This window comes from Glycomyces sp. L485 (genome assembly GCF_022548875.1).
In the GTDB taxonomy this organism is placed as follows: Bacteria; Actinomycetota; Actinomycetes; order Mycobacteriales; family Micromonosporaceae; genus Glycomyces.
The window spans coordinates 173015-229874 of sequence record NZ_JAKZEW010000003.1 but is presented as its reverse complement, the minus strand read 5'-3'; the positions used below and the strand labels follow the sequence as shown (position 1 = coordinate 229874).

The 56860-nt window shown below is 67.9% G+C and carries 56 protein-coding genes, 1 tRNA gene and 1 pseudogene (2 of these 58 cut by a window edge); 29 read left to right on the top strand and 29 right to left on the bottom strand.

Features of this window, described 5'->3' with window-relative positions; genetic code table 11:
- The 7 genes in view from L0U85_RS03530 to L0U85_RS03500 are tightly spaced (at most 21 nt apart) and all read right to left on the bottom strand, a layout consistent with a single transcriptional unit that may run on beyond the window.
- Positions 1 to 361: the 5' portion of a TadE/TadG family type IV pilus assembly protein gene (locus L0U85_RS03530; protein WP_241376356.1), read on the bottom strand. The gene continues 53 nt to the left of window position 1, outside the view; the window shows 361 of its 414 coding nt (coding positions 1–361); it begins with the start codon at positions 359 to 361; the stop codon falls past the left edge of the window.
- Positions 358 to 759, bottom strand: a complete 402-nt coding sequence (locus tag L0U85_RS03525; RefSeq protein ID WP_241376355.1) for a TadE family protein — start codon at positions 757 to 759, stop codon at positions 358 to 360. The genes L0U85_RS03530 and L0U85_RS03525 overlap by 4 nt, the downstream gene beginning before the upstream one ends.
- On the bottom strand, positions 756 to 968 hold the full coding sequence (locus L0U85_RS03520; protein WP_241376353.1) for a hypothetical protein: 213 nt from the start codon (positions 966 to 968) through the stop codon (positions 756 to 758). The genes L0U85_RS03525 and L0U85_RS03520 overlap by 4 nt, the downstream gene beginning before the upstream one ends.
- A 21-nt stretch (positions 969 to 989) precedes the next feature.
- Complete coding sequence (locus tag L0U85_RS03515) at positions 990 to 1838, bottom strand: type II secretion system F family protein (RefSeq protein ID WP_241376351.1); 849 nt, start codon at positions 1836 to 1838, stop codon at positions 990 to 992.
- Entirely contained in the window at positions 1835 to 2680 is an 846-nt protein-coding gene (locus L0U85_RS03510) for a type II secretion system F family protein (RefSeq protein ID WP_241376350.1), read from the bottom strand. Before L0U85_RS03510 ends, L0U85_RS03515 begins: the two co-directional genes overlap by 4 nt.
- The gene (locus tag L0U85_RS03505) at positions 2677 to 3960 is read right to left on the bottom strand and encodes an ATPase, T2SS/T4P/T4SS family (protein WP_241376349.1); all 1284 of its coding nucleotides are present in this window, start codon (positions 3958 to 3960) and stop codon (positions 2677 to 2679) included. Before L0U85_RS03505 ends, L0U85_RS03510 begins: the two co-directional genes overlap by 4 nt.
- The gene (locus L0U85_RS03500) at positions 3950 to 4408 is read right to left on the bottom strand and encodes a hypothetical protein (protein WP_241376348.1); all 459 of its coding nucleotides are present in this window, start codon (positions 4406 to 4408) and stop codon (positions 3950 to 3952) included. Before L0U85_RS03500 ends, L0U85_RS03505 begins: the two co-directional genes overlap by 11 nt.
- A 78-nt stretch (positions 4409 to 4486) precedes the next feature.
- Between L0U85_RS03500 and L0U85_RS03495 the strand changes: the two genes are divergently transcribed.
- Positions 4487 to 4696, top strand: coding sequence for a hypothetical protein (locus tag L0U85_RS03495; RefSeq protein WP_241376347.1), 210 nt, complete (start codon positions 4487 to 4489; stop codon positions 4694 to 4696).
- A gap of 26 nt (positions 4697 to 4722) precedes the next feature.
- On the opposite strand, the gene L0U85_RS03490 is transcribed toward L0U85_RS03495, so the two are convergent.
- The 8 genes from L0U85_RS03490 to L0U85_RS03455 all read right to left on the bottom strand — a co-directional run bounded on the left by L0U85_RS03490 (position 4723) and on the right by L0U85_RS03455 (position 10923).
- Positions 4723 to 5397, bottom strand: coding sequence for an SAF domain-containing protein (locus L0U85_RS03490; protein ID WP_241376346.1), 675 nt, complete (start codon positions 5395 to 5397; stop codon positions 4723 to 4725).
- Complete coding sequence (locus L0U85_RS03485) at positions 5394 to 5768, bottom strand: hypothetical protein (protein WP_241376345.1); 375 nt, start codon at positions 5766 to 5768, stop codon at positions 5394 to 5396. Before L0U85_RS03485 ends, L0U85_RS03490 begins: the two co-directional genes overlap by 4 nt.
- A gap of 377 nt (positions 5769 to 6145) precedes the next feature.
- On the bottom strand, positions 6146 to 6703 hold the full coding sequence (locus L0U85_RS03480) for a hypothetical protein (protein ID WP_241376344.1): 558 nt from the start codon (positions 6701 to 6703) through the stop codon (positions 6146 to 6148).
- Positions 6704 to 7337: 634 nt separating this feature from the next.
- Positions 7338 to 7772, bottom strand: coding sequence for an NUDIX hydrolase (locus tag L0U85_RS03475; RefSeq protein WP_241376343.1), 435 nt, complete (start codon positions 7770 to 7772; stop codon positions 7338 to 7340).
- A complete protein-coding gene (locus L0U85_RS03470; RefSeq protein WP_241376342.1) occupies positions 7765 to 9036 on the bottom strand; it encodes an aminotransferase class I/II-fold pyridoxal phosphate-dependent enzyme in 1272 nt (423 codons plus the stop codon). The genes L0U85_RS03475 and L0U85_RS03470 overlap by 8 nt, the downstream gene beginning before the upstream one ends.
- A complete protein-coding gene (locus L0U85_RS03465) occupies positions 9033 to 10025 on the bottom strand; it encodes a Gfo/Idh/MocA family oxidoreductase (RefSeq protein ID WP_241376340.1) in 993 nt (330 codons plus the stop codon). The genes L0U85_RS03470 and L0U85_RS03465 overlap by 4 nt, the downstream gene beginning before the upstream one ends.
- A complete protein-coding gene (locus L0U85_RS03460; protein ID WP_241376338.1) occupies positions 10022 to 10432 on the bottom strand; it encodes a hypothetical protein in 411 nt (136 codons plus the stop codon). The genes L0U85_RS03465 and L0U85_RS03460 overlap by 4 nt, the downstream gene beginning before the upstream one ends.
- A 131-nt stretch (positions 10433 to 10563) precedes the next feature.
- Positions 10564 to 10923, bottom strand: a complete 360-nt coding sequence (locus L0U85_RS03455) for a hypothetical protein (protein ID WP_241376336.1) — start codon at positions 10921 to 10923, stop codon at positions 10564 to 10566.
- A 240-nt stretch (positions 10924 to 11163) separates the two neighbouring features.
- Here L0U85_RS03455 and L0U85_RS03450 point away from each other — a divergent pair.
- Positions 11164 to 12942, top strand: a pseudogene (locus tag L0U85_RS03450) (prolyl oligopeptidase family serine peptidase); the annotation flags it as partial.
- A gap of 10 nt (positions 12943 to 12952) precedes the next feature.
- Here the strand turns inward: L0U85_RS03450 and L0U85_RS03445 are convergent.
- The 3 genes from L0U85_RS03445 to L0U85_RS03435 form a co-directional block, all read right to left on the bottom strand.
- Complete coding sequence (locus L0U85_RS03445; protein ID WP_241376334.1) at positions 12953 to 14218, bottom strand: helix-turn-helix transcriptional regulator; 1266 nt, start codon at positions 14216 to 14218, stop codon at positions 12953 to 12955.
- A gap of 396 nt (positions 14219 to 14614) precedes the next feature.
- Positions 14615 to 15526: a hypothetical protein gene (locus tag L0U85_RS03440; RefSeq protein ID WP_241376332.1), complete on the bottom strand. Its 912-nt coding sequence runs from the start codon at positions 15524 to 15526 to the stop codon at positions 14615 to 14617.
- Positions 15527 to 15664: 138 nt separating this feature from the next.
- Complete coding sequence (locus L0U85_RS03435; RefSeq protein WP_241376330.1) at positions 15665 to 16357, bottom strand: hypothetical protein; 693 nt, start codon at positions 16355 to 16357, stop codon at positions 15665 to 15667.
- A gap of 412 nt (positions 16358 to 16769) precedes the next feature.
- Here L0U85_RS03435 and L0U85_RS03430 point away from each other — a divergent pair, with 412 nt between their 5' ends.
- From L0U85_RS03430 to L0U85_RS03400, 7 genes are read left to right on the top strand one after another with little or no spacing between them, the layout of a single operon-like run.
- Positions 16770 to 17171 carry an Mbov_0395 family pilin-like conjugal transfer protein gene (locus L0U85_RS03430; protein WP_241376328.1) on the top strand — a complete coding sequence of 134 codons (402 nt, stop codon included), beginning with the start codon at positions 16770 to 16772 and terminating at the stop codon, positions 17169 to 17171.
- Positions 17171 to 18661, top strand: a complete 1491-nt coding sequence (locus L0U85_RS03425) for a hypothetical protein (RefSeq protein ID WP_241376325.1) — start codon at positions 17171 to 17173, stop codon at positions 18659 to 18661. Before L0U85_RS03430 ends, L0U85_RS03425 begins: the two co-directional genes overlap by 1 nt.
- Positions 18658 to 19521, top strand: a complete 864-nt coding sequence (locus tag L0U85_RS03420; protein ID WP_241376323.1) for a PrgI family protein — start codon at positions 18658 to 18660, stop codon at positions 19519 to 19521. Before L0U85_RS03425 ends, L0U85_RS03420 begins: the two co-directional genes overlap by 4 nt.
- Complete coding sequence (locus L0U85_RS03415; protein ID WP_241376322.1) at positions 19518 to 21275, top strand: DUF87 domain-containing protein; 1758 nt, start codon at positions 19518 to 19520, stop codon at positions 21273 to 21275. Before L0U85_RS03420 ends, L0U85_RS03415 begins: the two co-directional genes overlap by 4 nt.
- 5 nt (positions 21276 to 21280) lie before the next feature.
- The gene (locus L0U85_RS03410; protein ID WP_241376319.1) at positions 21281 to 22393 is read left to right on the top strand and encodes a M23 family metallopeptidase; all 1113 of its coding nucleotides are present in this window, start codon (positions 21281 to 21283) and stop codon (positions 22391 to 22393) included.
- On the top strand, positions 22390 to 24684 hold the full coding sequence (locus L0U85_RS03405; protein WP_241376318.1) for a TraM recognition domain-containing protein: 2295 nt from the start codon (positions 22390 to 22392) through the stop codon (positions 24682 to 24684). The genes L0U85_RS03410 and L0U85_RS03405 overlap by 4 nt, the downstream gene beginning before the upstream one ends.
- Positions 24685 to 24695: 11 nt before the next feature.
- Complete coding sequence (locus L0U85_RS03400) at positions 24696 to 25526, top strand: replication-relaxation family protein (RefSeq protein WP_241376316.1); 831 nt, start codon at positions 24696 to 24698, stop codon at positions 25524 to 25526.
- A gap of 264 nt (positions 25527 to 25790) precedes the next feature.
- Here L0U85_RS03400 and L0U85_RS03395 read toward each other — a convergent pair whose 3' ends face one another.
- Both L0U85_RS03395 and L0U85_RS03390 read right to left on the bottom strand, forming a co-directional pair.
- Complete coding sequence (locus tag L0U85_RS03395; RefSeq protein ID WP_241376314.1) at positions 25791 to 26003, bottom strand: hypothetical protein; 213 nt, start codon at positions 26001 to 26003, stop codon at positions 25791 to 25793.
- An 11-nt stretch (positions 26004 to 26014) separates the two neighbouring features.
- A complete protein-coding gene (locus L0U85_RS03390) occupies positions 26015 to 26494 on the bottom strand; it encodes a hypothetical protein (protein ID WP_241376311.1) in 480 nt (159 codons plus the stop codon).
- Positions 26495 to 27135: 641 nt separating this feature from the next.
- Between L0U85_RS03390 and L0U85_RS03385 the strand changes: the two genes are divergently transcribed.
- Together L0U85_RS03385 and L0U85_RS03380 are read left to right on the top strand one after the other, a co-directional pair.
- A complete protein-coding gene (locus tag L0U85_RS03385; RefSeq protein WP_241376308.1) occupies positions 27136 to 27459 on the top strand; it encodes a hypothetical protein in 324 nt (107 codons plus the stop codon).
- Positions 27460 to 27555: 96 nt separating this feature from the next.
- On the top strand, positions 27556 to 28530 hold the full coding sequence (locus L0U85_RS03380) for a DUF4192 domain-containing protein (RefSeq protein WP_241376306.1): 975 nt from the start codon (positions 27556 to 27558) through the stop codon (positions 28528 to 28530).
- On the opposite strand, the gene L0U85_RS03375 is transcribed toward L0U85_RS03380, so the two are convergent.
- Positions 28520 to 29170, bottom strand: a complete 651-nt coding sequence (locus L0U85_RS03375) for a hypothetical protein (RefSeq protein WP_241376304.1) — start codon at positions 29168 to 29170, stop codon at positions 28520 to 28522. The genes L0U85_RS03380 and L0U85_RS03375 overlap by 11 nt on opposite strands.
- Before the next feature lie 87 nt (positions 29171 to 29257).
- On the opposite strand from L0U85_RS03375, the gene L0U85_RS03370 reads away from it, so the two are divergent.
- The 9 genes from L0U85_RS03370 to L0U85_RS03330 all read left to right on the top strand — a co-directional run bounded on the left by L0U85_RS03370 (position 29258) and on the right by L0U85_RS03330 (position 37142).
- Positions 29258 to 29650, top strand: coding sequence for a hypothetical protein (locus tag L0U85_RS03370; protein WP_241376303.1), 393 nt, complete (start codon positions 29258 to 29260; stop codon positions 29648 to 29650).
- A gap of 86 nt (positions 29651 to 29736) precedes the next feature.
- Complete coding sequence (locus L0U85_RS03365) at positions 29737 to 30207, top strand: hypothetical protein (protein ID WP_241376301.1); 471 nt, start codon at positions 29737 to 29739, stop codon at positions 30205 to 30207.
- Between the two features lie 95 nt (positions 30208 to 30302).
- The gene (locus tag L0U85_RS03360; RefSeq protein ID WP_241376299.1) at positions 30303 to 31424 is read left to right on the top strand and encodes a hypothetical protein; all 1122 of its coding nucleotides are present in this window, start codon (positions 30303 to 30305) and stop codon (positions 31422 to 31424) included.
- A gap of 272 nt (positions 31425 to 31696) precedes the next feature.
- Positions 31697 to 32659 carry a hypothetical protein gene (locus tag L0U85_RS03355; RefSeq protein ID WP_241376298.1) on the top strand — a complete coding sequence of 321 codons (963 nt, stop codon included), beginning with the start codon at positions 31697 to 31699 and terminating at the stop codon, positions 32657 to 32659.
- 76 nt (positions 32660 to 32735) lie between these two features.
- Complete coding sequence (locus L0U85_RS03350) at positions 32736 to 33470, top strand: ArdC family protein (protein WP_241376296.1); 735 nt, start codon at positions 32736 to 32738, stop codon at positions 33468 to 33470.
- 54 nt (positions 33471 to 33524) lie between these two features.
- On the top strand, positions 33525 to 34199 hold the full coding sequence (locus tag L0U85_RS03345) for a hypothetical protein (RefSeq protein WP_241376294.1): 675 nt from the start codon (positions 33525 to 33527) through the stop codon (positions 34197 to 34199).
- A gap of 74 nt (positions 34200 to 34273) precedes the next feature.
- Complete coding sequence (locus L0U85_RS03340) at positions 34274 to 35011, top strand: hypothetical protein (protein ID WP_241376292.1); 738 nt, start codon at positions 34274 to 34276, stop codon at positions 35009 to 35011.
- A 94-nt stretch (positions 35012 to 35105) separates the two neighbouring features.
- Complete coding sequence (locus L0U85_RS03335; protein WP_241376290.1) at positions 35106 to 35879, top strand: hypothetical protein; 774 nt, start codon at positions 35106 to 35108, stop codon at positions 35877 to 35879.
- Positions 35880 to 36509: 630 nt separating this feature from the next.
- Positions 36510 to 37142 carry a hypothetical protein gene (locus L0U85_RS03330; RefSeq protein WP_241376289.1) on the top strand — a complete coding sequence of 211 codons (633 nt, stop codon included), beginning with the start codon at positions 36510 to 36512 and terminating at the stop codon, positions 37140 to 37142.
- A 514-nt stretch (positions 37143 to 37656) separates the two neighbouring features.
- Here L0U85_RS03330 and L0U85_RS03325 read toward each other — a convergent pair.
- A complete protein-coding gene (locus L0U85_RS03325; protein WP_241376374.1) occupies positions 37657 to 37884 on the bottom strand; it encodes a hypothetical protein in 228 nt (75 codons plus the stop codon).
- Here L0U85_RS03325 and L0U85_RS03320 point away from each other — a divergent pair.
- From L0U85_RS03320 to L0U85_RS03300, 5 genes are all read left to right on the top strand, one after another.
- The gene (locus L0U85_RS03320; protein ID WP_241376371.1) at positions 37783 to 38847 is read left to right on the top strand and encodes a DNA cytosine methyltransferase; all 1065 of its coding nucleotides are present in this window, start codon (positions 37783 to 37785) and stop codon (positions 38845 to 38847) included. The two genes, L0U85_RS03325 and L0U85_RS03320, sit on opposite strands and share 102 nt — an antisense overlap.
- A 77-nt stretch (positions 38848 to 38924) precedes the next feature.
- The gene (locus L0U85_RS03315; RefSeq protein WP_241376288.1) at positions 38925 to 39341 is read left to right on the top strand and encodes a very short patch repair endonuclease; all 417 of its coding nucleotides are present in this window, start codon (positions 38925 to 38927) and stop codon (positions 39339 to 39341) included.
- A gap of 36 nt (positions 39342 to 39377) precedes the next feature.
- Positions 39378 to 40340, top strand: a complete 963-nt coding sequence (locus L0U85_RS03310) for a NaeI family type II restriction endonuclease (protein WP_347177341.1) — start codon at positions 39378 to 39380, stop codon at positions 40338 to 40340.
- Positions 40341 to 40840: 500 nt separating this feature from the next.
- Complete coding sequence (locus L0U85_RS03305; protein WP_241376284.1) at positions 40841 to 41482, top strand: hypothetical protein; 642 nt, start codon at positions 40841 to 40843, stop codon at positions 41480 to 41482.
- Positions 41479 to 42333 carry a DNA methyltransferase gene (locus tag L0U85_RS03300; RefSeq protein ID WP_241376283.1) on the top strand — a complete coding sequence of 285 codons (855 nt, stop codon included), beginning with the start codon at positions 41479 to 41481 and terminating at the stop codon, positions 42331 to 42333. Before L0U85_RS03305 ends, L0U85_RS03300 begins: the two co-directional genes overlap by 4 nt.
- A 212-nt stretch (positions 42334 to 42545) precedes the next feature.
- Here L0U85_RS03300 and L0U85_RS03295 read toward each other — a convergent pair whose 3' ends face one another.
- A complete protein-coding gene (locus L0U85_RS03295; protein WP_241376281.1) occupies positions 42546 to 44039 on the bottom strand; it encodes a hypothetical protein in 1494 nt (497 codons plus the stop codon).
- Positions 44040 to 44406: 367 nt separating this feature from the next.
- Positions 44407 to 44478: transfer RNA gene (locus L0U85_RS03290), tRNA-Val, on the bottom strand.
- A gap of 274 nt (positions 44479 to 44752) precedes the next feature.
- On the opposite strand from L0U85_RS03290, the gene L0U85_RS03285 reads away from it, so the two are divergent.
- Both L0U85_RS03285 and L0U85_RS03280 read left to right on the top strand, forming a co-directional pair.
- Positions 44753 to 47305, top strand: coding sequence for a rhamnogalacturonan lyase (locus L0U85_RS03285; protein WP_241376280.1), 2553 nt, complete (start codon positions 44753 to 44755; stop codon positions 47303 to 47305).
- Between the two features lie 183 nt (positions 47306 to 47488).
- The gene (locus tag L0U85_RS03280) at positions 47489 to 49723 is read left to right on the top strand and encodes a hypothetical protein (RefSeq protein ID WP_241376279.1); all 2235 of its coding nucleotides are present in this window, start codon (positions 47489 to 47491) and stop codon (positions 49721 to 49723) included.
- A gap of 125 nt (positions 49724 to 49848) precedes the next feature.
- On the opposite strand, the gene L0U85_RS03275 is transcribed toward L0U85_RS03280, so the two are convergent.
- Positions 49849 to 51225: an ATP-binding protein gene (locus tag L0U85_RS03275; protein WP_241376278.1), complete on the bottom strand. Its 1377-nt coding sequence runs from the start codon at positions 51223 to 51225 to the stop codon at positions 49849 to 49851.
- Positions 51226 to 51228: 3 nt separating this feature from the next.
- Complete coding sequence (locus L0U85_RS03270) at positions 51229 to 51990, bottom strand: response regulator transcription factor (protein ID WP_241376277.1); 762 nt, start codon at positions 51988 to 51990, stop codon at positions 51229 to 51231.
- A 434-nt stretch (positions 51991 to 52424) separates the two neighbouring features.
- Here L0U85_RS03270 and L0U85_RS03265 point away from each other — a divergent pair, with 434 nt between their 5' ends.
- Complete coding sequence (locus tag L0U85_RS03265; RefSeq protein WP_241376276.1) at positions 52425 to 53255, top strand: SDR family oxidoreductase; 831 nt, start codon at positions 52425 to 52427, stop codon at positions 53253 to 53255.
- Here L0U85_RS03265 and L0U85_RS03260 read toward each other — a convergent pair.
- Genes L0U85_RS03260 through L0U85_RS03250 form a run of 3 tightly spaced genes read right to left on the bottom strand, consistent with a single transcriptional unit; the run spans position 53237 to position 56132 of the window.
- Positions 53237 to 54424: an MFS transporter gene (locus tag L0U85_RS03260; RefSeq protein WP_241376275.1), complete on the bottom strand. Its 1188-nt coding sequence runs from the start codon at positions 54422 to 54424 to the stop codon at positions 53237 to 53239. The two genes, L0U85_RS03265 and L0U85_RS03260, sit on opposite strands and share 19 nt — an antisense overlap.
- Positions 54421 to 55431: an S-adenosylmethionine:tRNA ribosyltransferase-isomerase gene (locus tag L0U85_RS03255; RefSeq protein ID WP_241376274.1), complete on the bottom strand. Its 1011-nt coding sequence runs from the start codon at positions 55429 to 55431 to the stop codon at positions 54421 to 54423. Before L0U85_RS03255 ends, L0U85_RS03260 begins: the two co-directional genes overlap by 4 nt.
- Entirely contained in the window at positions 55428 to 56132 is a 705-nt protein-coding gene (locus L0U85_RS03250; protein ID WP_241376273.1) for an SDR family oxidoreductase, read from the bottom strand. Before L0U85_RS03250 ends, L0U85_RS03255 begins: the two co-directional genes overlap by 4 nt.
- Before the next feature lie 123 nt (positions 56133 to 56255).
- Here L0U85_RS03250 and L0U85_RS03245 point away from each other — a divergent pair, with 123 nt between their 5' ends.
- A protein-coding gene (locus L0U85_RS03245) for a GAF domain-containing sensor histidine kinase (RefSeq protein WP_241376272.1) crosses the window boundary here: on the top strand, positions 56256 to 56860 show its 5' portion. It continues 517 nt past the right edge of the window; 605 of the gene's 1122 nt are visible here — the first part of the coding sequence; the start codon lies at positions 56256 to 56258; its stop codon lies beyond the right edge, outside the window.

Sequence of the window (56860 nt, the reverse complement as noted above, 5' to 3'; positions counted from 1 at the left end):
TCTGGGTGGTGCCCTCGAAGCCGGGAACGCCCAGGATCGGCACGTCGCAGGTGAGAGTGACGGTCACGGTGTCGCCCGGGGCGAAGTCCTCCAGGTCCACGTCGACGTCCAAAGAGGTGCAATCGGGCAGGCTGGCCTCTGCCGTATTCTGCGCGGCGGCGACCGCTTCACTCGCGCCGCGTTGCAGGCTCGCGTCCCGGGCGGCGTGGTAGGCGGCTTGCGTCACGTCGATGTCGACGCCGACGAGCTTGGTGACGACGACGGTGAACAGCAGCAGGAAGATCGGGAAGGGCATGATCAGGACTGTCTCCACCGCGCTGGAGCCCTCGTCGTGCCAGGGCCGTTCCCGGTTGCGGTTCATGGTGCTTCGTCTTCCAGTCGCTCTTCGACGGGCGCGTCCTGCGTGACTTCGACGGGGAGGCCGAGACCGGGGATGAGGGCCGGAGCGGTCCCGGTAAGCGTGACCGTGGCGTTCTGGCCGTCGCGCTCTGCGGTGACGCCCAGGTTGTCCAAGCCGCCACCGAGGTCGGCCACGGCTTCGGCCGCCGCTTCGGCTGCGGTGGCCGCGGTGCCGTCGCTAGCGCGAAGTTCGGTCACCGCTTCACCGGCGGCGGCGTGTGCGGTGTAGGTCGCGATGCCCCATATCCCGGCTTGGACCACGATGAGCAGCATGAGCATCAGCGCGGGCACGGCGATGACGAACTCGACCGTCGCCGACCCGTCGTCAGCGCTGAGTGAGTCCGCATCGAGGCCGTTCATTCGAGGTACCCGGCGCCCGATTCGGCGCGGCTGGTCAGCGCCACGATGATGATGGTCGTGATGATGCCGATGGTCGCCGCTGACATGAGGGCGATGATGATGACCTTCTCGTCGATCTCTCCGGCGTCCTCGGTCGCCCGGAGCTGCCGCCACCGATCGGCGACGAAACTCAACAGGTGTGCGATCACGGTGGTGAGGATTGGGGACATGGCGTGCTCCAGGTGGGGATCTCATAGTCCGGTCAGGACCGCTGACAGCGACGGGTAGAGGACGAACGCGAGGAACCCGGCCCCCAGCAGCACCAGGGGCAGGCTCATCTTCTCGGTGGCGCTGGCGGCATCGGCTTCGATTTCGGCGACGCGGGCGATGCGCATGGTCTCGGTCCGGGCCGCGAGGGAGTCGCGTACTCGTGCGCCTTCGTCACCGGCGAGGCCGACGGTGGCGGCCAACTGCTCGAACTCGGCGACGCCGATCCGCCGACCGAACTCGGCGAGCGCATCCCAGGGCCGCTCGCCCAGCAGCCGGGCGCGTTCGAGCACGGCGGCGATGGCCCGCCATTTCGGTGCGGTTCCAGCGCGGGCGGTCTCGTGGACGGCCGAGGAGAGCCCGGCACCGCCGGAGAGTGCGATGACCACGAGGTCGAGATAGGAGGCGAGGACGTGGCGGTATTCGACCCGTGCGGCGTCGGCGGCACGGTGGACGGCCAGTTCTCCGGCGAGGTAGGCGATAGCCGCGCAGAAGAGCCCGAACCAGACCGGCAGCAGCCAGGAGATACCGAGCCCGCCGAGCGCGGCCAATCCGGTCAGCAGCGCCGGGGCGAATGCGCACGCCGTGACGGTGATGCCTTGGCGGCGCAGGTGGTCGCTGGTGCTGCGGCCCAGGCAGTCGAGATCGCGGCGGGTTCGCTTGGAGGGCAGGCCGAGGTGTGCGGCCAGGCCGGTGGCCTCGTCGGTGTCTTCTCCGGCGAGGCGGGCCAGGGCGCGGCCGAGTGGGGGCCTTCGCCTGCGCAGTCCGGCCAGGCACGCCCACAGTCCTGCGCCGAAGAGCGCGCCGAGCGCGATCGCCGCTGCGGGGTTCATATTGTGCCTCCGGCATCGAGCAGGCGCACGGTCCTGGCGGGTGAGCCGAGCCGGGCCAGCCACCACAGGGCGAGTGCGAACAGGCTGGCAACGGCCGCGAGCACCAGTTGTCCGGTGACGGTCGCATAGGGGGCGAGGAATTCGCGATTGAGGACGATCAAGCCCGCCGGGAAGATGAGCGCGACGGCGGCGATGATGCGGCTGGCGGTGCGCACCCGGGCGCGTGAGGCCTGGACCCGCATTCGGACCGCAGCGCCGTCGCGAGCGGTGCGGGCCAAGCGGGAGAGTAGGTCGGCGAGGTTGCCCGACTGGTAGGCGGCGGCGGACAGGGCCATGACCGCCATGTCGGCCGTCTCGTCGTCCACGGCCGTGGCGAAGTCCGCCAGAGCTTCCGGAAGAGGGCGGCCGGCGTGCAGGTCGGCGGCGAGGGCTTGGACCTGATCGCGGATCTGCGGTGGGGCATGATCTGCGGTCGCGGTGATGGTCTGTTCCAGACCGGCTGCGGCGGCGAGGACATCGCGGAGGCTTTCGATCCACGCGGCGATGGCGTCGATCTGGTCGATTTCGGCCCGGCCGGTGCGGTCGGAGCCGAAGAGTTTCGGTGCGGCCCAGGCCAGCCCGGCGGCCCCGAGCGCGGCGACCGGCCAGCCGGTGATGAATCCGACCACTGCCGCAGCAAGGGCGGCAGCGCTCAAGCGACGCCATCGCGCGCGCAACCACACGGCCACCGAGCCACGGGACGAGCGCTCCGTGACCGGTCGTGAACGAAGACCCGCCACAAGCAGCACCGCTCCGAGGCCGAACAGGCCGCCGAGGGCGATGGCGGTGATAAGGGTGTTCATCGGACCACCACCCGCTCGGGCCGCCACCCGGCCTGGACCAGCCGCCGCTGGAGTGACTCCGAAGGCGGTGAGCCCACCTGCACCACACCACCCGGCCTGGTGCGGAACAGTTCGTTGCTGGTCACCGTCGAGCCGTGTGCTTCACACAGCTCCCGGACCGACACCACGCGGCGGACCCGATCGGCATCACTCGCAAGATGAACGACGAGATGGACCGCCTCGGCGATGAGCCGGGCCACGGCCGTTTCCGTCAGCTGCGGCGCGGCTTCGAGGGCGTAGAGCATGAGTTTGGAGACCGCGCCCTCTGATGAGGAGGCGTGGATAGTGGACAGTGAGCCGTCGTTGCCCTGAGTCATCGCGTGGAGCATCACGATCGTCTCGGTCCCGCGGACCTCGCCGACGAAGACCCGGCTCGGGTTCATCCGCAGCCCGGCCCGAAACAGCTCCCCGAGACCGACCTCCCCGGCGCCTTCGAGATTCGCCGACCGGGCCTGGAGTGCCACGACGTTGGCGTGGACGTCGGCGTCGGCATCGAGCGCAAGCTCGTAGCTGTCCTCGATGGTGACCAGGCGCTCGGCCGGGTCGAGCAGCGAGGCGAGGGCACGCAGCAGCGTGGTCTTGCCGACGCCGGTCTCTCCGGAGACGATGATGTTGCACCTGGCAGCGATCGCCGCTCGCAGCAGGCGTGTCACCGGGGCGGTGAGGACGTCGAGCTGTTCGAGTTCGGCGAGGTCAGCCTTGAGGTGTCGGTGTCTGCGGATTGAGACTACTGGCCGTCTGGAAACGGCCATGACCGCGTTCAGGCGCGATCCGTCCGGCAGCTGAAGGTCCAAAATGGGGGCCGATCGGTCCCAGCGGCGTTCCTGGGCTGCCACGCCGCCACCGGCGGCGATCGAGCGAACCATCTCGATCAGCTCGCGATCCGAGGAGGCGACCGGCGGGGCAGGCAAGTCGACACCGCCCTTGCGGATCCAGACGTTGTCGCAGCCGTTGCACCAGATGTCTTCGACCGCTTCGTCATCGAGCAGCCGAGCCAGCCCGCCGGTCCCGGCGAGATTCGCCGCGACCTCGCGGCCTAGCCGGGCCCGCAGTGCTTGATCGAGAGGCGCGTCGCCTTCCATGAGGCGCGCCCCATTGTGGTCGCGCAGGACCGTCTCCACCGCCATCGCCGCCACCGCGTTCTGGTCGGTGGGCAGTCCGTACTCGTTGGTGCGCTCACGCAGCCACTCCCGGGCCGCCTCCGTCAACGTCTGAATCAGGGCCGCTTCATCAGTCGCCATCGGCCACCCCCGGCGGATGCGCCTCGACGGCGAGCGCGGCCCTCGGCACCGACCGCAGACGTTCAGCCACAGTGGAGGAAAGCCGGGACCATTCCTTCGCGGCGTGGCGACGGGCGAACCCGCGCAACGCGCCGTAGACCGCCCCGGGGGCGGGCATCGCACCGAGCACTTCGACTCGCTCGAACTCGGCGAGTGCGGCGGCGACCTCGCTGGGCAAATACTCACCGCCCGCGCACACCACCAGTACCGGTCCTGCCCGGCGGGCCGACAACGCCGCCAAATGGCTGCGCAGATGCGCCACCGCCGACACCGAACCCTCCACCAGCAGCACCGTCACCTCGGCGTACTCGACCAGATTCCACACGGGCGATTCGGGCCAGAGCCTGCCGACATCCGCGAGAGCCACACCCACCGCCGGATTGAGGGCCTTCGAGGCCGGCGGGCTCACGACCGGCAGGGCGGCAGCGACCTGGCGACCGCCCGGCGGCGCACACACCACTCCTACTCGGCGCCCCGCCACTTGTAGGTGCTGTACGCCGTAGACCAGGGGCTCCTCTCCAACGCCGCCAGCGTCCGCCGCAGCGGCGACTTCTACGAGACCGGGACGGATTGCGACACTCCACCGCGCCGCCACGTCACCGCCAGTCGGGTCGACCTCCACCACACCGGCGGTCTGCCCTTCCGGCCACCACGCTGCCAACGCCAAACTCGCAGCCGTCACCCCGACGGAGCCTGAAACTCCCGCTACCGCAACGAGACTCATCAGTTGCTCCCATTCGAACCGAGGGCCACCATCACCGCCCCGTCGAGGCTCGCCAGCGCCAGACTGGCCGCGTCCTCCTCGGCGAACTCGACCCCGAACAGCGCATCCTCACCTGTGGCCGTCACGCTCAGCACCACGGCCTCGAAACTCCACACCGCCGACCCCGACGCTGCCGCCGCGTCCTCGGATTCGCCGCTGCCGCTGAGCGGCACGTAGACCGCGACCCTCCAGCCCGGCTGCGCGTCCATGGGGAACTGGCCCGCGGCCAGCAGCAGCGTGGTCACGGCTCGACCCGATTCAGGCCAGGCCGAGCCCGACAGCATTCCCTCGGTCAGCGGCGTCCCGGCCACCACCGGCACCGCCAGCGCACTCCCGATCGCCGCCGATGCCGCATCGGCCTCGATCAAGCCGAGCCGGTCATCGACGACCATAAGCACCTCGGCGGTATCAGCCAGCTGCAGCACCTCACCGGCCGTAATGTCCCTGGCGGCCACCAGCACCGGCACCCGCTCCTCACCGTTCAGCACCACCAGCGCGAATCCAACGGCAGAAACCACCATCGCCAAGGCACCGACGAGCGCCAGCGGCCACGACCGCCGCCGCGGCAGCCGAGTCCCGCTCGTCTCGTACTCCACTTCGGCCGGAGCGGACTCGGAGGTCATCATCTGGCTCATCGCACGATCACCGACCGTGCCTCAGCCACTTCCCACACCGCTTGCGAAGCCGTCGCGAGGTCGGCGAAGCTCCCGCCGGTCCCGATAGTGGACGTCCAGGTCACCGTCCAGTACACCGTCGCCGTCACCTCGATCTCGGATGCTGAGCGCGTGTAGGTGTGGCCGCAGTCAGGCGATTCGGCCTCCGGGTCCATCCCCGGGCGCCAGATCGTCCCCGGCTCCTCACAGATGACCACGGTGCCGTCCCCGAGGCCCCACTCCACGCGCGACGGCGCGGCCGTCGCCGTGACCGTCACCGCCCCAGCGGCCACCGATGCCGACACGGGAGCCCACGACGACTCCGACAGGGCCAGCCACGTCGGCAGATGCACCAACTGACGCTCGGCAGGCGATGCCGCCAGCTCCGGCCCCGGCAACACCAACCGATCCCGAGCCTGCTCCGCCAGGTCCGCTATCGGCGCGACCTGCGGGTCCGGAAGGCACTCTTCTGGAGGCGCCTGTCCGGGCTGGGCGGTGCAATCAACGTCCGTGCCCTCGCCTGATCCTGGGCCTGAGCTTTCGTCCTCATCGCTGCCACTTCCATCGGAAGCGCCTTCGTCATCTTCGCCGTCGTCTCCAGCAATGATGTCGCAAAATGGGTCTTGAGGTTCACAGTCCACTTCGCCGAGATCCGCCGAAGCGGCTCCTGGGAGTACAACAAGCAGCAGCAGGATCGCCCCGATTGAGGCTCCGAGTGAGCGTGCAGACCTCAGCATGTGCCGACCTCCTCGGTGTGGATTGCCCGCACGTACCAGCGGTCGTCATCGAGCAGAACGACCGCCTTGGCGTACCTCCGGCCATAGGTCGCGTCCGAGACGGGGGTGCCGGATTCGATATCGACGATCACGGCCGTTGAGGTATCAACGCAGCTCTCGATCACGATCTGGGTGGGTTGGTCTTCAGGGGTTCGTTCCACGACAGTCGTGTCCGACAAGGTGATCACGCCGTCCGCGCGAGTGCCCTCGTCAACCTGCTCCTGGATCATGGCGATGGCTCCGTCAAGCGCCTGTTCGCTCGCGACGTCTGGAAGAACGGCATACTCAGGGTCCGGGATGGCCGCGGCTTCAGAAATGGCCTGCCAGTAGGCCTCAAATACCGCCACCGCGGCTTCGTCAGGGGTCAACTCGACTTCCGCCGCTGAGGACGACTCTGTTTGCCACGGCAGGCTTTCGGTCGGCTCATCGACGGGATCACCCGATTCGCTGCAGCCTGCGACAACTGAAGCTGCAAGTGCGAACCCCAGCGGGAGAACGAGACGACGGTCCATAGGCAGAACCTCCTATAGGGGATCAAGGAGGGACCTGTCAACCACCGTGTCGCAACACTGAGTAGCGCGTCAAGAGCTCGCTATCAAAAATCTGACAGAGATCGTGAATTCTAGGTTACATAGAGTCACATAAGGCACTGGCGTCTAGACAAGTCTCAGCAGCCACGGCGTCAATTCTCTTCAATCGAACCTCGCCAAGGCCCGACTACCGCAGGTAGAGCCCCTTCGGTCGTTCATCCCACGCCGAACCTCCGCAAGCCCTGCATAGACGCCAAGCTCGTCGGCTCCAACGCAGACACACAATGCGGAATACGAGAGGTTCGAAGGCCTTGCCCGTGCCATCGCACGTCCGGCAGGCCAAGCGTGGCCAGCGCCACCGTGAATACGCGATCAGGCCGAGCCACGCCCCGAGAGCGAGCGATACATAGATTGAAATACGGCCGGTCGGACTTGAGATTGCAATCGCGCCAAGGGTAGTGACGACCGCCAGGAGGACGACAATGATGCCAGCGATAAGGATTCGTTTGCTCAGCTTCATGATTCAGGGATCTTGGTTCGGAGGATTCGGAGATGGCCCGGCCTTGTGGAGTTGCCGGGCCACCTCCGGTCATCACCGGGAGGGGTCAGAATTCGCTCACACCATGAACTTCGTCAGCACCGTTTTGACTGCATCGGTCACGGGCACGGCCTTGGTGACTGTGGCCCACTGGAATTCATCGTGTTCGGTGAGGACGACCGGCTCAGTGGCAGTGGTCTTGACGGCGAAGTTGAACTGGCGGCTGGGCTTACCACTGCCGCTCATGTAGTCGAAGTGGCCGAGGTAGTCAGTGATCTCGTCCAGGTCGAGCCCTGTCTCTTCCTTGGTTTCCCGAGAGAGAGCCGCATCGAGGCTCTCGCCCGGTTCGACCTTGCCACTGGGGAGTTCGAAGATGCCGCCCATGAAGTCCTCGGCAGGCCGCTTGAGCAGAAGGACGCGGTCCTCATCCGCGACTACGGCTCCAACGACGAGCTGAACGATCCCGTCACGCTCGGCTTGCTCGGTGAGTTGATTGATCAACTGGTCATCCACGCTTTGCTCCTGTTTCGATCAGATCGGTGTGGTGGGCGCTCACTTTCCGGAACGCCTCGGCGTAGTTGTCGGCGGTCCTGAAGTCGTCCTCCTGGTGCCAGACAGGGAGCTTGATGATGCTCCCGTGGAACGCCTCGGCGCGGGGGAACTGCCCAGGAGCATAGGCGAAGCGGCTCGCCAGGCCGGGGAACAGTGCTCCCGGCTCCTGGAAGAGCGGCAAGAGATTCAGCGGACAGGTCGATCCCGGCCGATCGGCTTCGATCGCTCCTTCGGCCTGAACCGCCTCGAAGTACCGGTCGATGGGGAGGCCGTCAAGCTCGGCAGGCTCGTACTTGAGGATCATGCCGTACCAGGAGGAGCGATCTCCTTCGATCGGTTCGACCACGGAGATTCCGGGGACGCGGTTTAGGAACTGGATCATTCGGCCGGCGACCCGCTCACGTCCGTCCAGGTAGCTGCCGAGCCGGGCCAGCTGTTCGAGGCCGATGGCGGCTGCGACAGGGTGGATGCGGTGTTTGAGCCCCATGCCGGTGACAGCATACCGGTGGAGCGTGTCGGTCTCCGGGATCTCGCTTCGACAGCGCTTGTTGTACTGCCCGTGCAGAAGTGCTCCGTAGTAGATCTCAGGGTCGTCGGTGAGCAGGAACCCGCCTTCACCGGCCGAGAGAGGCTTGGGACCGTTCATGCTGAAGGCGGCTGCGTCCCCGAAGGCGCCGACCTTACGGCTGGAACCGATGGCCCCGTGTGCGTGGGAACCATCCTCGAACAGGCGGAGTCGGTGCAGGTCAGCGATGCGACGCAGCTCGGACGTGTCCGCCGGGGTCCCCCACATGTGAGTGACGACGATGGCCCTGGTGCGGTGCGTGATCCGGGCGACCACATCGGCGGGATCGAGGTTGCCTCGCTCGTCGCATTCGGCGAGTATCGGAATCGCGCCAAGGTGCAGCAGTGGGGTGACTGTGGCGAAGAAGGTGTACGCCGGGACGATGACCTCCATGCCGGGCCTGATCCCGGCTGAAGCGTACATCGAGTACAGCGCCGCCGTTCCCGAACTGGTCAGCAGCGCGTACTGGACGCCGAAGTAGTCGGCGAGAGCATCCTCGAGGTGGGCGATGATTCCGGATCGGTCGTAGATCGACACGGCTCGACCAAGCTGATCGGTGACGGCCTTGTGTGTGGAATCGGAGACCGGCGGCCACGTGAAGTGCGGTTCGGGTTTGCGCACGGCGGGCGTCCCGCCGAGCAGGGCGAGCGGCGAGTTCACAGAAGCTCCTTCGGTTTTACTGCGGTTCGGGTGCGCGCCGATTCGTAACAGGCGGTGATGAATGCCAGGTGCGGGAGATGGTCGGAGGGCGCGCTGAGGTTCGGACGGGTGCCCGCGACGACGCGGGCGAAGTGCTCGATCTGTGCAGTGGCGGCAGCGGGCCAGGACTGCTCGCGGGCGAGGGATTCGATGACTTCGCCGTGGTTGTCCAAGCGGCGGAGTCGGCCGCGTTCGAGCGCGACGATGCCTTTGGAGCCGACGAGGCGGATCTGCTCGCTCTTGGGGCCGATGAACCGCGACAGCAGCGCTGAACCGTAGAGACCCGTCTCATATCCGAAATGGATCAGGGCCGTGTCCTCTGCATCGTAGGACCGGTCGGGTCTGGCGGAAGCCGAGGTGTCGGCCAGGATCCGATCAGGGAGGCCGAAGTACCACAGGATCATGTCGACCAAGTGGTAGCCCATATCGATCACGCAGCCGCCGCCCGCCTGGGCGATGCTGCCTCGCCATCCCTCGGAGGGGTCGTCGATGTGCAGCGTGTACTGGGCGTCGACCACGATCGGAGTGCCGATCTGGTCGGCCAGCTGGGTAAAGCTCGTGTAGATCGGGTTGAACCGCCGCTGGAGGGTCACCATCAGTTGGATTCCCGCCCGGTCGCAGATGGCGGCGAGTTCGCGGGCCTCGTCGATGCCTACGGCGAAAGGCTTTTCCTTGAGCACGTGCACACCGTGTTCCGCCGCGGCTTCGACGATCGCGCGCCCGACATGGTGGGGAACGCAGACGACCACCAGGTCGAGGCGCTCGCTGGCGAACATCTCGCGGTAGTCGACGTATCCCTTGACGTGGAGCTGGTAACTGAGCTCGTGAACGAGTTCCGAGTTTTCATCGCACAAGGCGACGAGTTCGACGGCGTCGGAGGCCGCCAGTCCCGGAAGATGGTCTTCTCGGGCCTGGGCGCCGAGCCCGACAACGGCGGCTTTGAGAATCATGTCGTACTCCTGTTGCGAGGAGAAGGAGTGATGTTGGGTCCGTTGCGCGCGATTGCGGGAGGAGGCGGGTCGCCGCGCCCCACCGCGCGGCGACCCTGAGGGGGATCAGCAGGTTCACGAACTGGCTTGGCTTCGTAGACCAAGTCGCCGAGGTCTGCGTTGAATTCGATGCCGAGGGTCGGATTGAGCGCTTCCGCGTTTGCCACGGCCCGGTACAGGGCAGCGGACTTGAGCACGAGGATGCTCGTGGCCCAAGAGTTGGCATCGAGCCATTCGGGGACCGGCGCGAGGCTCGGAGTCCTGTAGTCGTCCCAAGTGACGGGGCCGATGTCCACTGGTTTGACGTTGCGGTCGCTGCGCGTCGGTCGGCACTGCAACCACAGTCGGTGCTCTCCGGCGAGGATCACCTCGACTCGCAGTCCTGATTCCGTGAAGGCCCCTAGCAGGGTTCCGGCGCCCAGACGGGCTTTTCGAACCCCATCGCCATCTTCCTTCGGCGCGGCTGCCTCGTCAGTTCCGAACCTCCGTGGCCGCAGTTTCATGAGCCCTCGCCGCCCGCAAGCGCTCTATCGGCAACGATCTCCCCGCGGTGGCGCCATTGCTCTGCCGCTGCGGCGAGGGTCCGCTCGACACGGTTGTTCGCCGAGAACCATTCCTTCCAGTCGCGGTCCTCGCGGAGCTGCGGCTTCATCGAGTCGAGGTTTTCGACGACTCCGCCTCGGCCACTGTCTGAAACGAGTGTCAGGCGGTCTACGCCGCTGCGGTAGTACCAGATGAAAGTGATCGGACGTCCATCGATGTCGACGACTTCCAACGGCAAGGCGTCCGCGACCAGGTCCGCCGCATCAAGCGGTCGAAGGTCACCGGCGTGCCCGCCCGGTATTGTTTCGTGTGTCACCGGTTCGCCTTTCGGTCGTGCTGGTGGAGGCGGGCCGCCGAACGTGTGTGGAAACTAGGGCGACGGCCCGCCGCTCACGGCTAGCCCGAATGAACTGGCCGTCGACTCCATTTACCCACGGGCCCTCCCGTCTCCCAAGGCTTCGGATGCGGACAAGCCGGCTGTCCGCATCGGCTGCTCCTCTCCTCAGCCCGGGCGAAGCTTCGGCCCATCCGTGCCTGCCTGCGCACCTCCGCACAGATGCCTCTCCGATCTCGAAGGTTCCTTCGTTGCGGACCGGCGTACGGTGGGGGCGTGAGTGACACGGACTCCGCCTCCTCGGCCAAATCCATCGCCTCCAAGGCGCTGACTCTCGATGAACTACAGGTCTTCGGCGACACACTTTTCTGGGTCGAGTCGGGGCATTCCGGATGCTCGATCACCAGGTGGTCACCACAGCATGGCGTTGAGGCACGCCAGTTCAGCGCAGGCAGTTCCGCTCACTCCTACGGTGGCGGGTGTTTCACCGTGACTCCTGAAGGCCTGTTCGCGGTCGAGAGTGCGTCGGGCCAGATCGTGAACCTCGAAACCGGCAGTCGGATCACGGACTATCCCGGCCAGTTCGGCGCCCTTTCACCGGCCGAGAATGCGCTCATCGCCGTCAGCGACTCGGGTTCGGTCGACCAGTTGGTCGAGGTAGATCCGCGCTCAAGAGCAGTGCGAACCCTGCATCAGGCCCCGTTTCTTTCCTCACCGGCGGTTCGCCATCGACGAGTTGCGTGGGCCCAGTGGCCGGAGGATGCAGCGCCTTGGAACCACTGCGAAATATGGATGGCTGACTACCATCCCGGGGAGAGCATCTCCTCCCCGGTCCGACTCGCCGGAGGTGCCGACGAGTCGGCCATTGAACCCAGATGGGGACCCGACGGCCAGCTCTACTTCCTAAGCGACCGCACCGGCTGGTGGAACCTGTACCGATGGAAGAACGGCGAGCCCGAGCCGGTCGCACCCGTGGAGGCCGACTGTGCAGCCGCGCCTTGGGAACTCGGCTATGCCAGCTATGCCTTCCTCCAGTCCGGACGTGTCGTGTTGCTCGCCAGGAAGGGACCACCTGCTCGGCTCCTTCTCGTGGAGAGGGACGGCGCGATCCGTGAGATCCCGCTGCCGTACACATCGATCAAGCCCTATTTGACGGCGCTCGATGAACGTGTCGCGCTGATCGGCTCCTCTTCCCGCACATCGGCACAGATCGCTCTCATCGACCCCGATGGCCGGGACGGTGACGTCGTTGTTCGAGCTTCCGAATCCGCCGTTCCGAACTCGACCGGACAGACATCCGAGATCCTCGACATCGAATCCGATGGGCAGGCGATCACCGTGGTCTGGCATCCCCCACGCGGTCATGTAGACGGACCGGTACCGGTGATCGTGCGTGCCCATCCCGGACCTACCCACCATGTTGAGATGCGGCTGGATGCAGACCTCTGGTACTACACCGATCAGGGCTTCGCGGTCATCGACGTTGATTATCGCGGCAGCACCGGTTACGGACGGGTGTTCCGCCGGTCCCTGTACGGCCATTGGGGAGAGTACGACGCGATCGACTGCGCGAGCGCGGCGCGATGGGCCATTGACACCGGCCGCTCTGCGGCCGGGATGACCTTCATCTTGGGCGCGAGCGCCGGCGGGTTCACTGCGCTGAATGCGGCCAGCCTCCCGGACAGCCCCTTCGCCCTGGCGGTCGCCAGGTCTGCCATCGTCGACCCGGCGAAGTGGATCGCCGCCACGCCCCGATTCCATCGCCCCAACGCTCGGGCGCTCAGAGGTGAACCCGTGCAGGCTGATCGGATCGGCATCCCGGTCCTGCTCATTCACGGCGATGACGACAAGGTCGTACCCGTTGACGACGTTGTGAAGCTCACTGAGGCGCTGCGCCGGATGAGGAAGCCCGTCGATCTCATTCGGTTCCCGGACGGTGGTCACTATCTTTCGGGAACTGCCGTCAAGACGAAGGTCCTTGAGGCCGAGGTGGAGGCGTTCCGCGCGGTGCTCAGCTCCGTGCATCCGAACTCGGGAACGAAGGGGTTACCGGGGCCGCCGACCTCGCGAACTCGAAGACGTCCTTCACGACTCCGACGTTCTGGTGCGGAAGCAGCTCCGCCAACATCTCGGCTAGCGCTTGCGACGCCCGGAACGACCGGAGCGTTCCACTGTCGCCGATGGCTTGTCTGGCGACCATGCCGGCTTGTTCGAGGTCGCCGGTTCGCGTCAGGCCAGACGCATGAAGTGCCGAGTCGATGACGCGTCTTCGAACGCGATCGAGGTTCAACAGCTCCAACGCCTTTGCGGCCTCATCGCGGGCATTCGCGAAGTCGCCGAGGTCAAAGAAGCAATGTGCACGCTCATCAGCTAGATCCGCCAAGCCGAAATAGGAGATCAGCTCCACCTCCCCGCCCGACGGTTCCCGGGTGAGCTGGTCTTCAGCGCGCCCCAGGGCCTTGACGCATTCCTCGCGCTCCTGCATCTTCGCGTGCGACCGAGCCTTGATCATCCACCAGACGGCCCCCTCGACCGGAGTCGTCCGGTCACCGACGCCGGTCAGCGCTGCTTGAGCGAGGCGCGCAGCTGACCTGGGGTGGCCGCATTGCATGGTGAGGTAGGCGAGGCTTGCGATCAGGTGGGCGCCGTGTCGGCGCTGGCCTGTCCTGAGGGCGATGTGGAGCGCCTTGTGATAGTGCCGCTGTGCGGCGGAGTCCGCGCCGAGGTCGACGGCGTTGTAAGCGGCCAGCTCCAAGACGCCAATCGCCGTCCTGGGGGTCCGGAGTGCAAAGGCCTCGAAGTCGGCTCCGAGATGAGCCAGAAGCTTCGGGTAGGTCGCACCTGCCCCTCGCACATGATCAGCCTGCCGCAACTCCGCCAACATCGATTCTGAAGTTTCGGAGTCGTCTTCTCGAGCGGATTCCCATGCCACGTCCATGAGCATCCAGTCCAGCACGATCGCATCGTTGAGTTCCGGCCTGAACTTCAATGGCGTCGATCCGGTCCGTGCTCTGAACGCCTGCTCGCGAGCCAGGAGCGGCCCAAGGCCCCGGAGCAATCCACCGGCCCCGAGCATGTCGTCAGCGCGCTCGATGAATTCGGCGGACGGATACCGCTCGCCCACTTCGACTTTCCTCAGGAGATCCGGCCCGATGTAGAGCCTTCCCGCCAGCTCGGCAGGTAGAACTCCCGCCTGCTCCCGCAGCGCGCGGAGCTGAGCACCGAAGTAGTCCAACAAAGACTCCGTCGGCGTCAGTTGTTTTTGCTTCTGCCCCATAGCGGCCCCGAATCACGGCTCGAACGCAATGTGCTCGCGATCTCACCATGCTATCGATTGTTCGCGCAGCGTGCCGCTGGGCCCACATGCGCCCCCGCAAGGCGCGTCTTTGCCTTCCCCAGTCCAGTGGCGTACTTGGGATCGCTGCGCCTCGGCTCGGTGAGCTGCCTCAGCGATCCATGTCCTGGAGCCAGACTTCTCCTGACGCCCATGACAACAGCAGCTCACGCTCCGAGGCTTTCCAATGGTCGAGGACCTCTCGGAGCCTGCTGCGTGTTTGAGGGTCGGATTGGGAGTAGCCAACGGCGAGCGCGGCGATCCAGGCCAGAGTGACTTGTCCGACCCAGCGTGAGCGGTGGAAACTCGGATTGTCGGCCCAGCCAAGGAGGTCTGCGGTCAGCTCAGGTTCTTTGGCTGCGCGGCGTCCGAGTTCGATGATCGCGCGGCCACGGTCGACGACCGAGGCGTTCTCGTCGATGGCGATGTCACGCAGGTGCCCGGTGGTCTTGGGCGTGAACTGGTCGTCCGGTTCGAACATGGTAACCCCTCGGTCCCGTAGATCTCGGTCTTCCGTTCCGCCATCAGCTGCGTGAGCTCGGCTGCGAGATCTGCTCGCCCGACTTGGTGGGCGTAGCCGATCTCCAACTTATAGGCGCGCTCCTCTGACGCCCACAGGAAGTCCTTGTCGTAGGCACCTTCGAAGCCTCTCCAGCCTGCATTCTTGTCATCCTGGACATGGCTCATTTCGTGACGCATCGCTGAGATCGAGGCATCATCGTCGATGACCAGCTGTCCTGGCTGACCGCGTCGCAGACCGGGAGTGTAGAAGATCGCGCCCGGCCGGTGGCGGATCTCGACCCCATACGACTCGGCGTCGTCGAGGTGCGCCTGCCACTCAGCGGGATGGGTTTGCCTGCCTGCACCAAGGGCTCGCATGGGATCCCCACTTGATCGGTACTGCCGACCAACTGGCGCTGAGCGTTGTCGGTCGCCAGCTTTCGGCACCTGGTCGGTGAGAGCACTTGATGTGGCTGCGACGTTGGGCGCGTTGCCCGATCCTCGAAGTGCCTCGGCCTGGGCTTGAATGTTCTCCACAAGCTCCGCGGCAGCAGCAAGGCCGGAGTGGAGCGCTTCCAGGTTGACCTTGATGGCGTTGACCTCATCGACTTTGCCGTCGACGCCGATCATCTTGAAGCCTTCGGCCAGATGGTCGGCTTCATCAATCGAGGCCGTGACGGTGGCTGCCGCCTGGACGATTGCATCCTTAGCGCGACCGATAGAACCCGACAGATCGTCGACCGATGCCACGCCACCTCCGCCAGTCGTAATTCTGAAGCAGCTCTTCGGGGTTCGAGCTGCCCGGTCCACGGTAATGGAACGCTTGCAGGCCCGCAATACCGCCAACCCCCTTGTCGGAACGGACTCCGCCGAGATCAGCGCTCATGTTCACGCCGACAGCCAGGCAGTTAGGCGTTGTTCGGCTCGGCGGCGTTGGAGTCCGACCGCGAGGGAGGTGTCGCCGGTCCTCGTGGCGATCGCGGTCAGGTATTCGCCGTCAAGTCGGGTGGCGCCGATCAGTTGAGCCTCGGCGTGGTCGATGACGCCGGCGGTGACGGCGTTGGCGAGCACGAGGTCGACGTGGCCGACTCCCAGGTGCTCAGGCTCTTCGAGAAGAAGTGCTTCTTCGGGTTCGTGGCGCTGTCGCCTGTTCGAGCGGCCGAGGGCACGGGCAGCGGTGTGGGCTGCTTGGCACAGCTGCGAGCAGATGGCACGGCGAGTGAAATCGACCGTGCCGATCGCAGCGAGGAACCCGCTGATCGCCTCGGCTTCGAGGTCGGCGCGTTCCGTTCCAGGGCTCTGGAGCTTGGCGCGGTTGACGGCCCGTCGCAGGCCGGGGACTGCGAGCCCGAGTAGGACCAGGTTCAGCTGTTCCGCGTCGTCGGCCTCGCGGACATTGAGGATCAGTTCCGCCCAGACTTGATCGCGGACGGGAAGCGGGGCGGTGTCGTCGAGGAGCCACCGGCGGAACCGCCGAGGCGCAGTCGCCGAGTCCGGCGTTCCCGGGCCGTGGTGGTCGCGGAGGGGCATCGGCCCCTCGATGCCGAGAAAATGGGCCTCGATGAGATTGAGCGGCAGCATGGCCGTACCTCCCTTAATTCGCGTTCGCCGTAGAGCGAGGGAACTCCATCGCGCCACGCTGTGCCCGGGCACGGCCATTCACAGGCGTTCACCGACGGTCACGGCCGAGAAATTCGGCGGTCACAGCCGTCTCAGTCGTATGGCATCGGCCCACGGGACGGAGTCGCGTGTGATCACTCGTGACCGCGCCCGGTCGTTCACAGCGCTCTCTTCGCCGGTCACAAGCGGCGGTTTTGGAGTGAACCGCCGCGAGGTGCGGCGGTTCGGGCCCGCTGCGCGGGGCTGCTTCCAGTCGAACCGTTCACTCGCACGACTGAGGAGGTGATGGCGTCTTCGCCGTCCCGCGCACGGGTCCGGGGTCCCGGCCGATCCCTGACCGGGACCCCTTCCAGGACTTTCTGGGAGGTGCGCTGTGGAACCTGCTGCCACCGAGACGAGGCCGGGCCGCTGGCGCCGCTTCGCCGCTCGCCCTGCGACCGTGTGGGGCGCGCGGCTCGCCCTGGCCGGCGCGCTCGTCGCCGGACTGGTCGCGGTCGACGCGGCCCCAGCGTTGGCGCAGACGACGACCGAGACAGTGACGTCGATGCTCAACCGGATCCGCAACTGGATCATGGGGCTGGCGGGGCTGTTCGCGGTCATCATGGCGACGATCGCCGGGATCAGGTACATGGCCTCGTCCGATCCGGCACAGACCGAGAAGGCCAAGTCGGCGCTCCGGGCGGCGGCGGTGGGGCTCGGTCTGGTGCTGTTCGCTCCGGTGCTGATCGAGATCCTCGAATACATGGTCGGCACCCACGCCTACGTGGACGACTGATGGCCGCCGGTATCTGGGATTCCGCGAAGCAGTGGGCGTTCGACGAACTGCGCGACACGAGTCTGGACCTGGTCGAGGCGATGGTGGCGCTGTCGCTGGTGGCGCTCAACCCGGTCTTCCCCGCGATCGCCACACCCTTGTCGTCCTCATTCCGGCTGCTGGTGATGGGGACCTACGGCCTGGCGGTGTGCATCGGCGCAGTGGTGGTGATGACCTCCGAGAGCCTTCAGGAGCGCTACTCGGCCCGCGAGATCGTCCCGCGCCTGATCGCCGGGTTCATGCTTGCCTACTTCGCGCCCAACATCATCTGGCTCGTCCAGGACTTCAACATCGAGATCACCGCTGCCTTCACCCTCGGGGAAGCCATGGGTGATTCCTTGGCCGGGGGCGACTTCCTTGACATGCTCAAGGTCGCCTCACATGATGCGCCTTCGGGTCTTGACTTCGGGGTCGCGGTCGTGCAGCAGATTGCTGCGTTCGTGCTGTGGCTGTGCATGCTCACGCGGAACATGGCGTGGTTCGTCGTCGCCGTCTTCGCGCCGATCGCGCTGGCGACGCACGCGCTGCCGTTCACCGAGGGCCTGGCGTGGATGTGGTGGCGGATGCTGTGGGCCTGCTTCTTCTCCTCGGTCGGGCAGGCGGCGCTGATCTGGGTGTGGATGAACATCTACACCGACCTCGACGACGTCGAAGTCCTGCTCACTTATTCGTTGCGCCCGTTCTACATGCTGGTGCTCACCTGGGTGGCCTGGCGACTCCACAAGGACCTGTTCGTCTGGGCGAAGGGCTCACCGCTGCGCCTGCCCGGCTCCAGGATGGCGAAAGCGGTCGTCGGCTCGGCCGTGGGCATCGCCCTGTTCAAGTTGAATCCGGTCGGGAAGCTCGCCGCCTTCGCGCTGGGCCGCTTCCGGAACCGTCGAGCCGTGCAGCAGCAGAACGTCTCGCCCGCACCGCCTCCGCCACCGGGACCGCGACCTCCGACGCCGCCCGGATCTGGACCGACTCCCCGCCCTCCGGGTCCCCGGCCGCGCCCGCAACCTCGTCCGGCACCGGTCGATCCGGCTCAGCCCGCTCTCGGTGGTCCGCCGCTGGCTGCCGGGGAGAACGCCGAAAACCCGCCGCGCCGCCCGCACCAGAATCCGGCGAGCAGTGAGCAGCTGCCGTCCGGTCCGCAGCGGCACGAGCTGGAAGCGCCCTCGGTGCGGCCTTGGCAGACCGGGGCGACTCCGGATCGGCCGCCGCAGCAGCCGAAAGCGCCGCCGACGGAGACCATCGCCCCCGTCCACGACAAGCGGCCCGCTACGACCTCCCGGGCACCTTCGGAGCCGTCGCGGTGGGAGCGGCTGCGCCGCCGTCACCGTGTCACGACCATTCCCCCGGAGCCGGCCCCGCCACACCCGAGCCCGAGTCGCCGCGTCGGGACCGGCACACCGGTGGTCATCGACGCCGAGCCGTCCACCAATGCTGACCCTTCGAGGAGGCGACCGTGAACACTCCCGCGCCGGTTCCAGTCCCGGCCGACATCGACATCCAAGACCGAGTCCTGTTCGGACTGACGGTGCGGCAGCTGCTCATGCTCGCCCCCTCCGGCCTCGCGGCGGGTCTGATCTGGCAATCGCTCAAGACGACCGTGCCGCCGGAACTGATCATGCCCTTGGCATTGGTGCCGGTGGCGCTGTGCGCGGTGGTGGCGATCGGCCGCGTGGACGGGGTCGGGCTCGACCGGCTCATCGCCGCAGCGGTCACCATGCCCCGGACGCCGCTCGCCGCCGGGCGGGGCGAGGCGGCCTCGCTGCGGATGGAACGGCGCGGCAAACCAGTCCCGCCTGCGGGGGTGCTCACCGGCCCGGTCCGCGAAGTGGCCGCAGATGGCTTGATCGATCTCGGGGCGGTCGGGTTCGCGCGGGCGGTCGATGTGCGGAGCGTGAACTTCGACCTGCTGGGGCCGGGCGAGCAGACGAGCATGGTCGCCGCGCTCGCCCGGCTGTGTTACGGCCTCGACGCCCACTTGCAGATCGTCGTCGCCACGCGACCGGTCGACCTTTCAGGCTACGTCGCGGCGCTCGACGACCACGCCGCCGCGCACACCAACCCGGCGGTAGCGGCCTCGGCCCGGACACATGCCGCCTGGCTGGCCGGCCTGGTGCGGACCCAGGGATTGCTCGATCGGCAGATCACCGTCGTGGTGACCGCGAAGAGCGCCGAGACGGCCGACCGCGCAGCAGGTGCAGTAGGTGACTTCGCCGCCGCGATCGGCGCGGATTGGACGTTGCTCGATCGGGCCGGGCTGTGCGAGCGGGTTCGCGCCGGGGTCGATCCGTTCGGCACGCCGGGGAGGCGGATCGCATGAGCGGCATGGCATGGCTGCGCGGCTTGTGGGGCGGCGGTGAGTCCTTCGACGCCTCGGTCGAGTTGTGGCCGGACGCGCTGGTGCCGGAGGCGCGCCGCGTGCAGACCGGCGACGGGTGGGCGGCCACGCTCATCCTGGTCGGCTGGCCCGGCATGGTGTCCTACGCCTGGGCCGAGCCCTTCATCGACCAGGCCACGCGGCTCGAAGTCACCATGCACCTCGACGGTGTCCCGGCCGAGATCGCCGCCGCGCGGCTGCGCAAGCAGCGGGCCCGGATGGAATCGACGCAGCGGTATGTGGCCGCGAAAGACCGGCTCGACGATCCCCAGCTCGACGCCGCTGCCCAAGACGCGGCCGGACTCGCCGCCCGGATCGCGCGCGGCGACACCCGGTTGCACGCCATGAGCGTGTACGTCACCGTGCACGCCCCCACACCAGAAGCACTGGACCGATCGTGCGCGCGGCTGCGGGCGACGGCGGCAGCGATGATGTGCGACCTGCGCCCGGCGACATACCGGCCGCTCCAGGGCCTGACCTCCACCGTCCCAGTCGGGATCGATGCGCTCGGGGCGCGCCGTACGGTCGACACCGACACCGCCGCCGCGAGCTTCCCGTTCGGATCCCCGGACGTGCCCGGACCGGTCGGCGACCGGGCGGTCCTCTACGGGCTCAACGCGATCAGCGGCGCGCCCGTGCTGTGGGACCGGTGGGGTGAGCACAACTACAACTCCGTCATCGTCGCCCGCAGCGGCGCGGGCAAGTCGTACTTCGCCAAGACCACGCTGCTGCGCGAGCTCTACCAGGGCACATCGGTCACCGTGATCGACCCCGAGGGCGAGTACCGGGCCCTCGCAGGAGCGGTCGGCGGCACGGTCACCACGCCCGGCGCGGCCGGCGAGCCGATCAACCCCCTCGCACTCCCGACCCAGGCGAGCCCGGAGGACCTGACGCGCCGCAAGCTCTTCTGCGCCACCGTCATCGAAACCGCGCTCGGCGAGGCGCTGTCGAGTACCGAAGCGGCGGCGGTGGACGCGGCGGTCGGTGCCGCCTATGCCGCCTGCGGAATCAGCGACGACCCCGCGACGTGGCGGCGCAAGCCCCCCACGATGCCCGACGTGTCCGCCCTGCTGGCCGAGTCCTCCGAGACCGGCCGGAGTCTGGCCGCTCGCCTCGCCCCCTTCGTGACCGGCGGCGGCTTGTCGAGCCTGCTCGCCGGGCACACCGAGCATCCTGCCACCGCCGGGTCCGGGAGCCTGCACGTCTTCGACCTCTCCTCAGTCCCCGAGGAGATGGCGGCGGTCACCACGCTCGTCGTCCTCGACGCGATCTGGCGCTCACTGCGCACCGACGGCGTCCGGCGGCTCGTGGCGGTGGACGAGGCGTGGCTGCTGCTACGCGACGGCGCGGGCGCGGCGTTCTTGTCGAGATTGGCAAAGTCGGCCCGCAAACGCAACGCGGGGTTGATGGTCATCACCCAGGACGCTGACGACTTGCTGTCAACCTCGCTGGGGCACACCGTCATCGCGAACGCGGCAACGCAAGTGCTGCTGCGGCAGGCACCGCAGTCGATTCAGGCGGTGGCGAGCGCGTTCGCGCTCACCGACACCGAGGCCGACCTGCTCGCCACCGCCCGCAGGGGCGATGCCTTGTTGTTGGCAGGACAGACACGGGTGGCGTTCTCCACCATCGCCGCGCCCGAGGAGCACCGGTTGTGCCTGACCGGTCTCGAAGCGCTCGACGGCGAGCAGTGGTGAGGTCGATGCGCCGAATCGCCTCATGTCTCGTCGCCGTGGTCATCACCGTGTGCTGCTGCGCGGTCGGCGTCGTTGGCGCCGCAGCCCAGACCCTGACCTCGTGGTTCGGGTTCGGATGGTTCGCCGGGTGCTCCGTCGACGCCGTCACCGTTGCGGCCGACCTCGAACGCGATTTCGCCGCCTACGGCCAAACTCAGATTGCGCATGCGGTCACCATCTACGTCACCGGTGCCGACCTCGGGCTGTCCGAGCGGGCCGTCGTCATCGCGACCGCGACCGCCATGCAGGAATCCGGACTGCGCAACCTTGCTAACCCCAACCACCCCGCCTCACTGGAGCTCCCGAACGACGGCACCGGCTACGACCACGACTCACTCGGTCTGTTCCAGCAGCGCCCCGCCTCCGGCTGGGGCAGCGTCGACGAACTCATGGACCCCGCCACAGCCGCCGCGAAGTTCTACAATGCCCTCGTCGACGTCGACGACTGGGAGACCCGCCCGCTGACCGAGGCCGCCCAACTCGTGCAGATTTCGGCGTTCCCCGACGCCTACGCCAAGCACGAGGAGACCGCCACCGCGATTGTCGAGGGCGTCACCGCCCGCATCGACTGCGACCGCGCGGCAGGATCGGTCATCTCGGCCGAGGGTTGGACGCATCCGCTTCCCGGCCACGTCGTCACCTCGGGATTCAGAACTGCTGAGAGGCCCGGCCACGATGGTGTCGACTTTCCTGGCACGAAGGGCACACCGATTCTCGCGGCGGGATCCGGCGTAGTGGTGAAGGTCCGCTGCAATGCCTACACCGCCTCCGGCGAGCCCTACTCCTGCTATGTGGACGGCTCACCCGAGGTCCGCGGCTGCGGTTGGTATGTCGAGATCGCCCACCCTGACGGCACGCTCACCCGCTACTGTCACCTGTTGTCCGAGCCCGATGTAACGGTGGGCGACGCGGTCGCGGCCGGACAGGTCATCGGCGAAGTCGGCTCCTCCGGGCGCTCCTCCGGCCCTCACCTGCACTTCGAGAGCCACAACCGTGCCGAAAATCCTTCGGAATCCTCGGCAACTCCACCCCTCGACTTCATGGCCGCGCGCGGCGTGACCCTCCAGGAGTATCCATGATGGACTCACTGCTGGCACTGCCTTCGGCCTGGATCATACTCACCGCCGGCCTCGGCCTCATCGCGGTCGGCACTATCCGCCTTATCCTGCATCGGCGCGACGCACGGACCTGGACTCCGGGATCTCAGTATGTACATATCGCCGCCCCACCGGAGGTCGATCCCCGTGGGGCCGAGGCGCTGTGGGCACATCTGGGGGCGATCAGCCGCTCCCCGTGGCAGCGGTTCTGGCGCGGCCAGCCGCACGTGGTCTTCGAATACCGCTTCAGCACGGGCGCGATGACGGTCCGGCTGTGGCTGCCCTCATCTCTCAGCGCCGGAATCGCTGCCGATGCGGTCCAGGCCGCATGGCCCGGGGCGCGCTGCACCGTCGCCGACGCCGAGCCGCCGCTACCCGAGGGCGAGCACCGGCCCGGTGGACGCCTGGTCTGGTCGGGCTTCGCCGACACTCCGGTCGCGACAGACGCGCCAGTAGACCGGGTCCGGGGTCTCATCGCCGCCGGGCTCTCCGGACGACGGAATACGGTCGCCATCGTCCAGATCGCGGCCCGCCCCGCCTCTCCGCGGGAAGTGCGCACCCTGCGGCGCACCGCCGACGGCGCGCACCACCACCGGACCGGGCTGCTGGACGAGGTCCTGGACCTGTTCGGACTCGGCGGACCGAAGACCACCGGATCCGTCCGCGAGCCGACCACGGTGGCGCGCCACCGCCGTACCGCCGCCGATCGGATCGGCGGGCTACTGTGGGCGACCGGCGTCCGCTGGGCCGTCACCGGCCCCGACGACGTCAAGACGCAAGCGGCCGAATCGCACGCCGCCCGGCTCGGCGGCGCGGCCAGCGCGCTCACCGGGGCCACGGGCATCCGCCGCCGCCCCTCCTCCAGCAGCGCCGCGTGGTGCAACACCTGGGCACCCGACAGTGCGATTGTTTTGACCTGCGCCGAGATCGGGGCGCTCGCGCACCTGCCCTCGGACGAGGTCGTTCCGGCGCTGGAGCGGGCCGGGGCCCGCAGCGTCGCCGCGCCAGTCGGCGCTAATTCCGGCGGCAGGAACACCAAGACGCTCGGCGTCGGCGCCGACGGCCGCAGGCTGGCGATCAGCGTCGTCGACGGCCGCCACCACACGCATGTGGTCGGGCCGACCGGCTCGGGTAAGTCGGTGCTGCTGCACCACTTGATCATGGGCGACGTCCGCGCCCGCCGGCCGGTGGTCGTCATCGACCCCAAGGGCGACCTCGTCGATGACGTCGTCGCAAGTCTCGATCCGGCCACTGCGAAGAACCGGCTGGTCCTCATCGACCCTGCTCAGCGAGGCCCGCATCCAGGCATCGATCCGCTCGCCGGGCTGGACTCCGAGGTCGTGATCGACCACTTCACTGGCATCTGCCGCCGTATCTGGGAGCGGCATTGGGGTCCCAGGGCAGATGACATTCTCAGGAACTCGCTGCGCACGCTCTTCGTCGCCGGGGACCCGGCGCTGCGGCATCTGCCGAGTCTGTTGACCAATAAGGCCTACCGGGCGCCGCTGGTGGCCGCGATCGATGACCCGATGGTGCTCGGCGGGTTCTGGAACTGGTTCGACCAGCTCTCGCAGACCGTGCAGTCCCAAGCCGCGGGGCCGGTCCTCTCTCGCATTCGCGCGCTGCTCGGGCATGAGTTCGTGCGCGACACCATCGGCTCACCCGAGCGCGCCTTCGACCTCGAAGCCGCGCTCAACTCGGACGGGATCGTACTGGCGCGGCTTCCCAAGGGCGTCCTCGGTGACGACACCGCACGGCTGCTCGGGTCGGTGTTGACCGCGAAGGTCTGGCAGGCGGCCACCGCCCGCGCCCGCCTCCCCGAGGCGAAACGCCGGGACGCCACCCTGTACCTCGACGAATTCCAGAACTTCCTCAATCTCCCGTACGCCGTCGAGGACATGCTTGCCGAAGCTCGCGGCCTCCACCTCGGCATGGTCCTGGCCCACCAGCACTGGGCCCAGCTCGACCGGGACCTCCAGTTCGCCGTCTCCGCCAACGCCAGGACGAAAGTGTTCTTCGCGACCAGCCCCGAAGACTCGCGCCTGCTGGCCCGGCACACCGCCCCGAACCTCTCCGAGCACGACCTCGAACACCTGCCCGCGTTCACCGTCGCGGCCCGCCCCTTCCACGACGGGCGCACGCTCCCGGCCTGCACGCTCACCACCCTGCCTCCGGCCGAACCGGTCGGCCAGACCGACATCGTCCGGGCCCTGGCCGCTGCCGAGCCCGCTTTCACCCCGCAGTCGTCGAAATCTGCGGGCCGCAACCGTTAGGAGAACGAACAATGACCGCCGCCAAGCAGCAGGGCACCGCCGTCGACTTCGCCGGGCTCTATCCGCGCTTGACTGAAAGGGACATCGCGATCGTCGATGCGCTCGCCGTTCACAAGATCCTCACCGCGCCGATGATCACCGCGATCTGGTTCACCTCGGAGTGGACGGCGCGCCAACGCATCCTCACCCTCACCGAGCTCGGCGTGCTCGCCCGGTTCCGGCCCGGGCACCGTGCGGCCTACCGCTACACGCTCGGCGAATGGGGCCACGCGATCTGGGCGATGCGCAATGCCGAGAAGCCCCCGACCCGGCAGTGGTGCTCGTGGCAGATGCAGCGGCTCGCCGTCTCCCGCCACCGGGCTCACCTCGAAGCAGTGAACGCCTTCGCCGCCTGCCTCCACGCCGACGCCCGGCACTCCGGCGGCGTGTTCACCATCGCCCAATGGCTTGCTGAGACCGAAGCCGCCGAGGCATGCTCGGGGCAGCTGCGCCCCGATGCCGGATACGTCCTCAAGTGGCGCGGCGGACCCGAGCTGCGGGCCTGGCACGAACACGACACCGGCACCGAGACCCACACCCAGCTCATCGCGAAGCTGCGCCGCTACGTCCGCTACCGGCCGCTCGACGGCGGCCGGTCCCGCACCGTCCTATTCACCCTGCCCAGCCGGGCCCGCGAAGACCACTTCCACGCCGGAGCCGCCCGCGAAGCGCTGGAGTTCCCCGTCGCCACAGCCCTCACCACCGAAGCCGGAGCGCGTCCGACCGGATCGCACTGGCGGCTCATCGGCTACGGCAAGCGACTCACCCTCGCCGAGATCGCCCACCGGTCCGAACTGCCGTAGGCGAACCTGCCACGACCGACCCTTACGGCCAGGTCTAACAACCTGGCCTTACGGCCTGCCCCACGCCCGGTCCCATGACAACACCACCCCGAACACAGCCCGAAACCCCAGGCAGCACCCCCTATTCCGGCCTCGAAGCGAACCCGAAATCATATCCCCAGAACAGCAGGGCACCGAATCGCTCTCGCCCTCGGAGGGCAAGTTGCTGCACTCGGCGGTGCGACACTTCGCGTCTAGGGGTCCGGCTACACAGCCTCTGACCAGCTACGCAGAGTTCTTGGCTTCAGAGTTGGCCTGCCTGTTCAGCGGCCTCCAGTCGTTCGCGCGTCGTTCTGCCCGTTCAGGGATTGGACCCATAACCGTGAACCCGAGCGCCTGCACCGTGAACTGACGATGCGCGTTGCGGATGAGCTTGAGCAAGTCAATCACCTTGGAGGAGTCCTCGCGGATCGCACCGTGCGTCAACAGGTCGCTCAAGTCGGCGATACTCAACAACGACTCGAAGAGGTTGACCTCGATGATCCCCGCCGATTGTGCTGTGCGAGCAATCTCGCGAAGGTCGATCCCGCCCACGTTCCCGGTGAGCTTATAGAGCCGTCGTTCATGAACTGGCGAAGCCCGTTCATCCCCGCAACCCGAGCGACGACCGGAGGCCCATCGTTCACCGTTTGAAACAGCGCGTGATCGAAACCAAATTTCTCAAGCTCCCACGAGACCGTTTCTTCGGGAGGGGCGATCTGGTCTCCCTCAAGGACTTCCTGAACATCTCGCGTTTCCTGCTCAGATTCTTGCGACAGCGCGGAGGCGTCTGCGATCATTCCACGCCACACGAGTTCGCCGCCTGGGAACGAGAGCCGTTCCAGCGGGAGCGCGATCAGCTTCGAGAGGGGCTTGCGGAAGACCAGCACGAGCACCACGACAGCGAGCGGCCAGACGAGGACTTCCGTCAGAGCGGCGACGAACTCCATCCAGTTCATCCGTTGAGGATTCCACACGGTGAGCGGCGGCCTGGAGGACGGCAAGCGGTCATTTCCCGAGCGAACCCCAGCGGTCGAGGGCCGTACCCGGCCCTCGGCTTATGCGGCCTTGGTCTCCGACTTGGGCTTGCTCTCAGCCTTCTTGGCAGCGCCGTTCTTCGAGCCATCCGAGCTGAGCGACGAAGAATCCTTCGACCTCATGTCGTTACTTGCAAACCCGGACCCCTCTGCCTTCCCGCTCCCCATATTTGGGCATTGGTTCCGCTGACATTCTGGGGCCTCAGGTCCCTCCATTGCCGAGACATTCGGGCTTGTGACCGCTTGTGAACGGCTGTGATCGCTTGTGACCGTGCATTTCTCCTGCTCAATGGCTACGGTCGGAGCATCACACCACGTTTGACGTAATCCCCGCTTCGGAGCCCGCTCCGTCTACCGGTGACTGAACCGGATGTGGATCGCCCCACCGGGACACCGGTCGGGCCCACACGACAGCCACCAGACGCAGCGCCTCTGTGAGCCGACCGCCCACGCGCGGCCAATCACGCAGCCCGCACGGGCCGCATCCACCACGCACACCCTGAGCCGACCGCTCGGGGTCATCGCCATGCCCGCGAATCGATTGGAGTCTCTTCATGGACATCGCCCACCTCGCCATCGGCCAGACGGTCCGCCTTCGCCCGGCCATCACCATCCCGACCGGCAAGGGCCGCTTCACCGACTTCATCTCTCCGAGGTTCGTCGAAGCCGTCGTCGCCGGCTTCACCCCGGGCCCCAACCCGCACGCCGTCCTGGTGAACCTCCCCGTCCCCGGCCCTTGGAACTCCCCGCAATGGGCCTACCCGGACAGCCTCCACCGCATCGGCTGCGACTGCCTCGAATGCGACCTCGACGCCCCGCGCGACCCGCTCGCCGTCATCGTCGCTGCAAAGAAGCGCACCCGCGTCGCAGGGTCCTGATCGAACGCCTGGACTCGTTCCAGTCGTAGACACCAACCGCAAACAGTCATCAGCCACACCCAGCCCAACCGGGCGCTCACACAGAAGGGAATAGCCATGTCACAGCACACCGCGCCGATCAAGATCAACGGCCCCGGCGACCTGGTCGCCGTCGTGCCCCACCTGCTCGGCTTCGCTCCGGAGTCGAGCCTCGTTGTCCTCGGCCTCAACGAGAGCGGCCTCCAATGCACGTTCCGCGTCGACCTGCCCGAGTGGACCGAGGATGCCGATCAAGTACGCGACCTTGTCGCCCAGCTGACGCGCAACAACTGCGGCCAAGCCGTCGCGATCGTCTACGGGCCCGAGCCGATCGCCCTGGCCGTCGCCTCGGTCACCGGCCGCAGGCTCGACGCGGCGGGGATCGCCGCGCTCGACATCCTCCGGGTCGATCAAGGACGCTACTGGGCGCTGACCTGCGATGAGTCGTGCTGTCCACCCGAAGGCCGACCGGTCCCGCAACTGCCCGAGGCGGTGCTCTCGATCATCGCCGCAGGCGGTGTCGCCCGGCCCGATCGGGCCGCCGTCGCCGCGCTGCTTGACCCGGCGGGCGCCGATTCCCGAACGGCGGTCGCCGCAGACGTCAACCAGTTTCGCGAGGACGAAGCACAGCGGGACCGGGTCGCTTGGCGGCGCCGCGAGCTGGAGTACCTCAACCAGTGGTGGGAGTTCCCCGTCCTGCCCTGGCCCGCGGCGATTGCGCGTCTGGGACTGGCGCTCGCCGACGTCGAGCTCCGCGACCATGTGCTGTCCGATATCGCGACCCACCCGGACCGGGCTCGGCTCGACCTGTGGATCTGGGTGGCCCGCCACCTGGAGGACGACCTGGTCGCCCCCGCTGCCACGGTCGCCGGATTCGCCGCCTACCGCTGCGGCAACGGGGTGCTCGCCCTGGAGGCGTTCGAAGTGGCCTTGCGTGCCGACCCGTCCTACCGGCTGGCCCAGATGCTGCTGTCGGCGCTTCAGTCCGGTCTGCCGCCCGCCACGCTCGCCACCATCGGCGAGTCGGGCAGCGAACGGCGACTCAGCGAGTAACCGCCAGCGCCACGGCTGCCCACGCGGCCAGGAGGAATGGTCCCAGCGGCATCCGGTGGGACCGTCCGTGCTGTCGCCAGCGCAGGAGCGCGACGGGCAGGGCGAGGGCGAAGCCGAGGACGAGCCACCAGGCGACCGAGGCGATTGCGATCATGCCCAGCGGCGCGGCGTAGACCTCGGCGATGACGACATCGCCCTTGGCGAGGCCGCCGCCGGAGAGCAGCGCGACCGGTCCGAGGGCCAGCAGCGCGATGGCCGCGCCGAGCAGTGCGCCGACCAGAGGTGTCCGCCCGTCCTCGACGAGGAAGTCCCAGACGAGGACTCCGGCGAGCGCAGCGGTGAGCACGTAGGTCATCCAGAACGGCAGGCGGCGGGTGACCGCGTCGCACAACGTGATGCCGGGCGCGGCGGCAGCGAAGAGCAGCAGCGCCGATTGTTCCACCAGGCCGAGTGAGGTCGTGCCGCTCAAGGCGAGCGTGAGCGCTACGGCCGACAGCGCCGCCGCAATCGACCACAGCACCCGTCCGTTCCGGGTGCGAAACGACGGCCTTGGCAACCGTCTCGGCACCGTCGTCCAAGCGGCCGCGATGAACGGCAGCGCGGCGACCAGGGCGAGCAGGGCCGCAGTCCAGGGGTGCATCGCTCCAGGCTACCGAGACTCACCGCCCGCAGCAGGGTCCAAATCCCTATCCCGCCATGCCATCGCATCAACGAGAGGAATCCATCCATGAACCACCCGCATACCCCTGTGTCCCTGGAGCCAGGGCAACGAGTCGCGGCCAGGCCCTGGTTGTGGTTGCCGGCCCCCGGCGCCGCCGCGGTCAACACGCTCGCGCCGTACTACTGCCCGGCGACGATCGAGAGCACCCTGGTCGATCTGGTGGAGGTCGCCTTCGACCGCCCTCAGTTCGAGGTGTGGCCGCAGCGGCAAATGGTTGCCCCGGTTGACCTGCACCCCTGGCCGCACCACTGCCGCGAGTGCCGGGCCACGGCCGCGCCGCTCGACCCGGCCAGCGACATCGCCGCTTTGCGACGCCGCTGCGCGGCGCTCGAAGCCGAACGCGATGCCCTCAGGGCCGAGCTGTTCGCCACCCGCGCCACGCTCTCGGTCCCCGCCTGAACCCGTCCCGTCCTCGATGGCCGCAGCCTCCCGGCTGCGGCCATCGCCGTCTCCCCATCCGAATCGCCTCGAACAGGAAGACCGCCATGTCCCATCTCAACAGCCACGAACGGCCGTGCCGTCTGTGCGGCATGGACACCATCGTGCCCGGCCGGATCTGCTGGACCTGCCGCCGCATCGCCCACGACGCCGAAGCCGACGCCTCGGGCTTGCCCGCTGCCGCTCCCGGAGCTCTCAAACCCCTGTGGGGCGTCGTCCTCGGCCGCCACATTCTCCGGCGCGCCGTAGCCGACCGGAACCACAACGGACTCACCCCGCTCGAACCGGCTGGGGCCGTCGTCGTCGAATTCGAGCACCCCGACACCGGCTCGACGTTCGCCACCCTCACCACCGAGGCCTTCGACGCGACCGACCTGCCCCGGCTGCGCCGCTACGCCGGACTCGGCCCCTCCGAGCGCGGCGAGCGGCTGCGCGTCCACGACGGCAGGCGACTGTTCAGCGACCGGGTCGCCGAACGCATCCGCGCCGCCGGACCGAAACGACCGGCCGAGGGCTGAACCCAGCCGCTACACGGCATCCCCATCTCCGGTCTCGACGTCCTGTCGGGGCCGGCTCGCCATGTCCACCACCGCACCAGAAAGAGGAGAACAACATGGACACCAGCAACCACGACCTGAGCTCACTCGCACGCAGCCAGCCACGACCCGAACTCGACCCCGATCCGGCCCTGCGCGTCCAGGTCCGCGCCGAATGGTTCCGCCGAGCCCTCGGTTTCGCGCGTGTGCCGATCCCGGCGAAGCACCCGAGCCGCGAACTCCGCGCGGTCCGGCTCGACGCCGACGAGGAGCAGTTGACGCTCACCGGATTCGACTACAGCCATGCCCTGGCCGTCTCCTTCGAGGCCAAGCATGGACCGCTCCACCGCAGCGGCACCGCCGCCGTCGATGCCGCCCGGCTGGCCGCCGCGCTCGACCTCGTCGGCGGAGAGAGCGTCGAATTCACCGCAGCCGGAAAGGCCATCACCGTGATGGCCCCCGGTTGCACGGTGGTCCTGGCCGCCGTACCGCTCGACCGGTGCCCGACCCCGCCGCAGCCGAGCGAGGACGCCGAACGCATCACCGGCGGCGTCCTCGATGGCGCGGCGCTCGCCGCCGCCGCCCGCTCGGCCGAGATCGCCGAAGCCGGACCCGCTCGCGGCGACCGGGCGGCGGTCCGGGTCCGCATCGACGCTTCGGGCGTCCAGGCGTGGGCTACCGCGACCTACGCCGCGACGGTCCAAACCATCGAGCCCACTACCGACATCGGCGACCGGAACGGGATCGATGTCGTCATTCCCGCCGAGTCCGTCAAGGCACTGGTGAAGCCCTTCGCCGACATGACCGGAGAGTGGAGCGCTGCCCAGGTCGCCTGCGGTTCGGGCCGGTGGCTGGAACTGCGCCACGGCCAGGTCACCAGCCACATCAAGATCCTCGCCACCGCCGTCGAGGACGTGTCAGTGATCAGCCGGTACTTCGACGAGCGGGTCCAGGCCAGTGCCACGCAGTCCAAGAAGTCGCTCACTTCCCGCGCCCGCGCGGCCAAGGGCGACAGCTTGGAGTTGTCCGAGGTGGCCGAGTTCTGGGGCCTGCGCCGCACGGTCGACCGGCGACTGTTCAAGAAGGCCCTGGCGACCCTTCCCGACGGGGAAGTCACCCTCGCCCTCACCACCGGCAACCGGCTCCTGCTCACCGCGCCCGGTGCGCGCACGGTCGTCGCGACCGCGCCGCTCCAGTAGCCCCGATGCCTCCATCGGCGGGCCGTCCAACGGCCGCCTCAATCCGACCTATTCGGGAAGGAGGGACCGTCTTATCGATCCCGACGCCGCACGCGAACGCATCCGCGACCTCCAAGTACAGCCGCGCGATCGGACGTTGACGTCCGAGCAGCGCGCCGGGCTCCGCCAAGAACTCGCCGAGATCCGAGCCGGGCTGGCCCAGTGGCTGGCCCGCGGCGGATTCCCGCCAACCGACCGCACCAACCGATCACGAAAGAAGAGAGGACAGCCCGATGGCTGACAACAACCGCGACAAGGTCCTGGCCTGCCTCACCGAGGCCGCAGAGCCCCTGTCCATCCGCAACCTCACCGCCACCACCGGCCTGGCGACCAGCGACGCCAAGGCCGCCTTGGAAGAGCTCCAGTCCGCGGGGCAGGTCGAGGCCGCTGGCTCCGGCCGTTCGCAGAAGTGGTCCCTCACCTCGCCCGCCGAGCCGGAGGCCGCCGAACCGGTCGCCGAGGCGCCGGCTCCCGAGGTCCCCGACGAGTCGCAGGCCGCCGAATCGGTCCCCGACACCCAGGAGAGCGAGTCCCCGACTGAGGAGAACGGGGAAGACGACGAGGGGGAGACGACCGCGCCCGCCCCGGTCCAGGTCGACGCGGAGATGGTCTTCACCGCGACGATGCTCGACCAGTTTGCAAGCGTCGGCGAGCCGTTCGACATCGAGTGGTTCGCCCGGAACTGCGGGAAGGCGACCACAGCCGAGCGGACCCGGCTGCTGCGCACCCTGTGGGCGCTCGGCGAGCATGGCTTGGTCACCAAGTCCGACCCGAACGACGTCGACGGCGGCGAGTGGACCGTGACCATCGAGGGGATCGCGGCGACCGTCGTCGCGCAGCGGCTCCAGACCGCCGACGCGCCCGAGGAGATCGAGGTCCGCATCGTCAAGCGCATGCCCTGGGCGAACGGCGGCACGAAGGGCAACCGCAGCCGGGGCGACCGCACCCGGAACGACACCAAGCCCGCCCGCACCAGGGGCGAACTGCGAAAGCAGATCGACGCGGTCCTGGACGAAGGCGCGATCGAGCAGCCGTTCACCCCCGCCGGGGTGGCCGACGCGGTCCGGGCCGCTGACGCGCACCACCGCGAGGCCGACCCCAACGCCGTCAACAACTACCTCAAAGAGCTCGTCATCGCGGACAAGCTCGCCGACGCCACCGCCGAAACCGGCCAGCGCTCCTACCGCCTGGCCTGAACCGACACCACCCGCACACGCAGGGCCGATAGCGATCCGCTATCGGCCCTGCGCCGTCCCGAAAAGGAGGAACACGATGGGACGCAAGCAGTACACCGACGAAGAGAAGGCCGAGTTCAGGGCCCGCGACCAGGCACTCGCCGAAGCCGCTGACGCCGCCCTGGCGGCACCGGACGCCGGGGAACGGGCGACGGCGCTCGCGCTCCGGTCGCCGAAACTGGCCGCCTACAGCCCCCGCAACCTGATGATGCTCGCCCACCAGGCCGAAGAGGCCGGGATCGAGCTGACTGACATCGACACCGGCCGCGGCTGGAAGGAACGCGGCAGGACCATCCGCAAGGGCACCAGGGCGGTCCTGCGGATCGTCTACCCGATCCAGCAGACGAAGGCGCACAAGGCCGACGCGGACGCCGACGGCGACGAGGGTTCGACCCTGTTTCGGACGAAGGCCGTGTTCGAGCTGAGCCAGACCGAGGAACAGGCCGACCTGGTTCCCGATCCCGACGCCGCGACCGATGCCGAGGCGGACCCGTCCGCGATCTGGCGCGAACGGCTCGACCGCGAGGCCGGCAAGCTCGGTCTGTCGGTCGTCGACAACGCGACCAGCGACGGGACGGTGAGCGCCGAGCTCGACACCGAAGCGGGCGCCGTCACCGTCGCTGCCGACGACCCGCGCTCCCCGGCGGCGCTCAGCGCCCTAGCGCAGCGCCTCGCCGAGGCCCGGACCTCAGTGAAGGCCGACCGCACCCAAGCCCGACCCGCCAGGGACCGGAGCGGGATCGACGAGGGCACCGTCCTCGAATTCGACTGAACCCGGCGGGGCCGCGTATGTCGCGGCCCCGCCTTCCCCTGTTTGGAGGCATCGTTGGGACGCATCACCATCACCAGCCGGTCGGCCCCGCAACTGGGCCGCACCCGCGCCGACTTCCACGACGACTGGACGCTCCCGGCCACCTGCTACCGGCTCGACGGGCCGCGCATCAGCGGCACGGTCACCGTTTGGGCCGAGGCCGAACCCGCGTTCGACCACCCGCCGGTCCTCGAAGACTGCGACGTCCACGTGCTCCTCGGCCACGGCGACCCGCACCGGCGGCACTACAACTTCGTCGACCGCAAGGACTTGGACGACCCCTTGACCGTCAACGGCGTCGAGATCGCCCGTCACCAGACGAGCACGTACTTCCACCCGCTGCTGCTGGCCGACGCGGACCGGTGCGGCGGATTCCTCAGCTGGAACCTGCCGGACCGGACCAGGGAGAGCGCCACCACGCTCCTGCGTTTCGTCGCCCTCCACTGGGTCCGACGCGACCCCGAATACCTCGTCCACTGCATCAACGCCACCAGTCGAGGACTCGGCCGCTGGCAAGCCGAGCGCCGCAAGCGTATGACGCGCCTGCATCGCGGCATCCTCGACGACTACCAGGCCCTCGAACGCCTCCGCGCCGTCGGCTACGACGCCCACCTCTACCGGCTCGCCCCACCACCCGGCCCACGCTCCGAGGAAGCCGATTCCGCGAACGACACCACCACCAAGACATAACTGCCACCCCGCGCACGCCCGCCGAGCCGACCGCTCGGCGGGCGTTTCCGCTACCTGAGAAAGGACCCGCCCCCATGCGCCACGACATCATCGCCACCGAACCGGCCGGTTTCAACTGGCTCGCCACCGACACCGTCTGGGACCGCGACCCGGCGCTATACCGGACGGTCAGCCGCGCCGCCGCCCAAATCCGATGGCACAGCACCACCGTGCGCCCCAGCGCCGCCGCATCCCGCCGCATGCTCGCGCTCAACTACCTGGGCTCCGGCCTGATCGCCGCCACCGGCGCAGCTGAGCCGACCCTGTGGCTGAGTCGCGCCAAGCCCTACCGCACCAAGCCCGTCCCGTTCACCCTCACCGGCATCCGGGAGATCACCGCCGAAGGCGTCCGCGCCCTGCTGCTGCTCACCGACGACCGGGGTACCGTCCCCATCGCCTTGTCCGAGCAACGCCTCCCCGGTCCCGGTGCCGAATCTCCTTGCGTCGCCGCTCATAACCGGTGCCCCGGACGAGACTGCGACGACCGGCCCTGCCCGTGCTCGTGTGGATGCCACTGGCCCGACCGGCTCACCGTCTACCGCCATCTGGTCGTCGGTGACGAGGCCACCGACCCGGCTTGGCAGTGGCCCTTTACCGTCACCGCCGACCCCGAACCGGACGAGCACGGCGGGCTCTCCGTCGAAGTCTGCGGGGACGATGAGCAGGTCTCCGAACTCGTCTTCCGGGGGCCGACAGAGCCGGTGATCGTCCACAACTCCTGGCGCCCCGACCGGAACGCCCGTGAGACCGCCGGGCCCGAACCGCCCGCCTGACCCGCCCCTCCATTCCTGACGCGACGCCCCGCCTGGACCGCGGGGCGGCGTTCACGCACGTCCATCGCCACCGTCTTTTGAAAGGCCTATCAGCATGTCCAGCGAACCTTCCATCGTCACCGCCGAGGCGTACTGCCTCACCGTCGCCGCGACCGCCACCCTCGACCACGCCGTCCACCACCTGCACGCCGCTCCCGCCGAGTCCTTGGCCGAAGCCTGGCAGCATCCCGCATGCCTGTTCGCCACCCCACCGGGGCAGGCCCTCACCGAAAACGACCTCGACACCGGTGGCGGCCGGCAGCCCCCGAGCAGGCACGTCCTCGACCGCACCGGCCTGCACGCCTTCGCCCGCGAGCTGACAGCGCTCGGGTTCCACGCCGGTGCCGAGACGGTTTGGGACGACACCACCGGGCTCTCCTTCCTCGACGACTCGCGCAGACTCAGCCTGTTGACGCTCTCCGTCCCCTGCACTCTCACCGCCGCCACCGTCATCGACGAGGACGACGGAGCATCGAGGGCCGTCATACTCGACCGGTACCCGATCCCGGCGGGCCGCTACCTGTTCTGCGAGATCATCACCGCCGCCGGAACCCGGGCCCACCTTCACGGCATCTGGGCCTGTCCCGGCGAAATCACCGTCGAAGCCCTGGCCGACATCGAAGGATTCGATGCCTGGCAGATCAGCGCCGACTGCTCTTCCTGCAATCGGTCCTGGATCGCCTGCGCCGGATCGTGGTGGTTCAACCCCGATCCCGACGACGTCGGCAACGACCTCGAATGGCACTACGAGGACGCCACCGGCCATCGCGACAACACCATCGACTGCCCGATCGGCTGGTGCCCCGGCCGTGTCGTCTTCACCGTCTAGGAGACCGGCATGAACGCTGAGTAGCTCACGATCACCGTCTGGCGACGGACCTATCTCCCCTGGGAGGACGACGCCGACGAACCCGAACTGAAAACCGAAGAGGCAGAGCACGTCGCCTTCATCGACATCGCCGAGGACGACGTAAAGGACCCCATCGCGGCCGCCGCCGCATTCCTGTCCGGCAACCGTAGTCTCGGCAGCTGCTACTTCGCCGCCATCGAGGCCTCCGTCTAGGGGCCGCCCGACTGCATCGACGCCCGAACCTGGTACTCATCGGAGACGTGCATCGACCCGTACAGCGGTGAACGCGAGGAGATGACCGCGCATCTCAAAGGGCTCACCGATGAGGAGGCCCGCGCGATCTGCACCGAGGTCTTCGGCAAGCTCTCGACGTAGTCTCCACCGGTGTCCCGAGCCCAAGCTCGGGACACCGTCTCTCATCGGTGAAACGCAGCGGTCAGGCTCCCGGCGAACAGGCAAAATGCCCCATGGCCGGAGGCCGTGGCCTCGCATGACCTCCAGGCTGTGTCCCCCGCCGCATTCCCGATCCGCTGTAGATGCACAGAACTGCCCGTGAACTACTGAACCAATAGACTTCGAAGCACCTGAACATCATCTTGAGGACGAATCATGAGCGAAGACATCTATGTATACGAAGCGATCGACGTCGAGCCGGCCATCACCGAAGCGGAGGTCGAGGCCAAGATCGCGGACGGAGAATACCGGAAGGTCACCTGGGCGGACGACGGGCGGATAGGTGACGGGTACTTCGTGAAGGTCGGCGAGAACGGAATGATCGGCATCGCGATGATTCCGGATCTCGACGCGAATGGCAGACCTTGCCATCGAGGCATCGCCGTACAGGCCGACCCGTTGGCGGAGGAGCACCGTGACACGGAGATCGAGGCCGAGCTGCGAAATATAGTGACCGACTTCGGGACCGCTCCCGACGGCACCGCTCGTCGCTTCGAACAGACCCTCTACGTTCAGAGGCCGGACGGGGAGTACAAGGTCTTCGTTCGCGATGGTGCCGTCGTTCGGGAGGACGCCGAAGCAGCGCGGCCCACGACGGCGGAGGCTCCGCTGCTCACCCTCGTGATCACCGATTACGAAGTGGATCTGCTGCGGCAGATGGTCACTCTCGATATCCACGACCACAAGGCGGGCGACGCCCCCGGCGACCCTCAAGATCCCGGATACAACCAGCGGCGTGTCGCTGACTGCGAGGCCCTGCTTGCAAAGCTCAACCGGCTCCGCGCCTGACCATGCTCGCATCAATGAAGGAGCGTCGGGAACTCGGCACGTTCGATCACGGTATCGGGGCCGGGCGAAGGACCGTCCTCCCGACGAGGAGGCGAACGCTCACCGCCGCTGCAACTCGGTGATGACGAATGTCCCTGTCTCCCGTACAGTGCTGCCGTCGGAGATACGCCGGAACGAAGTCTCCGGCATCCACTTTCAACCTGTTCCCGCTTTGGAGGGCGGTCCATTCATTCGAGCCGGGCGCACCGGTGGCGCGATGTCCCCGCCGCTCAGATACCAGCGAACCAAGTCGCGAACGATCTCGCCGCGCGATCGTCCAAGCGTCTCGGCGCACTCACCCAGACGCCTCCATTCATCGTCCGAGATCCGGCACGTCCGCGCAGGGGTCTTGGGCTGATTCGGCATGCCCATAGAGTACTGCCACGCCGGTTCGAGAATTCGTACGACGATGACTAACAACGCGCGTACGTCGTGTGGCACACATCGATCAACGGGCACGTGCATAAAAGGTGTATTACACCTGATGTAGGATGACGGCCATGATCACGAGACTGCTCCAGGCCGAGTTGTCGGCGCCGATCCGTATGATCGCCACCGACGGGCAATCGCGACGGGGGCGGTCACTGTGAGTGTTGAGTCGATACGGACAATTGATCTGTTCGCGGGCGCCGGAGGCCTGAGCCTCGGCTTCGATCTCGCAGGGGTCGGCTATGAGTCGATATTCGCCGTCGAGAACGATCAAGCCGCGGCACGCACCTTCAAACGGAACTTCGGTTGCGAGGTCAACGCCGGGACCATCGAACTGGTGACCCAGTACCCTGAAGCCGATGTGATCGTCGGTGGACCACCCTGTCAGGGGTTCTCTCCCCTCGGGCGCGACCGGGACGACGTGTCCCGAGCACAGCTGAACGAGCTGTGGCGCCATTACCTGACAGCCGTTCGCGAGGTCCGCCCGAAGGCGTTCGTAATCGAGAACGTTCCCGAGTTCCAACGTTCGGCGCAGTTCGCGAAACTGTTGGAGCTGATGGAAACGGACAAGGTCCTCCGCGATTACGGCTTCGCCTACGGGGCGCTGCACGCCGCCGACTACGGAGTTCCACAGAGCCGACGTCGCGGGATCTTCATCGCGGTTCGCGACGTGGAGTCCGTTCCGTGGCCGCCGCCGATCACGCACGGTCCGGATTCCCCTGACGGCACGCCGTACGCGACGGTTCGGGACGTCATCGCCGACCTGCCGCCTCAACCCGAGGCCGATGATGTGATCTGGGACGGCGAACGTCAGGACCTGCACATCAAGCGCAATCCCCGCCCGATGTCGTTGGAGCGGTACAAGGCCATCCCCGAGGGCGGCAATCGGTTCGATCTGGCTCGGAACCGTCCCGACCTGCTGCCGAATTGCTGGAGGAATAAACCGACCGGTACAACGGACGTGATGGGCCGCCTGTGGTGGGATCGTCCGTCGGTGACCATCCGGACCGAGTTCTACAAGCCTGAAAAAGGGCGGTATCTCCATCCTGAGGCCCACCGCCCCATCACGCACCGGGAGGCCGCCCGCCTTCAATCGTTCCCCGACGAATTCGTGTTCGAGGGGACCAAGATCGAGGTCGCACGGCAGATCGGGAACGCGGTGCCTCCGTTGTTGGGCAAGGCGATCGCCGAGCACGTCCATGCCGTGGCCTTCGCAAACGAGACAACGAAGGACTGAACCGTCCGTTAGGGCTTTGAGGAAACCCCATGCCAGAGCGACCGACGACGGCTTCGAGTCCGGGTGTCAGGCGAAGCATGCAGTCGAACAAGAGCCGGGATACCAAACCCGAGCTGCGGCTGCGTCGAGCCGCCCATGCCAAGGGTCTGCGCTACCGCGTCGCGATGCGGCCTTTGCCCAAGCTTCGGCGGACGGCCGACATGGTGTTCACCAGAGCCAAGGTCGCCGTCTTCCTCGACGGGTGCTTCTGGCACGGTTGCCCTGAACACCACACCGTGGCGAAGACCAACGCCGAATATTGGGCCGAGAAGGTCCGACGGAACGGTGAACGCGACCGCGAGACCGATGAGGCACTCGCCGCGGCCGGCTGGATCGCATTCCGGGTATGGGAGCACGAGCACCCCGAAGAGGTCGTCGAGCGGCTCGCGGCGTTGATCCTGGCGCGCCGACAAGATTCGAGCGAACTCGGTGGCCGACCGGCCGGAGATCCGTGAACCACCCGACTGACCCGGTTGTGCCATTGTTGGTTCGTGCAGAACACTCACTCGGACAACGCGCCCCAGCCGGAGAGACCGCAACCGGCGGAAGATGGTGAACTCGATGACGTCGCCGAATGGTTCCGGTCGCAGATCGACCTCGAAGATCGATTCGGCGCCGTCCTCCGTCGGTCGATCGACGAGGTGCTCGACGGCAGGCGGACCGGCCGCTATGACGTGATGAACGATCTCGAGAAGACCGAGAAGACCTACCTCGGAACCAAGGTGGAGATCCTGGTCAGGGCGGAGTTCGACATTCCGAAGGGCCTGCATGTACCGGGCAGGAAAAAGCCGATGGACTACGTCATCGCAGGCCACCAGGTCGACTCGAAGTTCTCCGTCTTTCCCTTCGGATGGAATTTTCCCACCGAGTCCTTCGGCCAGGTCTGCCTGCTGATCCACGCCAATGACCGTAAGCAGCGGTTTCACGTCGGATTGCTGCGAGCACACGAGGCTCTGATGGGCGCCGGATCGAACAAGGACAGCAAGAAGGCGCTCACCGCCGCGAACCGAAAATTCATCGAGTGGCTGGTACCTGAGGGAAGACTTCCCCCCAACCTCCTGCTCCACATGGACGATGAGGATCGTCGCATCATTCTCGAGTGCAACTCGGGACAGGCGAAGGTCACCGAGCTGTTCCGCCGGGTTCGAGGTGTGATCGTCAACCGTGACGCCGTCGAACCCATCGCGGTCCAGATCGACATGGCGAAGCGCATTCGTGACAGCCGCAAAGCCCTGGCGGGAGAGGGCATCGCCATCCTGGGCCATCAAGAGCAGCACCCGATCATCGCCAAGACGTTGGAACTGCCGGTTCCCAGGAAGGGCGAGTGGATCTCGGTTCGACTCGTCCCCGATGTCGGAGACGGACGGCCCTTCGTGATGCTCGCCGGGAAACGCCGCGTCGTCGCCCAGGAGGACGAAGAGCCAGTCTCTTGGGACAAGGCCTTGAAGTACTGACACCCGACGACGATCCATGGTCCGGGGGCCCTGCAACCGATCACTTCGAAACGGGCATCGATTCCCGCGCTTGAGCGGTGCCGATCCTGAGACCCGCCCTCGAATCCGCCGTCCGCGTTCGATACTTCAATGATGTATACCGCGATCCGGCCGGCGGCGAGCGCGAGGAGACGACCGCACACCTGGGCGGGATCACCGACGGGGAGGCCTGCGCGACCTACGCCGAGGTCTTCGGCGAAGCCCTCGGCGTAGTCGCCGCCGACGGTCATCACCGATGCTCCGAGCCGATGCTCGGGACCTCCAACGCACGCGCGAGCGCTTTTTTCGTGCTCAGAACCAGACGGTTGGTCGGCCGGGCCGAGGATAGTAGCTCGGGGTTGACGCAACGTCCATTTACAACCGTTCACAGGCGTTCACAACTGGTCACAGTGCAGGTCAGAGGCCGGTCACAAGCGGCGGTTCTCCTATGACTGGAAGCCAACGGCGCAGCCGCCACCGCCATGACCGCACGAGAGCACCACTCAGAAGCCCGCATCGAGATCCCCTTGAACGTCTGGCCCGGACCGGCCACTACGGCGGAGATCACCACCGAGACCGCTGCGCGTCTGGCCGCGCCGGGCCAGCGCATCACCATCGTCGACACCGGCATCGACCCGGTCGCACTCGCCGCAACGGGCCGAGCGGTCACCTGGATCGCGACCTCCCGCAGGGCGATCGATGCTGCCTCGGCTGCGCTCCGCTCGGTTTCGGACGCCGACCGTTCCCGGCTGATGCTGCTGCACGCTCCCCGCGCGGTGTTGGTCGAACTCCTCTCCCGCCATGAGGGGCGCTCGCGCCTGACCATCGCACCCGCGCATCTGGCCGCCAGGCCGGCGGAGTGGACGGCAACGATCGCCACCCTCCAGCCTCAAGGCCGCCTGGTCGTCATCGACGCGGCCGGACCGGCCGCTCTCCCGCCCTCGGCCACCGCGGGCCTGACATTCCAGGCGCACCTCGTCTGTGCCGCCACCGAGGTCTTTCAGAGAGCCGCCGCACACGCCGAAGCGCTCACCGGGGAGTTCGCCCTGCCGGTCGCGCTGACGCGGCTCCACCGCGACATCGCCCTGTTCTGCCGCGCCGAAGTCGCTGGGGGTGCCCGATGAGCGCGTCGCGCCGCCTCGCCTCGGTCTGGGCCACCGGCCAGCATGCCCAGCGAACTCAGCGGGCCGGGCGCTACTCCGCAGCCTCGACCGAGCACCCCGCGAAGATGCCGCCGGCACTGGCCGCCCATGCCATCGCTGCCTACTCCGGGCCCGGTGACCTCGTCGTCGATCCCATGTGCGGCATCGCCACCACCGTGGTCGAAGCGATGCACCTGGGCCGGGACGCCATCGGCGTCGACTGCGAGGCCCCCTGGATCGACATGGCCGTCGACAACATCGACCTCGCCACAGCCCAAGGTGCCGCCGGAACCGGGTCGGTGCTCTGCGGAGACGCCCGCGACCTGCCCGACCTGTTGCCGGTGAGCGCGGTCGGGAAGGTGGCGCTTATCGTCACGTCTCCGCCGTACGGGCTCTACGGACATGCCCGCGTGCGCACCTACACCGGCCCGGGACGCCTCGCCGCGACCGCCGAGCACCCCTTCGTCCACCGCCCGCACCCCGGCCAGCTCGCCGTCGGCGGCCCCGAGCGCTTCGCCACCGGCCTCGCCGAAGTCCTGACGGCCTGCCGGACCGTGCTCAAACCCGGCGGGTTCGCATGTCTCACCGGCCGGCCATACCGCGACTCCGGGGTTCTGATCGACCTGCCCGGACAGCTCGCCGCCACCGCCGCAGCGTGCGGATTCGACCTCTACGCCCGCCACATCGCACTCCTGGCGCCGTGGACCGAGGGAAGCCTGCGGCCCCGCCATTCGTTCTTCGGCCTCCACCACGCCCGCCGCCTCGCCCGCGCCGGGTTCCCCGCGCACCTGAACGTCTTCGAGGACGTCATCGTCGCCAGGAGGCCCCGATGAGACGGCCGCCATCCCGAACCCCTGCCACCCTCGGTCGATCACGAGCAGGCTGGTTGATCAGGCCCCGGACCGGGGATACGTTCGCGATAGCGAGCCTGTATGCGTCCCTTGCGGACGGACACGGGAGGTGGGGCCGGTGAAGCCCCGTCGCCGGATCATCGTCACCGGAGCACCCCGCCCCGACCTCGACGCCCGCGCACTCGCCAACCTGCTCATCGCACTCGACGAGCACCTGAACCGCCAACGCGACAACAGCACCACAGCAGCGAAGGAGGCCCCCAGTGAGCCAGACTCCACGACCCCGACCGGCGAATAGGCGAGGCAGAGCCGTCAAACAGCGGCGACAGCGCTCGATCCCCGCATTCGAGGGCGAACCCTGGGCCTACGGGTTCACCGCCTACGACTTCGACCCCGCCGCGCAGACCACCGCTTCCGGCGTGCCCGTGATCGGGTTCGCCCTCCTGTACCTTCGCGTCTCCACAAAAAGGCAGATGGAGACCGACACCGACCCGGACGGGAACTCCATCCAGACCCAGCGCGAGCACGGTCATGCGACGGCCGATCGCACCGGCTACATCCTCATCGGCGAATACGTCGAACCCGGCAACTCCGCCACCTCCATCGCCGCCCGGCCGGTCTTCCAAGCCCTCCTCGAACGCATCAAGACCCTCGGCGATGTCGATGCGGTGATCATCTACAAGCGCTCGCGCGCCTTCCGCGACGACGTCGACGCCGCACTCACCAAGCGAGACTTCAACGACCGGGGCGTCCGGCTCATCTCGGCCACCGACTACACCGACGAGACCCCCGAGGGCCAGTTCATGGCCGGGATTCTCGACCAGGTCAACACCTACTTCTCCAAAGCCAGCGGAGCCGACATCCGCACCAAGATGGAAGGCAAGGCCAAACGCGGCGGCACGCCGGGCAAAGCGAAACTCGGCTACCTCAACACCCGCAAGACCGTCGAAGGCCGCAAGATCAAGGTCATCGAGACCGACCCGGTGCGCGGCCCGCTCATCACCTTGATGTTCGAGCGCTACGCCACCGGCCAGTACAGCACGCATGCCCTGCGCGAGTTCATCGCCGACGCCGGACTGCGCACCCGGCCGACCGAGGCCTACCCGGCGGGCAGGCCCCTGTACCTCTCCGAGATCGGCCGCATCCTCACCGACCGCACCTACCTCGGCCTCGTCGTCTGGAAAGGCGAGGACTACCCCGGCGAACACGAACCGCTCGTCGAGCCCGAGATCTTCGACCGCGTCCAAGACATCCTCGCCAAACGCCGCGCCGGAACCAGAGAGCGCACCTGGGAGTGCTACCTCAAGGGCCTGCTGTGGTGCGGACGCTGCGGTCGCAGACTGGTCCTCGACCCCGCCCGCAGCCACACCGGCCGCAAATACTTCTACTTCCGCTGCGTCGGACTCCTTGAACGGGACCCCGCCCAGAAATGCGACTTGCCCCGCGCGCGACTGGACGACATCGAGCAGGCCGTCGAAGCCCACTACGCCACCCTCACCGTCACCGAAGACAAACGGTCCGAGATCGCCGAACTCCTCGAAGAGGTCTTCACCGACCACCACGCCACGGTCGAGCAGATCCGCAAGCACATCAAAGCCGAACTCCGACGGCTCGATGCCCTCGAAGACCAGCTCATCGAACTGCTGACCGATAGAGACTGGCCGGTCGAGAAACTCACCGCGAAACAACGCGCCATCCGAGGCGAGAGGACCGCGCTCAAGAACCGCCTGGCCGAGGCCGGGACCGCAGGACTCGACGCGGCCCGCGAACGCATCGAAGGCCTCGCCGACCTTTTCGTACGGCCTCGCGCGATCTACCGCAACGCACCGGATGACCTGCGCAAGACCATGAACTTCGTGTGCTTCGAGAAGCTTTACATCGACATCGAAGACGGCGAACCAGCCGTCGCAGGGGAAAACGTTGCTGAAACGGCCAAACCGCTGATCGGATGGTTGGAACAGGCCGGGGCAATGCCGGGCCGTTCACAAGCCGGCGGGCACAAAAACAACCCCGAGCCCCCTTCGGGGGCCCAGGGTTCGATTAGGACAGGTGTTGTGGTCGATACTGGGATCGAACCAGTGACCCCTCGCGTGTGAAGCGAGTGCTCTCCCGCTGAGCTAATCGACCGGGACGGGATAGAACTGTACCGGAGGTGTTGGTGGCGAGCTGCACTGGGTCCGAGGCCGTTTCGGCGGTCACAGTGGCGAGGGTGGTGATTGAGGTGTTTGAGGTTCAAGTGGCAGGATTTCGGTGTTATCTCCATCTTGACAAGGAGTTGTTCTGTCGATAACCTTCGATGCGTTAAATCGTTTCAATCCAGGTTCGCCGGTCGCGTGACCCCCGTACGCTCTGTTTGGCGCGCTCCGGCTGGCCTCGTACGAACGCAAGGAGCCCCCCTTAGATGAGTCCTCCCAATAAGCTCACCCGCGTTACGGCGGTGGCGCTCGCCGCCTCCGTGGCCGGTGCCGGCTTCGCCGTCGCCGCTCACGGACACGACAAGCCCGCTGGTGGCCAGGGCACCGGTATCCAGCTCGAAAACCTCGACCGGGGCCTCGTCGCGGCACGTACCGAGGACGGCGTCTTCCTCAGCTGGCGCCTGCTTGCTGATGAAGTGTCCGGTTATAACGATTCAGGTCTGACCGGCGCCGACTTCAACGTCTACCGGGACGGCGAACTCATCGCCTCGGTCTCGGACAGCACGAACTACCTCGACGCCGAGGGTGAGGACGCCGAGTACCAGGTCGTCGCCATGGTTGACGGGGAGGAGGTGGACTTCTCCGATACGGTGAGTCCCTGGTCGGAGTCGTACATCGACATCCCGATGGAGAAGCCCGCCGACGGCGTCACTCCGGCTGGAGAGGCCTACAGCTACCGGGCCAACGACATCAGCGTCGGGGACCTCACCGGCGACGGCCGATACGAGTACGTCGTCAAGTGGGACCCCACGAATTCGAAGGACGTCTCCCAGGTCGGCTACACCGGTCCGGTGTACCTCGACGCCTACACGCTCGAAGGCGAGCTGCTCTGGCGCATCGACCTCGGCGTCAACATCCGGGCCGGCGCGCACTACACCCAGTTCGACGTCTACGACTTCGACGGTGACGGCGTCTCCGAGATCATGATGAAGACAGCCCCCGGCACCAAGACCACCTCCTATGCGGCGGACGAGGAATCGTTCATCACGCTGCCCGAGGACGATGTCGACGCCGGTGTGACGCACGAGGACGACTACGTCTACAGCGCCGAGGACTACTACGACCACCTGGTCGGCGTGTTCCTGGGCTGGCACGAGCATCCCGAGGTCGTGAACGGCGACTGGCCCGCAACGATCGAGGCGGCGCTCGGCGCCGACGACGAGTTCGACTTCGAGTACCCGCTGTCCCAAGAGGATGCGGAGAGCCTCGCCGACCACTTCATCGACGTCTACGCGCCGTCGCGGTCGGGCCGGAATCAGCTCCGTGACTTCGAGGGCTTCGTCATCTCCGGTCCGGAGTACCTGACGGTCTTCGACGGCGCCACCGGCCTCGAAATGGACACCATCGACTATCCGGTCGAGCGCGGCGACGACGGCCTCCTGTGGGGCGACTACGCCATGTCGCGCATCGAGCCGGGCAACCGAGTCGACCGGTTCCTGTCGGCCGTCGCCTACCTCGACGGCGAGCACGCCTCGGCGATCTTCGCCCGCGGCTACTACACGCGAACCACCATCGCGGCCATCGACTGGGACGGCAAGGAGCTGAGCCTGCGCTGGCTCGCCGACTCCGGCCACGCCCCGCTGTCCAACCCGTTCAACGACGGGCCGCACGGCGTCGAAGGACCCGACCCCGAATGGGGCACCCTCACCACGCAGGGCAACCACTCGCTGGGGGCGGCCGACGTCGACGGCGACGGCAAACAGGAGATCATCTACGGCGCCGCGGCGCTTGACGACGACGGCTCGCTCCTGTACTCCTCCTACGCCTACGGCCCCGAGGGCTCGAACGTCGAAGGGGAGTACGTCAAGCTCGGACACGGCGACGCGCACCACCTGGGCGACTTGGACCCGAGCCGCGAAGGCCTGGAGATCTTCTCAGTCTTCGAGGGCGGCCCCTGGGCCCCCTACGGCTACGCGATGCGCGACGCCGCCACCGGCGAAGTCCTGTGGGGCGACTACTCCGGCCGCGACACGGGCCGCGGCATGGCCGGCGACATCGACCCCGAGATCGAGGGGCTCGAGGTCTGGGCCTCGCTGCCTCCCGGCCAGGACGGCAACCCCGAAGGCCTGTTCACAGCCTCCGGTGATCCGATCGAGGGCGCCACGCCGGGCACCAACATGAGCATCCGCTGGTCGGGAGACCTGACCACGCAGATCATCTCCGGCGCGGCCACCGATGTGCTCGAGACGCCTAAGATCAGCGACTGGCAGGACGGTGTGGTCCTGGAGGCCACCGGGACCCTGACCAACAACTGGACCAAGGGCAACCCGGGCCTGGTCGCCGACGTCTTCGGCGACTGGCGCGAGGAGATGCTGGTCCGCACCGAGGACTCCTCGGCCGTGCGGGTCTACCTCTCCACCGAGGTCACCGACCACAAGCTGTACACGCTCATGCACGACCCCCAGTACCGGGTCGGTGTTGCGACGCAGCAGACCACCTACAACCAGCCGCAGTACACGAGCTTCTACATGGCCTCGGACATGGACTTCGCGGACGTCGCCGTCCCCGACTTCCACGCCCCGGGCACACTGGACGAGCTCAAGGGCACGCTGAAGTCCTACAAGGGCGACCTCGCCCGCTGGGAGTACTTCGTGCTCCACGCCAAGCTCGCCACGGCCGAGTGGCACTTGGAGAAGGGCAAGGCCTCGCAGGCGATCAGGTTCCTGGAGGGTTTCGCCGCCATGGCCGATCGGGTCGACGGCGAGCCCGGACCGGTCCTCGCCCACCAGGCCCGGCAGTTGATCGAGCAGCTGCGGTGACGACATGAGGCGGGCGGGGTTCCCTCAGGGGGACCCCGCCTTCGCCGTGGAGGCCATTGTGCGCCGCCGCCACGAGACATAGGATGATACGAGGAATTCACCTTCATGTCTCGCGGACGTCCCATCGATGCGCTTGAGTGAAGGTGGCCCCATCTCCCGACAACAGCATTGGAGCACCTCTTCGTGTCCTCCCTCCGACGGAGAGCCCGGATAGCGACCGCTGCGGCAGGCGCAGCAGCGGTCGGCATCGCCGGGCTGACCTTCACCTCTCAGGCCCACGCCGATGAACCCGAGATCATCCACATCGGTGAGGTTCAAGGCTCGATCGGCGACGGCGAGACCGACTTCCGCTCGCCCCTGCACAACCAGACGGTCCTCGTCCAGGGCGTGGTCACCCAGGAGACGCTCGACCCGGACGGAGCCCGCGGCTTCTTCGTTCAGGAGCGCGCCGACGCCACCGACGGCGACCCGAACTCCTCCGACGGGATCTTCGTCTACAACGGATCCTTCGACAGCCTGCGCACCGCCTTCGACTCCCCGGCGGAGGAGGAGCTCGGCTCCCGCTGGGACGTGACCGTCGGCGACGAGGTCGTCCTGCGCGCCAGGGTCGGCACCTACTTCGGCAACGTCCAGTTCAGCGGCGGCTCGGCCTTCGTCTACGACGTGGTCGAGACCGGGCTCGACCCCCACGAGGTCGTCGAGTCCGTCGAGGTCGACCCGCCGAACGACGCCGACGAGTCGAAGGTCTACTTCCGCCGCCACCTGGGCATGCAGATGACCGTCCCGGCCGACTCGGTCGTCACCGCCGGACGCGACGTCTACTCCTCCGGCGGCGAGGTCTGGGCCATGCGCGGCGACGCCGTGGCCGCCGGGCAGGACGGCTACGCGGCCCGCGCCTTCCGCGACGCCCACCCGCTCGACACCGACCCCGCGACGTTCGACGACGGCAACGGCTACCTGTTCGTCATGGGCGACCTGGGCATCCGCGCCACCGAAGGCGAATTGGACACGGTCATCGCCCCGGCCAAGACCTTCGACGTCATCACCGAGGAAGCCACCGGCGGGGTCTACCTCTCGTTCGGCAAGTACGCCGTCGAGATCGCCGAGAACCTCGCTCTCGAAGGCGGACTGGAGCCGGCCGAGAACAACCCGGTCGAGGCCCCCGGCTGGAAGGAGGCGGCCATCGCCTCCTACAACATCGAGAACCTCTACGACTACCGGAACGACCCGAACTCGGGCTGCGACTTCGAGACCGACACCGGCTGCGTCGACGCCGACGACCCCGAGGGCGACGTCGATCCGCCGTTCAACTACGTCCCGGCCTCCCACGAGGAGTACCAGGAACGGATGGAGCGCGAGGCGGCCCAGATCATCGAGGACCTCCACAGCCCGACCATCATCATGACCCAGGAGGGCGAGTCCCAGGACGTCTGCTCGGTCAATCCCGAGTGGACCGCCGATGCCGACCTCGGCGCCGACCGCCTGGTCTGCGACCTGGAGAACTCAGGCGAGGCCAACGGGTTCGCCGACGGGCAGCCGGACTCGCTGCAGGAGCTCGGGCTGGTCATCGCCGAGAGCGGCGGCCCGCTCTACACCGCCGCGGGAGACCTCGACGCGTCCGACAGCCGCGGCATCATGACCGGTTTCCTGTACCAGGCAGACAAGGCCGAACTGGCGAAGGTCAAGTCGAAGGACGCGATCTTCGGCGCTGACCCGCAGGTCGACTACCCGACCGAGGCCGACGAGATCAACGCCGACGTCGAGAATCCGAAGGCGTTCAACGCGGCCCTGCCCGAGGACGTGCTCTCCCAGTGCACGAGCTCCGGTCCCCGAGCCTGCGACGGCGGGGACGTGTTCAGTCGCCCCGCGCAGGTGGCCGAGTTCGTCCTCAAGGGTGGTCACAGGCGGACCGAGATCTTCCTGGTGAACAACCACTTCTCGTCAGGTCCCGACCGGCGGGTGCTGCACCGCACCGAGCAGGCCGCCTACCTGGCCGCGATCAGCGATGCCATCCTCGACGAGAACCGTTGGGCCAAGGTGCTCGCCGGCGGCGACCTGAACGTCTTCCCTCGCCCGGACGACCCGTACGCCGAGGGGGAGACGATCACCGGTGACTGGACCGGTCCGTCGGACCAGCTCGCGGTGCTCTATGAGGACTCGGGCCTGTGGAACCTGTACGACCGGGCGCTGTGGCAGCACCCGGAGGCCGCCTACGGCTACACGTTCAACGGTCAGGCCCAGACCCTCGACCAGCTGTGGGCCTCGCCCGCGCTGCTTTGGAAGATCACCGACGCGACCAGCGCCCACATCAACTCCGACTACCCCGCCGACGCCTCCGCCTTCGGTGAGGAGCCGGAGTACGGCCGCTACGGAGTCTCCGACCACGATCCCGAGGTCGTGACGATCAGGCTCTGGTAGCGCTGTCGAATGCGCGAAGGGGGCGGGCCCGCAGGGCCCGCCCCCTTCTGTTCGCGTGACGACTGCTGGAATCTCCTGGCGCTCGCGCGAGGGACCTGGGCTGAGGCGTTGAGGCTGAGCGATCGCTATTCGAGCTGCGCCTTCGGGATTCGCACTTCGATAGTGGTGCCCTCGCCCTCAGTGCTCTCCAGGCGCAGTTCGCCGCCATGCCCGGCGACGATCGAGGTCACGATGGACAGTCCGAGGCCCGAGCCGCCTGTGGCGCGCGAGCGTGACGGGTCGGCCCGGTAGAACCGGTCGAAGATCCTCCGGCGGTGATCCTCGGGGATGCCGGGCCCATGGTCTGTGACCTTGAGGACCGCCCATGCGTCGTCGCTTTCGACGGAGACGTCGACGTGCGTGCCCGCCGGGGTGTGGACGCGGGCGTTGGACAGCAGGTTGACCAGGACCTGCCGCAGCTGGCCTTCGTTGGCGACCACAGTGATCGGCTCGTCGGCGCGCAGCGCGACCGAGTGGTCGGGGTCGGCCACCTCGGCGTCGTCGACCGCGTCCTGCGCGAGTTGGACGAGTTCCACGAGCTCGCGGTCGCCGCCGACCTCCTCGTCGAGGCGGGAGAGCACCATGAGGTCGTCGACGAGCTTGGCGAGCCGGGCGTTCTCCGAGCCGATGCGGTCCATGGCCCGGTCGAGCTTCTCGCCCTCGGCGGCTGCCCCGGACTGGTAGAGCTGCACGTAGCCGCCGATCGCGGTCAGCGGCGTGCGCAGCTCGTGTCCGGCGTCTGCGACGAACTGCCGCAGCCGCTCGTGTTGGCGGTCCCTTTCAGAGATCGCCTCGGTCAGTCGCGACACCATCCAGTTGAGCGCCGAGGAGAGCCGGCCCATCTCGGTGCGCTGGTCGGCGGGCGTGATTCGGTGGTCGAGCCGGCCGGAGGCCACGGTCTCGGCGTCGGCGACCATCCGGTCGACCGGACGCATGCCGCGGCGGGTGATGATCCACGCGACGGCGATGCCGAGGGCGCCTACGAACGCGCCGGTGACGATCACCGTGCGGTTCAGGGTCCCGATTGTCGCCTCCACGTCGTCGATCGGCGTGGCGATCACGATGTCGACGGGCCTGCCCTGGACGATGAACTCGTCGTGCGTGGTGACGGCGCGGTAGGTCGTGTCGCCGTCGACGCCTTCGACATTGAAGAAGCCGTCGTCGTCCGGCACCGTGGGCACGTCGGGCAGTGAATACGGGTCGCCGATATAGCCCGCGCGATGGACCAGGAAGAGCTCGCCGGACTCGTCGTAGATCAGCAGGGCGAAGTCCGAGTAGCCGAAGTCCTCGGTCTGATTGCCCTGGGGCGGCTCGGCCAGGTGCGAGACATACTCCTCGATCCGGTAGTCGACCTGGCCGAACAGGTGGTCGGACACCGTCTTGACCGTCACGAAGCCGATGATGCCCACCGCGACGATGAGCAGGACCGCCATCGCCGCCGCGATCTTGGTGCGGATCGCCACGGCCTACTCCTGCGGCGGGCGCAGCATGTAGCCGACGCCCCTGACGGTGTGGATGAGCCGCGGCCCGAGCTTGTCGATCTTGCGGCGCAGGTAGAACACGTACGTCTCGGCAAGACTCGACTCGGTGTCGAAGTCATAGCCCCACACCTGCTTCAGCAACTCCTGTTTGGATACTACGCGTCCGGCGTTCGCGGCCAGGTACCGCAGCAGGCGGAACTCGGTGGGGGACAGGTCGACCGTCTTGCCGCCCCGCGTCACCTGGTGTGCGGCGAGGTCGAGTGAGAGGTCGGCGACGGTCACGGTGTCGTCGGTGCGCGGATTGCCGGCATCGGTGCCGAGCGTGCGGCGCAGGACCGCCGAGACCCGCAGCGACAGCTCTTCGAGCCGGAACGGCTTCATCAAGTAGTCGTCGCCGCCGCTCCCGAAGCCCTCGCGCAGGTCGTCTGGTGCGGTGCGGGCGGTCAGGAAGATGATCGGGGTCTTGTCGCCGGTCGAGCGCAGGCGATCGGCGACGGCGAAGCCGTCGAGCCCGGGCATGTTGACGTCGAGGATGATCAGGTCCGGCCGCGAGGTGTCGACCGCGGCGAGCGCTTCGGCGCCCGAGGGGGCCGAGGCGACGTCGTAGCCCTGGAAGGAGAGGGCTTCGACCAGCAGGTCCGCCAAGCTCTCTTCATCGTCCACGACGAGGAGCCGCGCCGCAGACCCGTCCGACCGGAGCGGCACCTCGGGGGGTGTGGCTCCGGCGGGCCCACTTGTCGAAGACATCCACCGCTCCTTGTCGCTGACTCTGCCTGCATTCGGTTGCGAGCCCAGCCTATTTCAGGGCACCGGCTGCCGACAGGGGCCGCGCCTGTTTCCACACCACTTCCGCACCGGCTCACAGCTTTCGTTCAGCTGGTTTCCCGAATCGGGGTCGACCGGGGATCGTCGATCTCGCCACCAATGCTGATGCAGTGAGTTTCCAAGGCAAGGCCCTGGAACGCTACCGCAAGCGGATGGCGCGGGCGCGGGCCGGAGTTGCAGCCCAAGAGAAGCTCAAGCAACGGTCGCGCCGGGAGTCAGGGCCCCCGGTTCCAGCCGGAGGTCGCTTGACTCAAGCCCGTGTCGGGGTGGCGCTGTGGTCCGTCGACCTGTAAGTTACCCATTAGTAGGATTCGGTTTCAACCGACAGACCTGGAGGCAGAGCAATGGAGCCAGCCGTGAACAATCGTCCCCTCGCCGGGCGCGCCGCGTTCGTCACCGGCGCCAGCCGCGGCATCGGCAAGGCCATCGCCGTCGCGCTCGGCGCGGCCGGAGCCAAGGTGGCGGTGTTCGCCAAGACCGGCGAGCCGCACCCGAAACTCCCCGGCACCGTATACGAGACCGCTGCCGAGGTCGAGAAGGCCGGCGGGCAGGCCCTCCCGATCATCGGCGACCTGCGCGACGCCGAAGCCGTCACCGAGGCCGTCGACCGCGCCGCCTCCGAATTCGGCGGGCTCGACATCTGCGTCAACAACGCCTCCGCTCTCGACCTCACCCCCGTCGGCGAGATGAGCCTCAAGAGATTCGACCTCATCTCGCAGGTCAACCTGCGCGGTACCTTCGCCACCCTCTCGGCCGCTCTGCCGCACCTGCGCGAGTCCGACCACGCCCACCTGCTCACCATCGCCCCGCCGCTGGCGACCGACCCGAAGTGGTTCGACGGCGGCCCCTACACGGCCACCAAGTACGGCATGACGATCATGACCCTCGGCGCGGCCGGCACCGAGCCCGGCGTCGCCGCCAACTGCCTGTGGCCGGCCACCACGATCGCCACCGCCGCGGTCGAGTTCGCGCTCGGAGGCACGCCCATGATCGAGCGCAGCCGCAAGCCCGAGATCGTCGCCGACGCCGCCCTGGCGATCCTCCGGAAATCCCCGGACGCCTACACCGGCAACGCGGTGCTCGTCGAAGACGTCCTGGCGGCCGAGGGCGTCACCGACCTGTCCGGATACGCGGTCGTACCCGGACAGACCGAGTTCCAGCCCGACATCTACGTCGACCCCAGGTAGGCGCCGCGCGCGCGGCGACCTGAGGCGCACCACCAGGCCGCGCCGATGGTCGCCGACACCAGACCCGTCACGACACCGACGGTCGACAGGCCGACCAGGCTCAACGCGCCGCCGATCGCGGCCAGCGACAGGCGCCCGACGGCGCTGTAGGTGGCGTGGTGGACCGAGGCGATGCGGCCTCGCAGCTCGTCGGGGACCGTCGCCAGCAGAATCGTGTTGTCCAGGCCGATGATGCAGCCGCTCGCCAGGCGCATGAGCGCCAGGCACGCGAACGCCGCCGGCAGATTCGGGGCGAGGAACAGCGCTGCCCACGGGAGGCCTTGGACGACGTAGCCGACCGCCCACACCGGCAGATGAGCACGGGGTCGGAGGCGGCCCGCGAGCAACGTCCCGGCGATGATGGCGAGGCCGTCCGCGGCGAACATGATCCCGAGGACGACCGGACCGCCGCGCAGTCCGTCGGTGACCTGCGCGGCCAGCATTACGGTGTAGCCGCCGCCGATGAAACCCCAGGCGATGCCCGCCCAGATCACGGACCGGGCCAAAGGGAGGTCCCGGGCGGCGCGCAAACCTTCGCGCAGGTCTGACCACAGTGTCGACGTCCGCGCGGGAGCGGCGCGGCCTCCCGCGGGCCGGGGGATCAGCGCCAGCTGCCCGAATGCCAGCGCCGCCAGCAGCGAGGCCGCGGCCGCCGCGAGGGTCGGGCTCACCGATGACAGCAGTCCGCCACCGATCGCGCCGGCCAAGGTCATGACACCGCTGAGCGAGCCCAGGGAGGCGTTGGCCTTGGCGCGGTCCTCGACAGCGACGACGGAGTAGAGCCACCGCTGCCGCAGCGGCGTCCAGAACGCCGCCGTCATGCCCTGGAGCGCGTAGACGCCGGTCAGGGCCGGCAGCGAGGCGTAGGCGATCGCGATGGCCGCCGCGGCGAGGCACACCACCTGCCCGGCCGTTGAGGCGAGCGCGGTCCGGCGGACGTCGAAGCGGTCGGCCACCGCCCCGGCCACCGGCATGAGCAGCAGCATAGGGGCGGTCCCGCACAGGACCGTCACCGCCAGAGCGGAAGCCGAAGCGGCACCGAGCACGTGGACGGTGACGGCGATCTGGAGCATCCAGGCCGCCGCCACCGTTCCTGCGCTGACGCGCCACAGGCGCCGCGCGTCCCTCATGCGATGAGATGGACGTCGCCGAACTCGTGCCACAGGTAGCGCGCCTCGATGGCGGCGGCGTAGGACTCGCGCAGCAGCTCGGTGTCGAACAGTGCCTCCAGCATCGACAGGTGCGTCGAACGCGGCTCGTGGAAGCCGGTGAGTAGGCCGTCGACGACCACCGGCGGGTCGGCCGAGGAGACGATCCGGTCGGTGTGGCCCCAGGCCGCGGCGACGGCGCCGCCGTCCACGGCACTCTCCAAGGCGCGCACCGCCGTCGTGCCGACCGCGATGACCCTGCCGCCGGAGGCCTTGACGGAGTTCACCACACGCGCGGTGAACTCGCCGACCTCGAACCACTCGGGGTAGGGGTCCTCGTCGCTTTCGAGGGACGCCACCCCGGTGTGCAGTGTGATCGGGGCTATCGCCACCCCCGCCGACACCAGGCGCGTCACGAGCTCCGGCGTGAAGGGCCTTGCGGCGCTGGGCATCTCGGCCGATCCCGGGACGGTCGCGAACGCGGTCTGGTAGGCCGACAGCGGCCAGTCGCGGTCGATGTAGGAGTAGCGGATCGGCTTGCCGTGGCGCGCCAGGTATTCGGGGACGGAGTCCACCGGCGGCCGGGTCGCCCACAGCCGCCTGCCGAAACGCTCTTCCAGTTGGAGCTTGACGCCGCCGGGGAGGTGGACGACGCGGTCGGGGACCTCGCCCAGGTAGGGGCGCGGACCGTCGCGGAGCTCCACCAGCCAGGAGCCGTCAGGGCGGGTCGAGGAGAAGTGCATCCGCCACCCGTGCTTGGTCGGCACCGACGCCGGCAGCGTCGTGGAGTTGTTCACGACGAGCAGGTCGCCGGGGCGGATCAGCGCGGGGAGGTCGTCGAACCGGTGATGCGCTATGCGTCCGGCGGCCTTGTCGGTCACGAGCATCCGCACATCCGAGCGGGAGGATCCGCGCACCTCGGCGGGCTGGTTCGCCTCCAGGGCGGCGTCCAGCGCGAACGCGAAGGGGAAGGTCGACGTCGTGCTCATTCCTGGGCTCCTCGGGGTGGTTCGAAATACCGGGCCTCGATACGGCCGCCGGCCGGGCGGGATTCGATGATCGCGGCGATGAGCGCGGCGGCCTCCGACGGCGGGGGCGCCTGCGCCGACTCCTCCTCGCCGACCGCGTCCGCGAGCATCCGGGTGTGCATCTCGCCGGGGTCGATCGCCCAGACCCGCACGTCGGGTTCCTCCGCGGCGAGCACGTTCGAGAGCTGATCGAGCGCGGCCTTCGACGACCCGTAGGCGCCCCAGGTCTCATAGGGACCGGTGGCCGCGTCGGAGGTGATGTTCACGATCGCGCCGCCTTGTTCCCGCAACGACGGGAGGGCGAGCTGCGCCAGGTGGAGCGGGACGCGCACGTTCAGCTCGTACACCTCGGGCCAGACCTCCAGGTCCGCTTCGGCGAGCCGCCGCATCGGCAGCTCGCCGAGCGTGGAGGCGTTGTTGACGAGCAGGTCGACCCGGCCCTCGGCCAGAGCGATGAGTCGTTCGCGGTGGGCCCGATCCCAGGCCAGGTTCCCGGCGAGGTGCCTCGCGTCGAGCCGCTCGGCGACCTTCGCCAGGCGCTCTTCGCCGCGGGCGGTGAGGATCAGGTTCCAGCCGCGCCCGGCCAGCTGCTCGGCGAGCGCTTCGCCGAGTCCGGCCGAAGCGCCGGTGATGACGGCGGTGCGAGATTCGTTGGTGTTCATGGCTATGACGCTATGGCCGCGGGCGGCGTCGCACATCCGGCTGAAGTCGCGGTGGTCCCACTGCGGTGGTCTTAAGACCAGCGTCCGAGTGCGCGGGCGCCGGACTCGACTAGGTTTGAGGGCGTGACCGCTTCCCGTTCCGACTCCACGGCACTGCTGCACGAGTTGTCGGCCGCAGTCGGCGCGATCACCCGCCACCTGTCGGTCTCGCAGGTGCTGGAGGTGATCGTGTCCTCGGCGCGGCGCCTGGTCGGCGCCGACTACGCCGCCATCGGCATCCCCGACGAGGCCGGCGGCTTCGCCGAGTTCATCACCGACGGCATCAGCGAAGAGCAGCGCCTGGAGATCGGGCCGCTGCCCCGCCAGCACGGGATGCTCGCGGCGATCCTCACCGAGTCCGAGCCGATCCGCCTGCCGGACCTGCGCCGCGACCCGCGCTACCAGTGGTGGCCCAAGGCCCACCCCAAGATGGCGGCGCTGCTCGGCGTCCCCATCCGCGACGGTGAGCGGACGCTGGGAATCGTGGTGCTCACCAACGACCTCGGCAAGCCCGGTTTCAGCGAGGCCGACACCGAGCTGATCGAGCTCATCGCCTCGCACGCGGCCATCGCGCTCACCAACGCGCGCCTCTACGAGCGCAGCCGGGAGCTGACCGTCGTCGAGGAACGCAACCGGCTCGCCCGCGAACTCCACGACGCGGTCATGCAGCGCCTGTTCTCGCTGCGCCT

Bases quoted from the DNA above. Each gene is read 5' to 3' on its own strand.
- L0U85_RS03480 (WP_241376344.1), bottom strand. From the start codon at position 6,703: ATGGACCGTCGTCTCGTTCTCCCGCTGGGGTTCGCACTTGCAGCTTCA.
- L0U85_RS03510 (WP_241376350.1), bottom strand. From the start codon at position 2,680: ATGAACACCCTTATCACCGCCATCGCCCTCGGCGGCCTGTTCGGCCTC.
- L0U85_RS03330 (WP_241376289.1), top strand. From the start codon at position 36,510: ATGAGCGAAGACATCTATGTATACGAAGCGATCGACGTCGAGCCGGCC.
- L0U85_RS03315 (WP_241376288.1), top strand. From the start codon at position 38,925: ATGCAGTCGAACAAGAGCCGGGATACCAAACCCGAGCTGCGGCTGCGT.
- L0U85_RS03390 (WP_241376311.1), bottom strand. From the start codon at position 26,494: ATGGAGTTCGTCGCCGCTCTGACGGAAGTCCTCGTCTGGCCGCTCGCT.
- L0U85_RS03380 (WP_241376306.1), top strand. From the start codon at position 27,556: ATGTCACAGCACACCGCGCCGATCAAGATCAACGGCCCCGGCGACCTG.
- L0U85_RS03415 (WP_241376322.1), top strand. From the start codon at position 19,518: ATGAGCGGCATGGCATGGCTGCGCGGCTTGTGGGGCGGCGGTGAGTCC.
- L0U85_RS03360 (WP_241376299.1), top strand. From the start codon at position 30,303: ATGGACACCAGCAACCACGACCTGAGCTCACTCGCACGCAGCCAGCCA.
- L0U85_RS03465 (WP_241376340.1), bottom strand. From the start codon at position 10,025: ATGATTCTCAAAGCCGCCGTTGTCGGGCTCGGCGCCCAGGCCCGAGAA.
- L0U85_RS03525 (WP_241376355.1), bottom strand. From the start codon at position 759: ATGAACGGCCTCGATGCGGACTCACTCAGCGCTGACGACGGGTCGGCG.
- L0U85_RS03355 (WP_241376298.1), top strand. From the start codon at position 31,697: ATGGCTGACAACAACCGCGACAAGGTCCTGGCCTGCCTCACCGAGGCC.
- L0U85_RS03255 (WP_241376274.1), bottom strand. From the start codon at position 55,431: ATGAGCACGACGTCGACCTTCCCCTTCGCGTTCGCGCTGGACGCCGCC.
- L0U85_RS03515 (WP_241376351.1), bottom strand. From the start codon at position 1,838: ATGAACCCCGCAGCGGCGATCGCGCTCGGCGCGCTCTTCGGCGCAGGA.
- L0U85_RS03350 (WP_241376296.1), top strand. From the start codon at position 32,736: ATGGGACGCAAGCAGTACACCGACGAAGAGAAGGCCGAGTTCAGGGCC.
- L0U85_RS03305 (WP_241376284.1), top strand. From the start codon at position 40,841: ATGACCGCACGAGAGCACCACTCAGAAGCCCGCATCGAGATCCCCTTG.
- L0U85_RS03300 (WP_241376283.1), top strand. From the start codon at position 41,479: ATGAGCGCGTCGCGCCGCCTCGCCTCGGTCTGGGCCACCGGCCAGCAT.
- L0U85_RS03340 (WP_241376292.1), top strand. From the start codon at position 34,274: ATGCGCCACGACATCATCGCCACCGAACCGGCCGGTTTCAACTGGCTC.
- L0U85_RS03250 (WP_241376273.1), bottom strand. From the start codon at position 56,132: ATGAACACCAACGAATCTCGCACCGCCGTCATCACCGGCGCTTCGGCC.
- L0U85_RS03400 (WP_241376316.1), top strand. From the start codon at position 24,696: ATGACCGCCGCCAAGCAGCAGGGCACCGCCGTCGACTTCGCCGGGCTC.
- L0U85_RS03285 (WP_241376280.1), top strand. From the start codon at position 44,753: ATGAGTCCTCCCAATAAGCTCACCCGCGTTACGGCGGTGGCGCTCGCC.
- L0U85_RS03335 (WP_241376290.1), top strand. From the start codon at position 35,106: ATGTCCAGCGAACCTTCCATCGTCACCGCCGAGGCGTACTGCCTCACC.
- L0U85_RS03260 (WP_241376275.1), bottom strand. From the start codon at position 54,424: ATGAGGGACGCGCGGCGCCTGTGGCGCGTCAGCGCAGGAACGGTGGCG.
- L0U85_RS03370 (WP_241376303.1), top strand. From the start codon at position 29,258: ATGAACCACCCGCATACCCCTGTGTCCCTGGAGCCAGGGCAACGAGTC.
- L0U85_RS03270 (WP_241376277.1), bottom strand. From the start codon at position 51,990: ATGTCTTCGACAAGTGGGCCCGCCGGAGCCACACCCCCCGAGGTGCCG.
- L0U85_RS03365 (WP_241376301.1), top strand. From the start codon at position 29,737: ATGTCCCATCTCAACAGCCACGAACGGCCGTGCCGTCTGTGCGGCATG.
- L0U85_RS03375 (WP_241376304.1), bottom strand. From the start codon at position 29,170: ATGCACCCCTGGACTGCGGCCCTGCTCGCCCTGGTCGCCGCGCTGCCG.
- L0U85_RS03435 (WP_241376330.1), bottom strand. From the start codon at position 16,357: ATGCTGCCGCTCAATCTCATCGAGGCCCATTTTCTCGGCATCGAGGGG.
- L0U85_RS03520 (WP_241376353.1), bottom strand. From the start codon at position 968: ATGTCCCCAATCCTCACCACCGTGATCGCACACCTGTTGAGTTTCGTC.
- L0U85_RS03410 (WP_241376319.1), top strand. From the start codon at position 21,281: ATGCGCCGAATCGCCTCATGTCTCGTCGCCGTGGTCATCACCGTGTGC.
- L0U85_RS03445 (WP_241376334.1), bottom strand. From the start codon at position 14,218: ATGGGGCAGAAGCAAAAACAACTGACGCCGACGGAGTCTTTGTTGGAC.
- L0U85_RS03505 (WP_241376349.1), bottom strand. From the start codon at position 3,960: ATGGCGACTGATGAAGCGGCCCTGATTCAGACGTTGACGGAGGCGGCC.
- L0U85_RS03385 (WP_241376308.1), top strand. From the start codon at position 27,136: ATGGACATCGCCCACCTCGCCATCGGCCAGACGGTCCGCCTTCGCCCG.
- L0U85_RS03490 (WP_241376346.1), bottom strand. From the start codon at position 5,397: ATGAGCCAGATGATGACCTCCGAGTCCGCTCCGGCCGAAGTGGAGTAC.
- L0U85_RS03425 (WP_241376325.1), top strand. From the start codon at position 17,171: ATGGCCGCCGGTATCTGGGATTCCGCGAAGCAGTGGGCGTTCGACGAA.
- L0U85_RS03405 (WP_241376318.1), top strand. From the start codon at position 22,390: ATGATGGACTCACTGCTGGCACTGCCTTCGGCCTGGATCATACTCACC.